The sequence below is a fragment of the Chryseobacterium sp. KLBC 52 genome, from assembly GCF_003347605.1.
Classification (GTDB): domain Bacteria; phylum Bacteroidota; class Bacteroidia; order Flavobacteriales; family Weeksellaceae; genus Chryseobacterium.
The window spans coordinates 8,314-65,984 of the sequence record NZ_QDFZ01000013.1 but is presented as its reverse complement, the minus strand read 5'-3'; the positions used below and the strand labels follow the sequence as shown (position 1 = coordinate 65,984).

Sequence of the window (57,671 nt, the reverse complement as noted above, 5' to 3'; positions counted from 1 at the left end):
ATGTACATTTTTAATATTTGTAAATTTAAAACCCGTAGAAATTTTACATTTTTTACTTATATTACTATTACCTAGTACCTGTTGAATTCTATAATTATGTATTTTTCCGTCTACAAAATTCTTTATGTGAAATAAAATTTTACCTATCATTTTATATATACTTTATACCATTTATAAAAAGTAAAGAGACTTGCTGTCAGCAAAAGAACAGCGATCAAAGTTCTTAAAACAATATTCTCTATACAGATAAAAGACACACAACCTAATGAAATAATAATAATCAAAACAAAATGCTCCTTGCAAAGAATTAGTTTTTTACTGATTAGCTTCTTTTTCAAATAGAAAGGAATAAAAATAACAGTATTGACAAAATACCCTATTAAAAATCCTACTGCTCTTCCTATTGCACCATAATCTATTAAAAAATTACATACAATTATTGTAGTTACAGCCCAGGTCATATTTGAAAAAACGCTGAACCACATAAAATTCCCTGCGGCAAAGTTTCTGGCAATCCCCTGCCTTTGTGCTATAATGATCGTTGATAAAGAAACAAATAGTAATGTCAAATACATATCACTATTCTGATATTTCCCTCCATACAATTGAGAAAACAAATCTGGCAAAACTAAAATTGGCAGAAAAAGTACAACTCCAATGACGTATGATTGGTTAATATTAAAGAAGTCAAATCTTTTATTATTTTTACCAAAATTCTTCATTGTAAGTGGATAAGTGACTTGTCCAATTACTCCAAGCAATAAAGTACCTACCTGAGAAAAATTAAAAGTGGCATTATAAATTCCTAGTTGATAATAACCATGTATATGATTTTTTATCAACATGGAATTACAAATCAGTACCACCGGACTTAGCATCATACTGCTTATAAAAGATGGTAGAGTGAAATTATATACTGTTTCTAAATGCTTCTTCTGTCCCTTTATTGTAAACTTTATTTGTTTAAAGTTTAATTCTCTCTGCAATAATATTGCTGAACAGAGCCAAATAGAAAAATTAATTATAACAAGAGAAACAACAACACCATAAATCCCAAATTTATATGCAGAAAATAATATCAATGGTAATGAAAGGATCCCATTTACCATATTGACAAATGATATGCTTTTAAAATTTTCAAGACCAGCAAGAGCACCAGTTTGCAATCCGTTAAGGGATGAGAAAAAAATAGCAAAAGCACACAGCAGTACCTCCTTAGACATATTCTGATTTCCCACTATATACTCACCTACCTGTTTATTAAAAACTAAGGAAAGAACAAGTATTGCCGCTGCTAAAAAGAATACTGACAATCTTGTTAAAGAATAAATCTCACTGGCCTTTTTCTTATCATTATCTGCATATAAAGCAAGATATTTTGTAGCAGTTACACCAAAGCTTGCAAGGCTGAATGTAGTAAATGTATTAATGTACGATTGCAATAATCCCAACTTTCCATATTCGTCTACCGTCAATATTCTTGCAACTAAAAAAAGAGCTATAAAAACAAATCCTTTAGATATAAGAGTTCCCAAAAAGGACCAAAATACTCCTTTAATTATCTTTTGTTGGTTTCCCGTCCCTAAAACTTTCTTATATAATGATTTTATATTCACCTTTCAAAATTATTTGGATGATATAAAGTCTACGATTCTTTTGCACGCCTTCCCATCTCCATACGGGTTATGAAGCTCACTCATTGATTGATAACGTTCACCATTATCGAGTAAACTTTGTGTTTCTGAAACAATTTTATTTTTATCTGTTCCTACTAAAATGACTGTTCCGGCATCTACCGCTTCCGGACGCTCGGTTGTATCCCTCATTACTAAAACCGGCTTACCCAAACTTGGAGCTTCCTCTTGAACCCCTCCTGAATCTGTAATGATCATGTAAGACTTATTCATAAGCCACACAAACGCGGGATAAGCTAGAGGAGATATCAAATGAATATTATCAATCCCTGATAGAATTTTATAAACAGGTTCCTTTACGTTTGGATTTAAATGAACAGGATATATCACCTGTACATCTGGATTCTCAACTGCAACTTCCTTAAGGGCTTCACAGATATTTATAAATCCCGCTCCGTGATTTTCGCGTCGATGGCCAGTTACCAATATAAGTCTCTTTGAGGAGTCGACGATACTTTTCAAATGATCAATTTCATTATTGGATATTGTGTTGACTCTGTCAGTACTATCTAATAAAGCATCGATAACAGTATTCCCAGTTACAAGAATATTTTCATTTTTTATATTCTCATTTAATAAATTTTGTTTCGATTGTTCGGTTGGTGCAAAATGATAGTCTGATATACGTCCAGCAACCTGGCGATTTATTTCCTCTGGAAATGGTGATCTTTTATTATGTGTTCTTAATCCTGCTTCTACATGGCAAACTTTAGCTCCTGCGTAAAAAGAAGCGATACTTGCAGCCATTGTTGTTGTTGTATCTCCATGAACATACACAAAATCAGGTTTAAACTCTTCGAGAATAGGACGAAGTCCTGTAATAATATCGGCTGTAAGAGTATATAAATTTTGATTAGGCTTCATTAAGTTTAAGTCATAATCAGGCTTTATATCAAAAAAGTCAAGTACTTGATCCAACATTTCTCTATGCTGGGCAGTCACACAGACCCTTGTTTCAAAATCGTCACGTTGTAAAAGTTCCTTTACTAAGGGAGCCATTTTTATAGCTTCTGGACGAGTTCCAAATATAATTAGATGTTTTGTCTTACTCATTAAATTAATTATAATGCAGTTATATTTTTAATCATTACCAAATAGATCCCTTGTGTACACTTTTTCCTGTACATCGCCAAGTTCAGGTGCATTACGGTTAGAAATAATGACATCGCATTCTTTCTTGAAAAGTTCTAAATCTTTTACCACTTTGGAACCGAAAAAGGCCTCCTCATTAAGGGCTGGTTCAAAGACTTCCACTTCCACTCCTTTAGCTTTAATCCTTTTCATGACTCCCTGTATGGCAGATGCCCTGAAATTGTCCGAGCCTGATTTCATAATCAGACGGTAAACTCCTACTTTTTTGGGCTTTTTGGCCAATACAGAATCTGCGATAAAATCTTTACGGGTTCTGTTTGCATCTACAATTGCCTGAATAATATTATTGGGAACAGCGGTATAATTTGCCAAAAGCTGTTTAGTATCTTTAGGCAGGCAGTATCCTCCATATCCGAAAGATGGATTATTATAATGTGAACCAATTCTTGGGTCCAGACCAACACCTTCTACAATCTGGCGGGTATCCAGTTCATGGATCTGAGCATAGCTGTCTAATTCGTTAAAATAAGCAACCCTCAATGCCAAATAAGTATTTGAAAACAATTTAATGGCTTCTGCTTCGGTAGGATTAGTAAACAAAACCGGAATATCCTTTTTTACCGCACCTTCTTTCAGTAATTCTGCAAAAATCCTTGCTCTTTCGCTCTGTTCCCCGACAATAATTCTGGAAGGATACAAATTATCATACAACGCTTTGCCTTCCCTCAAAAATTCAGGAGAAAATACCACGTTATCTGAATGCATTCTGCTTTTTAAATCTACGGTATAACCTACCGGAACTGTAGATTTAATAATAATGACAGCATCAGAATTATACTCTGCTATTTCCTTTATTACATTTTCAACACTACTTGTGTCGAAATAGTTAGTAGTAGGGTCATAATCTGTGGGTGTGGCAACAATAATATATTCCGCTTTATCGTAAGCTTCCTTTTTATCTAAAGTAGCTTTGAAATTAAGTGGTTTAGTACTGAGAAATGTGCTGATCTCTTGATCTTCAATAGGAGATTTTTTAGAATTAAGCAATTCTACTCTTTCCGGAACAATATCTAAAGCTACAACTTCATTATGCTGAGCCAATAAGACGGCATTAGATAAACCTACATATCCTGTTCCTACTACTGCTATTTTCATTCTCTGATTTTTTATAAACGGTTATCGTATTTCTCTAAAATTCCCTTAACATCATACACAACTCCTCCTTCTTTCAGATACTGGGAAAGATCAATATTCAGGAATTCGTCATGAGAAACTGTGAGAACCACTGCATCAAATTTTTCATTCACATCGTCCAGAGAACTTGTAGATTTTATACCATATTCGTGCATTACTTCTTCCGGGTTTGCCCATGGATCATACGTTGTAACTTCTATAGAATAATCTTCTAATGCATTGATAACATCTGCGGCTTTCGTATTTCTTACATCCGGGCAGTTTTCCTTAAAAGTGATTCCAAGATTCAGTACTTTGGCATCCGGAATGTTGATTCTTTTTTTAATCATCGTTTTTACGACCTCGGAAGCTACAAATTGCCCCATAGAATCATTCAGTCTTCTCGCTGTAAGGATAAGCTCAGAATAATATCCTACATCCTGCGCTTTCTGGGCAAGATAGAAAGGGTCTACCCCGATGCAGTGCCCTCCTACCAATCCGGGTTTGAATTTCAGGAAATTCCATTTCGTTCCTGCAGCTTCCAGAACTGCATGTGTATCGATATTCAAGAGATTAAATATCTTTGCAAGCTCATTCACAAAAGCAATATTAATATCACGCTGTGAATTTTCGATCACTTTTGAAGCTTCAGCTACTTTGATCGTTGGTGCCAGATGCGTACCTGCTGCAATTACAGATTTATATAATTCGTCTACTTTTTCACCAATTTCCGGTGTAGAACCTGAAGTTACTTTTAAAATTTTCTCTACGGTTCGTTCCTTATCTCCCGGGTTGATTCTTTCAGGAGAATATCCGGCAAAAAAATCTTCGTTAAACTTTAATCCGGAAACCTTTTCCAGCACAGGGATACATTCTTCTTCTGTAACGCCGGGATAAACAGTAGATTCATAAATAACAATATCTCCTTTTTTCAATACTTTTCCCACTGTTTCTGACGCTTTGTATAAAGGCGTCAGGTCGGGACGGTTATGTCTGTCTACCGGTGTAGGAACAGTTACAATATAGATGTTAGCCTCTTTAATATCTTCAAGATCAGATGAACAAAGCAGTCCTTTTGATGAGCCTGAAAATGGGTTCTCTTTTACTAAAACCGGCTGTAATACTTCATCTTCCACCTCCAAAGTAGAGTCTTTTCCGCTATTAAGTTCTGCAATTCTGGTCTGATTAATATCAAACCCAACGACCGCGTATTTTGTTGCAAATAAACGGGCCAGAGGTAATCCTACATATCCCAATCCGATTACCCCGATTTTGTTCTGTATATTCATATTATATGTGATGTTCTTACTTTATTTTAAGGTTTATTTTGAAGAATTGATTATTTATTAAAAAGCTTTTGCCACCATTTTTTCTTCTTATCAGCTGTATATCCGTAACCGTAGCCATAGTTGTATCCGTACCCATAACCACCAACATTTTTAGCAACATCATTGATTACGAAAGAAACGTTTGTTATTTTTGATTCTTTAACCAGTTTATTTGCAAAATCTATTAATATTTTTCTTGATACTCCCGATCTCACCACATATAAAGATGCATCGGCTGTATCAGAAATACTCAATGTGTCTGAAACAAGCATCAGAGGAGCAGAATCAATCACAATATATTCATAACGCGAAGACATCTCATCGATAAGCTTCTGATAACGACCGTTGGAAAGAAGCTCCTGAGGATTGGGAGGAATAGATCCTGCATAAATTACATCACATTCAGGATTAGTATCAGAAGTATGTATAAGATCTTCCACATCTGTGGTTTCATCATATAAATATTCTGTAAGACCAGCATTCTTAATACGCTCATCATCATATCTCTGTATCTGCGGATTTCTGACATCCGAACCAATTAGCAATGATCTTCCGTTTTTGCTTCCCAATGTCAGAGCCAGATTCACTGAAACCAGAGTTTTTCCTTCTCCTTTCACTGAAGAAGTTACCAATATAACTTTCGCCGACTCTTTCTTGGGAAGTAGAAATTTAAGATTGGAAACCAATATTCTGAATGCTTCAGCCAATTCTGTGAAATCGTTTTTCTGTACCAGGTGAACCTGATTTTCTTTAAGAGCAGGAATATCTGCAAGTACTCCAAGTGATGAATTTTCTGAAATATCTGTACGGTTGTAGATTTTATCATCCCACATAAAGAAAAGATAGAATACCCCAAACGGTAACATTAATCCTAATAAAACAGCAGCCAAAAGAATGATATTCTTCTTAGGTGAAACCGGAACATCATCAGTATAAGCAGGGTTTACAATTTTAGCTTTCGGAACATTAACAGAAAGATTGATTGCATTTTCTTCCCTTTTCTGCAAAAGGAAAAGAAAAAGCTGTTCTTTAAGGTTCTGCTGACGTTCGATACCTCTATAGATTTTCGACTGTCCCGGAACTTTTTCAATCATTCCTGTGTTGGCAGAAATCTGACTGTTCACCTGGGCAATAGATGCCTGGATTGTTGCTTTTTGCTGACGGATGTTATCTCTTACAATTTCTTTTAGTGAAGAAATTTCTTTATTCATTTCTATTACCGCAGGATTCTCATTGGTTGCCTGCTTCAAAGTTTTGTTTCTTGTGATAACCAGCGTATTATACTGCGAAATTGCCTGTTCCAAAGAAGGATTAAGTCCTAGGTTTGAAGGCATAAGCTGATTATCTCCTTTTGAAGCTTCATTTTGAAGAGAGTTAAGAAGATCCAGCTGAGTTTTCTGCTGAAGAAGCTCCTTTGTGCTTTCGTTTGTATTTTGAAGCGCCAATTGAGCCTGCGTCTGCAGGTCTACGATTTGATTACGGTTCTGGAAATCTTCTTTCTGATTCTCAACACCGGAAAGATCCCGCGAAATTACTTCTAATCGTTTATCAATAAACTCCTGTGTATTCTGAGCTTGTAAGTTCTTATCTGTCAGCCCATCCAGATTATATTGTTTAGTTACTTCATTAAGGATAGCTTCTGATTTTTCCGGAACAGTTCCCACAATGCTAATATCCATAAGCATCGCTTTCTGATCCGGAAGATCAACCTGGATCTTCTTTTCCAAAGATTTTACCTTCTCTATTGGATTCCAGAAAACAATTTTATATTTATCTTTAAAGGTAAGACCTGGAACTTTTTGAAGAACAACAGTTCCAAAATCAAGCGGCAGGTTTTTATCAAAAGTCCCTTTTATTTTTTTGTTTTCCTTATCTTCTAAAACAAATTCGTTTCCATTTACCTCTTTTACCATATATTGGGAGGAAACAAATTTTTTGACATTATTATAAGAAATAATTTTTGCAACAATCGGTACCTTGGTAAACAATTCGGAATCCCTTATCTCACCTGAATTATAATATTGTATATTAAGATTTAGGTTTTCAACAACTTTCATCAGGATAGGTCTTGAGCTTACGACAGCAACTTCACTTTTGAGTTCATCTGCATTTCCTAAACCAAGGCCTAAATTATCCAAATCAATTAATGCACCTGTTAAATCGGATTGTTTTTTATCAAATTTTAAAGTAGTAGTCGACTGATATTGAGGTACTGCGTATCTCAGATATATAAAGGCTATAATAACAAGTAATAAGACAGATGCTATAAACCAAGGCCATTTGACTAAATACTTTCCAATGATCTTTCTTAAATCTAAAGATTCTTCACTTTCCTGAAATTCTATCTGCTGCATATTTTATTTACGAGTTAAAGCAATAATAAGTGTACCAGCTGTCAGTAAAGCACCAATAATCTGGAATGTAAGGGCCCGGTTAGGATTTGAGTTAGCCTGAACCTGTTTGTTTTTGTCCGGCTGTACATACAATATGTCATTTTGCTTCATATAATAGTATGGTGAACTCACAATATCAGATCTGGTAAGATCTATATTAACAATCTGATCTGTCCCGCTATCATCACTACGAATAAGTTTAACATGGGTACGGTCTCCAAAATCAGTCATGTCCCCTGCAAGTCCAAGTGCCTGAAAAATATTGATCTTCTGAGAAACACTTTCTTTCTGCCCGGGTTCTTTCACTTCTCCCAAAACACTTACATTGAAATTTTTAAGGGTAATAGTTACCAACGGATCTGTCAGATACCTCTTAAGACGTGATTCAAGTTCCTGTTTTAGCTGAACCTGCGTCATTCCTTTAGTATAGACATTTCCTAAAACCGGAAAAGAGATATAACCTTCTTCATTCACAAGATATTGACTTGGTTCTACATACTGGTTAATTCCCCTGCTACCATCACCTCCTACCTTGTTTGCTGTATTAAGGTTAAAAGGTTTCACAGCAATTTCATCAAGTGCTGATACAAGGATCATGAGAACATCGCCCTCCTGAATATGTAAGCCCTGAAACTTGGCTTTTGCAACCTCCTCTTCCATATTATGCTTTGACATATATACCATATTCTGCTTCGGTCTGCATGACAATAAAGTAACCGATAACAGTACTATATATGCAATAATCGTTTTATTCATATGTTATTATTCTTATCTACTTGTGTTATTATTTAGGTTTATAGAATTGATTTCAACTATATTCAAATAATATTTGCAATAAAATCATTATATTATTTAAATATTTTAAAACGTACTTTAAATTCTCATGTTAAAATCACTTCTTTCTCTAGCAATTTTCATTCCGTTTAAAAACAAAACGGCGAAATTATTATTTTAATATGAATTTTTTTATTTAATAAATTCTTTAATTTTAATTATATGCTTCATTTTCAGATATTCTGTAGTACTTGTAAATTTGCAACTACATTTTTTTTTTACAATCCATTAGTTTAAACTCCTCATTCCAATCCTAATCTCGGCATGTTCCAAACTTGAGGAATTATTCTGACATATACTTCTTTAAAAAATTCGGGCGCCATTTTGAAAATCAGAAAAACAAAGAAAAATAAAAACAGAACAGAGGATAGGTAAACAGATTGATCCGGTACAAAACGAACTATACCATTCAATCCCGGAAATACCAGAAATGCACTGATGTACAACCACACAGTTTTAAAAAAATCAAAAGAAACAGAATATCTTTTAATTTCCCATTCTGGTTTAATTTTGAGTATAACCAGAATAGTAATCCCTGTTACCAAAACTAGTTTTTCATTTTGAAGCCCAATCGAATGAATTTGTACCTCTAGGCTTTTTAAAAGTAAATATGAAATTAAAGCTAAAAAAAATATGAAAGAAATATCAATAAGAAAAACCGACCACCCGATCACATATTTTAACTTCCTGATTTTAAAAACATTCCCCATACACAAATAAATCTAAAAGTAGATTATCCATTAATTCAACAACCGGTGGTTTCTATTATCGAGCGAAGATAATAATTATAATTAATATTTTTAATAGCATACGTTAATTTTTATTCAAAATATAAATCCATGCTATCGAAATATTTTTGACACATACATATCAAAAAAAATACTGTAAAATATATATTTTACAGTATTTTGACTACTTTGATTTTGTCGTTGCGATCCGGACGGGACTCGAACCCGCGACCTCCGCCGTGACAGGGCGGCATTCTAACCAGCTGAACTACCGGATCAATTTTTTAAAAAGAAATTGAGAAAACTTCTGCGATCCGGACGGGACTCGAACCCGCGACCTCCGCCGTGACAGGGCGGCATTCTAACCAGCTGAACTACCGGATCAATTTTTTTAAAAAGAAATTGAGAAAACTTCTGCGATCCGGACGGGACTCGAACCCGCGACCTCCGCCGTGACAGGGCGGCATTCTAACCAGCTGAACTACCGGATCAATTTTTTTAAAGTAAATTGAGAAAACTTCTGCGATCCGGACGGGACTCGAACCCGCGACCTCCGCCGTGACAGGGCGGCATTCTAACCAGCTGAACTACCGGATCATTTTTTAAAGAACGTCGTTTCTTTTTCGTGGTTGCAAAATTACAACTTTTTTTGTTATCTGCAAATTATTTTAAAAAAAATGCCTCCCAATACTGGAAGGCGTTCATTATCAAACTTATTTTTTTTATAAGTGAGCGCTTAATTTTTCAGCAATTACCTCTTTTGGAGCTACACCCACTAATTTATCTACTACTTCTCCATTTTTAAAAATAAGAACTGTAGGAATATTTCTGATTCCATACTGCATAGAAATCTCCTGGTTGTTGTCTACATCTACTTTCCCTACTACTGCTTTACCTTCAAAATCTGATGCTACTTCTTCGATGATTGGTCCTAAAGTTCTGCAAGGTCCGCACCATACTGCCCAGAAGTCTACTAATACCGGTTTGTCTGATTTTAAAACCGTATCCTGAAATGAGCTGTCTGTAATTTCTAAAGCCATTTTTGTTTCTTTTATTTTAATTAATATTATTTTCTTTTACTCCTTATTTGGATATTCAAAATTACGCTTTTTAGAGCACAAGACTATCTATGCTCAACATTAGTTTTTTCTATATCGTAATCTTTTGAAATTTCCTTTAATGCATTTACTAATGTATCGATCTCTGCTTTCGTTGTCATATGGCTGAACGAAATACGTAATGGGGTACAGTGATCCATTTCATCCTCAGAAAGCACCATCATCATCACCATTGAGGGTTTTGACGCTCCAGATGAACATGCACTTCCCTGAGAAACTGCAATTCCTTTCATATCCAATTGAAGTCCGATCAGCGGGTTTTTATAAGGCAGCAAAGCACTTAAAACCGTATAAAGACTGTTTTCCTTCTCAGCACTTCTTCCATTGAATTTAATCCCTGTAATTTCTGCAGAAAGTCTTTCAATTGCATAATCCTTGATATCCTGCATATGGTTGGTATATTCCTCCATATGATTCAGAGAAAGTTCTAATGCTTTTCCTAATCCTACGATACCACAAACATTTTCAGTTCCTGCTCTAAGGCTTCTTTCCTGAGGTCCTCCGGTAATAATTCCTTTTAAACCTGTTGCTTTTCTGATGAATGCAAATCCAGCTCCTTTTGGCCCATGGAATTTATGGGCACTGCAGGATGCAAAATCCACGGGAATGTCAGAGAAGTCAAGGTTCATATGAGCCATTGTCTGTACGGTATCTGAATGGAAAAGTGCCTGATACTGTTTGCACAGCTGGGCAACCTGTTTAAGATTAATGATATTTCCTATTTCGTTATTGGCATGCATTAAGCTTACCAATGTTTTTTTATCTGAAGCTTTTAAAAGTTCTTCTAATTTGGCAAGATCAATATCTCCTTTTTCATTCGGGCGGATGTAGTTTACTTCTACTCCTTTTCTGCTTTTCATATCCAGAATACTTTCAGAAACGCATTTATGTTCCAGAGGAGAGCTGATGATTCTTTCTACTCCAAGGTGTTCTACCGAGGATTTGATGATCATATTGTTTGATTCGGTACCACAGGAAGTGAAAATGATTTCAGCAGGAGTTACATGAAGATAGTCTGCAACCTGTCGTCTTACATTTTCAATAAGGATTTTTGCTTCCTGACCAAAACTGTGTGTTGAAGACGGGTTTCCGAAATTCATTTTCATAGTGCCAACCATTGCATCTATAACTTCTTCTGCAAGCGGAGTGGTTGCGGCATTATCTAAATATACTTTATCCATTATTATTTTGAATATTTTAATTCTACAGAGGTAAATTTATAATCTGTGGGAACAGTAAATATAAACCAAGGGCTTGAGATCACCTGAATTTCCATTCCACCGGAAGGTTCACCAGCCGGAACTTCTACATACAGAATCTGATTTTTAACAGATATATTTTTGATCTCTTCAATTTTGTGACTTCCTGATCTGAAGGTTCCCAAATTGTATAAAACGACTTTTTTATTTTTCGGAAATTGCGGGTATTTGATATAAGATTCTTTTCCCAGTTCTGAAATACCAAAACTTCCGCTGATAATATTGCGAAAATCCTTTTCGTCTTTAATGATCTTAAAGCCGGGAGCATCGGTTCCTCCCTGATTTTCAGAAACAAGGAGCTCCGTATTTTCCTGCATGGCAGAAGACTTCTGAGATGAAGTGCTTGCACAGCTCATAAAGATTGCTGCACATGCAATTAACAGGCTTTTCATTTTTTACAATTTTATCTCCCAAAATTAGTGAAAAAATTGGTAATGTCCCTCATTTGCCCATTTCAACATTGGCCGATCTCCTGAGGTATCACCAAATGCAATAATTTTATCGTATTTAGAATCGTTGATTTCCTCTTTAATTCTTACCAGTTTTTCTTTCCCGTTACAATTTTTTCCTACAAAATTTCCTGTGAAAACCCCATTCTTAAACTCTGCCCTGGTAGAAACAAGCTCCATTTTCAGTTCATCCGCGAAAGGCTTCACCCAGATGTCTAACGAAGCGGTTACCAATAAACTCTGTGTATTATTCCTATCGATATTTTTTATAAAGTCTAATGCATTTTCCCTCACTATTTTAGGATAATGGTGTTCAAAAAATTGTTTAGATTTCTGTTCGATTTTTTCCTGAGTTTGCCCTCTTAAAATAGAACCGATAAAACTTTTTTTCACTTTTTCTGTTTCAGCCAGTTTTAGCTTCAGGAGAATAAAGAGAGGTACATGTCTTAAAAATTGTATACGATATTTTGTAGAATCGTAGAATTTAAGATACATAAACATGGTATCTTTATACGTAAGGGTTCCGTCAAAATCAAAACAATACAATTTTTTCATTTTTTAAAGCTTTAATTTCTTGAATATAAACTCAGGGATATTCCTGATAATCATCATGATAATACTCCAAACCGGCAAAACATATGCCACATTTCTTTCCTTTTTGAAGGCTTTGTAAATACAGGAAGCAGCCTGTTTGGGAGTTGCTGTCAGTTTCGGATTTAAAGGCAGGCCTTCTGTCATCTTAGTTGCCATAAACCCGGGTTTTATGGTAAGAACGTGTACTTTTTTATCAAAAAGATAGTTTCTCAAACCGCTCAGATAAGCAGTAAAAGCTGCTTTTGCACTACCATAGATAAAGTTACTCTGCCTTCCCCTGTCTCCTGCCACGGACGACAGCCCAATAATTGTTCCGGATCTTCTGCTTTCAAATTTTTGAGCAAAATAATTCAATACAGGCACCAGTTTTGAATAATTGATATCAATGATACGTTCTGTATTTCTGTTATCATACAATCCCTCTTCGGTTCCTTCGCCCAAATATCCTACAGCACAAAATAATACATTTGAATTGATATTATCAAATCTATTGTAATCAATTTCTTTTGTCAGATCAAGTTCTATAACCTCCGCCTGCTGCAGAAACTTTACATCAATATGTCTTGCAAAACGCTCTGTAGTTTCTTTACTTGAGGTAAAAAGATAGATTTTTTCAAACTTTTCTCCTTCCTGAAGTGCTTTTTCCACAAAAGCCTGTGCCACTTCAGATGTACTTCCCAGAACTATCATTATGAATTGTTATTTATGATTCTTTTGTGCTGTAAAGACACAAATTTCGGATTTTGAATATTTTTCAGGTAACTGGTAAGGGATGATCTGCTCATGCTGTCCTTGGTAAGATAAATTCTTCCTCCGAACTCCTGAACAATAGCATCCAGCTGATCTACCAGTTTTTTCAGTTTTGAATTAACTTTAAAATCCAGAGCCAATGTGTACCCTTCAACAGGGAATGAGTTATAAGCCTGAGGATTGTTTTTTCCAAAAAGTTTTAACACTGCTAAAAATGATCCGTTTCCACTTCTGGCAATTGTTTCAAGAATTCTTTTCATTCCTTCTTTTCCTGTTTCTTTAGGAATGACCATCTGATACTGTATAAAACCGGATTTCCCATAAATTTTATTCCAATCGGTGATCGCATCTAAAGGATAGAAAAACGTTTCATAATCGATAAAGTTTTTCACCTCTTTTTTAGACTGCTTTTTATAGTACAGCCAGTTGAATATTTTTACAGTAAGGGCATTCAGTACAAATCCCGGAAAATAAAAAGGTACGGTAGGCTGTAATTTTTTCTTTAATCTTAAAGGTGTTTTTGAAAAACTCTGAGGAAGTTCATGCTGAAAAGCATGCTCTCCTCTCATAAGAATACTTCTTCCTATATTTTTTCCTTTCTGAAGACAATCTATCCAGGCAACAGTGTAGGTCCAGTTTTCACTTTCATCGAACAGTTTAAATATCTCATCCAGATTGTCTGCTTTGATACTTTCCTGGCGAATGTATGCGGACTCTATATTTTTAAGTTTAAATTTTGCAGTAAGAATAATTCCTGTAAGTCCCATTCCACCAATGGTAGCCCAGAACTTTTCAGAATTCTCTTCTCTGGAACAGGTAATAATTTCACCTTTCTCAGTCATGAGCTTAAACTCGATCACATATTCTGAAAAACATCCTTCTGCGTGATGGTTTTTTCCATGAACATCAGAAGCGATAGCTCCTCCTACTGATACAAATTTTGTCCCGGGAGTAACATATAGAAAGTAACCCTGTGGAACTGCTATTTCCAGTACATCTGAAAGCAGCACTCCGGATTCACATTCTATGACTCCGTTTAAACGGTCAAAATTGATGAATTTATTTAATTTCTTAGTTGAAAATATAGATTCTCCCAACGAAGCATCTCCATAGCATCTTCCATTTCCTCTCGCAATAACTTCGTTGTGACTGAGTACAAATTCTTTTATTTTTCTGAAACTGTCCTCAGATCTCATTTCCTTCTCTACTATTGGGAAATTTCCCCAGTTTGTAACTTTCTGTATGAAATTCGGTTTCATTTCTTAAAATAAATTTGAATTAAAAATGCAACGACCCAGAGCAATAAAGTAACCTGTATATAACGGTCTCTGTACACAATTTTCGTGGGAGATTCCGTTCTGTTGTAAACCAGGGTCTGCTGAAGATATCTTAACAACGCAAATACCACAAAAATCACGGTATAAAAGACTCTTTCATGAAACCTTGCCTGAACTTCCGGAGAGAGTGTAAACATCAGATAGCAGACAATAGCCAGTGTAATAGAAATGGATAAAGCAATATCTGCAAACTGCACGTTATAGCCATCCAGCGCTTTTCGTGTTTTTCCTGAAACCTGGGCATTGATAAGTTCTCCCCTTCTTTTTCCTATAGCCAGTACCAAAGCCAATACAAATGTCAGCAGAATCGCCCATTGTGATATACTGATTCCGGTGATATAACCTCCAGCCAGTACACGCAGTACAAACCCAATGGCAATAATAAAGATATCAATAATAGGAACATGCTTCAACCTGAAAGTATAGGCAAGATTCATCATCACATAGAATCCTACGATGGTCGCAAATTTCCAAAGATATTCGTGGAAATAGATCTGTGTAAAAAATACAAGAGCAATATCTGTAATGACCAGGCCTATAAGAATTCCTATCGCTTTTGATTTTGAAATAGCCCCACTCGCTAATGGTCTTCTTCTTTTTTCCGGGTGCTTTCTGTCTGCTTCAATATCATTGTAATCATTCAGGATATAGACCACACTTGCAGCAAGCGAAAATATAACAAATGCAAAAATGCTTTTGAGAAGCAGATCTATATTGGTAATATTACCTGAAAAGAACAGAGGGACAAATACAAAAAGGTTTTTCACCCATTGCTCCACACGGAGCAGTTTTAAATATTTCTTCATTTATGTTATTTCAAATACAAAAATAATAAATTCAAAATTTCTAGCATAAAAATACAAAAAAAACCGCCGGGGCGGTCTTTTACGAAAATATTTATATATTAAATTAACTATTGCCCTTGTTTGGCATCATTAATCATTTTTTCATTGGCAGTAATAGCAAACTCTACTCTTCTGTTTTTAGCTCTTCCTTCATCGGTATCGTTACTTGCTACAGGCATTGCTTCACCTTCACCTTTTGTAAACATTCTGCTTGATGCAATTCCTTTTCCTGATAAGTAGGCTTTCACAGCGTCTGCTCTTCTTTGAGAAAGTTTAAGGTTGTACTCATCCGAACCTTTGCTGTCTGTGTGACCATAGATATTGATATTGGTATCTGGATTATTAGCCAATACTTCAGCTAATTTATCAAGGTTGGTTTGTGCAACAGAAGTAAGGTTTGAAGAGTCGAAAGCGAAATTAACAATACTTTCATTCATGGTTACTTTAATACCATCTCCTACTCTTTCTACCTGAGCACCTGGTAAAGTTTCTTTAATATCTTTAGCTTGCTTATCCATTTTGTTACCGATAACGTTACCTGCAACACCACCGATAATACCTCCTAATACAGCTCCGATAGCACCGTTTCCTCCTTTACCTACATTGTTACCAAGGATACCTCCCAGTACTGCTCCTGAAGCAACACCTACTGCTGTACCTCTTTGTTGGTGATTTGAATTCTGAACCGCTTCACAGCTTGTCAATAATAATGCTGATGACAAGAAAAGGGCTCCTACGTATGTTTTTGTAAATTTCATTTTTTTTGATCTTTTATGTTGATAAATTATTTCATTCCTGTTCTCTGGAAGTTGTAAACTACTTTTACATTACCTCCTTCAAAAGGAACATCCTGCTCCAGTGAAAACTGATCTGTACTCTGATTGATCATGGTAAGGCTGTAACCAGCTGTATTTTGTTTTGCTTTAGTACCTGAAGCAATTTTTTTAAACATAAACGTATTACCGCCTTTTACTTCAAATTTGATAGGCTGTGTAATTGCCGGGCAATCTCCACCACCGTTTAAAGTATACGCTCCTGTCCAGTTATTAGGAATCAATCTCCAGTGACTTCCTACGAAGCACTGTGCGTCTGCACCTTCGTCAAAAGGTTTAATTTTATAACCTTTATCATAATCTATGCTCACAATCTGCCAGTCTCCTTTCATTTTAAGGAAGTCGGCTCTTTGATTTTGAGATGTAGCTGCTTTGTTAACAGAGGAACACGAAACTGCAAAAAGTGATGTTCCCAACATCCCTGCAAGTAGTAACTTTTTCATTTTGTTGTTTATTATTTTGTTACTATAAAGTTACAAAAAACCGTGCCAAAATTTAAAATAAAAAATAAAAAGTCCGAAAAAATTCGGACTCTTTATGGTTTCTCCTTAAACAGAGGGAGATAAATTATTTTTTAACAGCCTTTTTTACGGATTTCGAAGGCTTGGCAGTGCCTGAAGGTTTCCCTTTGTAGAAATTCGTATATGCGTATTCTGCTGCTTTTTTAAGGTCGATAACTCCACCAGCCTGAGATTGGTCTCCAAACCCATCTGCTGTACTTGGATTGCTGCTTTTCACAAGAGCTTCAATGATCTGATACGGTTTCAGATCAGGCATATAAGCCAGTAAAACAGCTGCTCCTCCGGCTACAACAGGGGAAGCCATAGAAGTACCCTGAAGGTATTTATATTCGTTTTTAGGAACGGTAGAATAGATTTCTTCTCCAGGAGCAAAAACGTTCACCATTTTTTTATTGTAATTAGAAAAATCTGCTCTCAGCGCATTGTTTTTATTGGTACTTGCTCCTACTACAAGAACATTGCTTACAAATGGTTTTTCGTCGGTAACATTTTTAAAGTTGGTAGGATATGCCAAGTGCTCTGCTACATCTTCATTTTCGTTACCGGCAGCTTTTACTAAAAGTACTCCTTTATCTTCAGCATATTTGAAAGCATCCCAAACCACATTTTTACCAGGAGAAACAGGTTTTCCAAAGCTCATATTTAATACTTTCGCTCCGTTATCTACTGCATATCTGATCGCATTGGCAACGTCTTTATCTCTTTCATCACCATTAGGGACAGTTCTTACGGACATGATTTTAGCCACTTTGGAAGCAACTCCGTACTGAACTTCTTTTCCTTGCGGAAGTCCGGCAATAATACCTGCCACGTGGGTTCCATGTTCTGCATCAGGTCCTTCATAGTGATTATTTCCATAGATTTTTTCAGAATAGTCATCATAGTTATCCCCTACAATTTCTTTTCTCGGATCGTATGAAAGGTCATATTGTTTTGCTGCAGGAGCAAAATGATCGATGGCTTCTTTCATTTCCTCCTTCATCTTTTTTTCAAATTCCGCGGCTGATTTTCCTTTGAATTCCGGGCTTTGTGAAATCTGGCCTAAAAATTCCTTCGCAATGGCATCTCTCTGATCTGTCGGAGCTTTGATCGCAGCAATAGTTTCAGGGGTTACAGGCTTACCTGCCAGCAGTTTTACCATATTAGGAATCAGCTCGTTCAGCATAGAATAAGTCTGAAAGTTTTGTTTTGCCTCGATACTTTTTTTATTGAACATATCTTTGGCTTTCATGTACATTTCAAACTCTTCCTTCATTTTAGCCTGGTTGGCTTTATTTTTTGTGGAATCATCTCCTTCGAAGACAGGTTTATATTTGGCAACCACTCTCGTCACCTCCATGTTATCGATATCAATATCACCGTTTTTTCCTCCTATGAAATTCCATCCGTGTACATCATCAATATATCCGTTTCCATCGTCATCTTTACCATTTCCGGGAACTTCATTAGGGTTTGACCAAAGATTCTTTACTAATCCAGGGTGATCTACCTGTACTCCGCTGTCTAACACTCCCACCACTACGGTTTTAGGCTTCAGGCCTTTAGATTCCAAGTATTTATAAGCATTTGCTGTATTTACTCCATATACTTTTGAAGTTGCAAAATCTTTATGATACCATGTCATCAGATCTTTATCTTCGTTGGGATCAATACTTTTAGCTTTAGATTCCTGTGCAAAGGACAAACTAAAACCTGCAAAAAAAACTGCAGCTAATAATACCTTTTTCATATGTTGATATTTAATTTTTAAAGACATATTCCAATCGCCACCTTATGTTTTCTATCCTGAAAATTTCATCAAAAGCGATTGTATGTTAACCTAATTGTTTTACATTTTTTATATACACCAATGATTCCGGGCCTTTATTACAAATAAGATCAAGAACCGAAAGGTCTTCCAAAAATCCTAATTTATCAGAAAACGTCTGGTAATATTCTTCCATTTGAAATTCCGAAGGAAGTTTTGCCGAAAACTTTTCTCTGAAACTGTTACTCTCCGGATTTTTGATATATTCTTCATTCAAAGAGTGTGCCTTTTCTGTTTTAAGTATCTGTTGGATTACTTCTATCCCTTTAAGGTTAAAATCCAGAAGGAACTTTTCTTTAAGGTCAAATATTTTTCTGAACTTATCTTCATAATATTCGAAATAAGGGGAGCTCTGGTATGCGGTCTTAATGGATTTCCAATGAAGCGTTCTCCAGTCTTCACGATAAGAGATCTCTACGTCTTTAAATTCTCTTTTCCCGTTATGGTTAATGGGAATTATTAATGACAATTTTCCGTTAGCTCCATAGATGTTGGCTCTGTTTCTATACGTCTGCTTCGGGAAATTTTCAAACTGTTCAAATACAATTTCATTCTCAGGATTCAAAAATACTGAGAACCATGAGATTGGGGGCATATAAAATGCCGGCAATAATACATTCGTCATATTCATAATACAAAAATGAAGTATTTTTTCAAATACTTCATTCTATTTTAAGTTTAATTTTTCTATTAGTTGTCTTCAGTCTTTTTCTTTCTGAATAATTTCATGAAATACTCCCATCCGAAGAACAGAATAAGGATCATCGCAGCAATCCACCAGTAAGAAGTTTTATTGGATTCTCCTGTATTGGTTGCTTTGAACATTCTTTCCCAACGGATTTTTTTAGGAGCCTGATACGTTGAGCTCGCATCCGGGAACACTCCCTGCACACTCATCCATGTAAACATTGGTTTTCCAACAATATTTTCCTCAGGAACAAAACCAAAGAATCTTGCATCTAATGACGCATCTCTGTTGTCCCCAATCATCATATAATAATCCTGCTGAATGGTATACTGACTCGCTTCTTTACCATTAATGAAGATCTTTCCGTTTTTCTTTTCTAAACTGTTGTGTTCATATTCAGAAATAATCCATTGGTACATTGGAAGTGTCTCCTGATTAATCGCCACCACATCTCCCTTTTTAGGAATTCTGACAGGTCCGTACCAATCCTGATTCCAAGGTTTGTTGATTGGGAAAATGGATTGTGTGGTATCAATTTTAGTTTTAGCTTCATCTCTGTAATATACGGCAGCTTCTCCTTTTGGCGAAACTTCTTCCTTCATATCAATAACGTGAGGAAGTTCTTTAATTTCTTTAGCTGTTTTATCTGTTAAGCCCTGGAATCCATAAAGGAAACCTCCGTTATTCTGCTGTACTTCCTGAACCGGTAAAAATCCATAAGCTTTATATAAAGTAGGGATATCCAGTTGCGCGTCCGTCGTTACAATATATCTGTGCTGTACTTCCTGATCTCCTAAAACAACTTCCGGCTTTCCGTTCACGAAAAGTCTTCCGGCTCTCATTTCAAAAGTATCTCCTGCTGTAGCCACACATCTTTTTACATAAGGATCTTTTCTGTCAATAGCAGTATGTACGGAATCCTGAGGATAGTTGAAAACTACCACATCATTTTTCTGTGGTTTGTTGAACTGTAAAATTCTTGTATAAGGAAGCTTTACTGCATCTACATAAGATTTAGGATCATCTTTTGGATTTCCTTTCTGTCCGGTATCCATAATGGTTCCCTGAAGGAAAGGTATGGCTACAGGGCGCATTGGAAGTCTGTAACCGTAGCTCCATTTGTTTACAAAAAGGAAGTCACCTACCAATAATGTTCTTTCCATAGATCCTGTAGGAATCCCGAAAGGCTGTGTTACAAAAACGTGGATAATGGTAGCGAAAACTACAGCAAAGGTAATGGAACCAATGAATGTATCTTTCTTCTTATCATTTTTCTCTTCGTCTGTAAGGAACAGGTCGTTTGCATTTTCATCTTCTAACTCTACATCTTTAGAATAGTTGATGACCGCCATATAAATAAACGGCAGAATCACGGTAAGAATCTGATCTTTGAAAAGTGTTTTCCCGAACTTCTTCACTAAATAAAGGTGGAAAACAGACATCATGATTGGCCCTACTATCGGAAGATAAGAAAGGATTGCCCACCATTTCGGATGTTTTGTTTCTTTAAGAATAATGAAATAGTTATAGAAAGGGATAAAAGCAAATAAAGGGCTATACCCCATTTTCTTGAACAGTTTCCAAGATGAAATCCCCATCAATACGGATAGTATGAGGACATATACTGTATAAGTTAAAAAATAATTCATAAATTTTTGTGCCTATTCTTAAGATATAAATAATAAAAATGATGAGTAATAAATGATAAAAGCATCCGCTGTTTACAATTCACTATTCATCATTTCCTGCTTATTGGTCTGCAATTTACAGAATTTGTTACAAATTAAAGTCCCAAAACGTCTTTCATTGCGAAGTTTCCTTTTTTATCTTTAATCCACTCGGCAGCGACTACGGCTCCCAGTGCAAAACCGTTTCTGTTGAAAGCGGTATGCTTGATCTCGATTTCGTCTACTTCACTTCTATAATATACGCTGTGTGTTCCCGGAACTTCATCTTCACGAACCGCAAAAATTCCAAGCTGCTTACCTTCTGTTTCTTCCAGCTTCCAGGCATCGAATTTCGGATTATTTTGAATGATTCCTTCTGCAATGGAAATTGCTGTTCCACTTGGAGCATCTTTTTTATGGATGTGGTGAATTTCTTCCAGCTGACAGGAATATTCATCAACATTTTTCATCAGATCCGCCAGTTTTTCGTTGAGCGCAAAGAATAAATTCACGCCTAAACTAAAGTTAGAACCATATAAGAAAGCAGTTCCATTATCTACCGCCAGTTTTTCAATTTCAGCTTTTTGATCAAGCCATCCTGTTGTTCCGCAGATCACCGGGATTTTATTTTCAAGACAAGCTTTGATGTTTTCAAATGCAACTTCCGGCAATGAGAACTCAATCACAACATCCGGATTATTAAGATTCTCAGCAGTTGGGGTTTCCTTCAGGCGGGCAACTACTTCATGACCTCTCTTCTGTGCGATCTCATCAATGATCTTACCCATTTTACCATACCCGACTAATGCTATTTTCATATAATCTTTTTATTTTTTAATCTGCATCCGATCCTCAGAGCTTCTGCAGGTGTATTGTCTTTTAAAATCTGTAACTTAAACTGAATCCTGTTTTTGGTGCGCTGTACCCATACTGATCCTGAATAACTGATGGTTTAAAAACCAAATCCGGATCATGACGGCTTTCGTAAAGGTGGGCATCTACTACAGCATCTACAATATTCAGAATATAGATCAAACCTGTAATAGCAATGGCATAATCCCTTTGTCTTTTGGCTCTGTCCTGCGCATTCCCCAAAGCTTTTTTGTCCAGCCACGGGTGACTGTCTACAAATTCATTGGGAGTACCATTCAGTTTTGCCACGTAATATTCGCGGTATTTTTTGTATTGATTATCATTCCATACGGCAATACCAACTCCTGCACCTACCGCTCCCCAAACAATCGGAATTTTCCAGTATTTTTTGTTATAAAACTGTCCTAATCCAGGTAATACGGCGGAGTATAATCCCGCTCTGGTAGGGTTTAGCTTTAAAGTTTTTGCCGTGGGGCCATTGGCTTTTTCAAGATCTTCTATAATCTTTGCTTCTGTTTTGCCTGGTTTTACCACACGAGGTTCTTCCTTCGGAGGAGTCTGCATCCGAACGGTATCGATAGGTTTTACTTGTGAGTAAGCCAGTGCAGCGATACACAAGAAAAATGTGAAAAATATTTTCTTCATTTATTTAATATGGGATAAAATATATTCCAGCTCTTCTTCATTTTTGAAGTCCAGAACAATTTTACCTTTTTTACCATTTCCAGAAGATTTGATTTCCACTTTTACGTCTAGGATATCTGCGATGGTCTTCTGGGCTTTTTTATAGTTATTGGAAAGCTCCACTTTTGCTTTTTTAGCAGCGGGAGACTTTGGGTTCTTCAATGCAGCAGCAGCCTGTTCAGCCTGACGAACATTTAATTTTTCTTTGATAATAAGATCAAATAAAACCTGCTGATCTTCTTCACTTTCAAGACTGATAATTGCCCTTCCGTGTCCTGCAGAAATCTCACCGCTTCTGATGGCATTCTGAATATCCGGATTTAATCTTAATAGTCTGATAGAATTGGTAATGGTACTTCTGTCCTTTCCTATTCTCTGGCTCAGGTTTTCCTGAGTAAGACCGATTTCCTCTAAAAGCCTGTGATAGGTTAATGCTATTTCGATAGCATCAAGATCCTCTCTCTGGATATTTTCAACAAGAGCCATCTCAAGAAGCTCCTGGTCATTGACTAAACGGATATAGGCAGGAATAGTCGTTAACCCTGCAATTTTAGTTGCCCTGTAACGTCTTTCCCCGGAAATGATTTCAAACTTTTCACCATCTTTTCTCAGGGTAATCGGCTGGATTACGCCTAAGTTTTTAATGGACTGTGCAAGTTCGTTTAATGCTTTTTCATCAAAATAAGTTCTCGGCTGCGTCGGGTTCGGATAGATATCTTCAAGCGCAACTTCCACAATATTTCCCACAAACTTATCTGCTCCTTCATCAGTAGCGGAATTGATCGTTGCTTTGGATTCTGCACTTAAAATGGCGCCCAAGCCGCGTCCCATAGCTCTTTTTTTGTCCTTCATAGATATAATTGATAAATGATGTTTGAAAAGTGATGACTGGCATTCACTCGTTGGCCATTTATTATTAAATTAATTCTTTATTAAGTTTTCATTCTTTAAAAGAACTTCTTCAGCTAACTGAATATACTGAACCGCTCCTTTACTTTCTGCATCATAGTTCAGGATACTTTCTCCAAAACTTGGTGCTTCACTCAATCTTACGTTTCTGCTGATGATGGTTTCAAAAACCATTTCAGGGAAATGCAGATTTACTTCTTCAACCACCTGATTGGATAATCTCAATCGGCTGTCGTACATCGTTAAAAGAAGACCTTCTATTCCAAGATCTTTATTGTGGATTTTCTGCACATTTTTAACGGTATTCAAAAGTTTGCCAAGCCCTTCCAATGCAAAGTACTCACACTGGATCGGAATAATTACAGAGTCTGCTGCTGTAAGCGCATTCACGGTAATAAGACCTAAACTCGGTGCACAGTCGATGATAATATAATCATAATCATCTCTTACGCTTGCCAGTGCTTTTTTCAGCATATACTCACGGTCTTCCTTGTCTACCAATTCAATTTCCGCAGCTACAAGGTCGATGTGTGACGGGATAATATCCAGATTTGGAGTTGCAGTTCTCTTGATACAAACTCTTGTATCCGCACTATGCTCCAGTAGATTATAGGTAGAATACTGAACATCCTCAACACCCAGACCGGATGTTGCATTCGCCTGAGGGTCAGCATCAATGATTAATATTCTTTTTTCCAATACTCCTAATGCTGCCGCCAAATTTACAGCGGTGGTAGTTTTACCAACACCTCCTTTTTGATTAGCAATACCTATGATTTTTGCCATTATTAGAACTTTAAGTTTCAAAAATACACTTTTTTCTTTGCTCTCGGTGAGTGGAGAAAATCAAAATTGAGTTAAAATATTGTTAATAAGCAATTTAACAATAAAAAAAATTATCCACAAAAAAAATTCTTTGTGGATAACTATTTGAAATTTACTTTTCCGTATTAATTCTCAAATTTCATGGAGATAGGAAATTTGAAATAACTTCTTACGTATTCTCCTTTTTTGTTTTTGGCCGGGATCCATTTTCCTCTGTTGGAAATTGTTTTAATTGTTCTCATTGCCTCATTATTAAAATCGGCGTTGGTTCCGTTAGCTTTTACCCCTGAGATGGTTCCGTCCATTTCTACAATAAAGGTAACTGTCGTCTTTACAACATCTTCGGATTCAAATCCTGAACTGTCGAAGCTGTTCATTACTTTATTTCTGAAGGAGTCTATTCCTCCTGCAAAATTGGCTTCTACACTTAATTCCGTTTCAATCTTTTTAGGATCTGTCTTTTCCATTACCGGATCAGCCTTTACAGCGGGTGACCCATCTCCTCCGATAATACGTGGAACAATTGGAATATAGGTTGTATTGGGTACTTCTTTGCCTTCCGATGTTTCTGTGCTTGCTACTGCATTCGTTTTATCTACAACTTGTTTTTCATTGGTAACAATTGCTTTAGGCTCTGGCAATCTTTCATCGTATGTTTTTACTGCGGGAGCTGGCGGCGTTGGTTTTACAATTTGTACCGGCGGATCTTTCGGTTTTTCTATCTCCTGAATTTCAACGACTCTCGGAAGTTCATATACTGTTCCAACAGGCTCGTCCACAGGTTTCATTGCAGAAATTACAAACGGTGTAATGGATACTGCAGCCATTAAACTTGCTCCGATAAAAAGCGCTTTGGTTAATATTCTATCTGATTCGTTTCTTAATACATAGGCACCATAGTCTTTATTGCGGTGCTCAAACAGGACTTCGTTGAACCGAAATTCCTGGTTTTGGTTATGTTGTTTCATCACTACTACTATTTAAACTGTTAAAAATTGTGATTATTAGTTTTGTTAGCTCTTATCGATAAGCAATATTGTAATATCAAAACATCTGCCAAAATTTTAGCAAAACAACATAATATTAGAAAATTTTATGACAATGTTTAAATTTTAACATTTACAAATAGAAAGTTTATCTAGAAAAACACTACTATTTTTCATACAAATAAAGAAACACAAATCACAGATTACAAGCTGAGTAAAGACATTATAAAAGCAGTAGAATAAGAGTAAGCGGTACTAATAGTCCCAGTGCATTAATAACAATCAGAATAATAGAACTGATCTTTGTTTTCAAAAAGCTTTTTGCAGCAAAATAGATTCCGCCCGTACTAAAAAGCAAACTGCAGACAATAAAAAGGATTAGTAAAAAATTTGAACTTAGACGGAATGGTAGCCCTAAATATACTATAAATAAAACAGCATAAGCAATGGTAAGATACAAACTGATCACAATATTATCCAGAAAACGCTGGGGTATTTTATTCTCTTCCATAATTTCTCTTTTGTACACTTTGTCTTAAAGCAAAAGTATGCAAAAATTCAAAATCGGGATTATTGCTTGAATAAAGGGCTGCCTATCCTTGTCAAGGTTTTTATCCTTGTCAAGGTTTTTAACCTTGACAAGGATAAAAGTAAATTTTTAAAACAAAAAAAAGAGACCATCCCATGATGATCTCTCTGTTATTTATATCTTTAAGAATATTAGAATAATTCTTTTCTGATGATGTTCTGACTTCTTTCAGGACCTACAGAAACTAAGTATACATTGATTCCTAAGTATTTTTCAATAAACTCAATGTATTTCTGAGCAGTATCAGGAAGTTCATCATAGCTTCTTGCTTTGGTAATATCTTCGCTCCAACCTGGTAAATCCTGATAGATTGGTTCGTAGTTGTATAATTTTTCTGTTGAAGAAGTGAAATAATCTATGATTTTTCCGTCTTCAGTTTTGTAATGTGTTACTACTTTCAGGTTCTCAATTCCTGTAAGAACGTCAAGCTTAGTGATCACCAGGTTGTTGATCCCGTTGATCATACAAGCATGCTTTAAAGAAACAAGGTCTAACCAACCTGTTCTTCTTGGTCTACCTGTAGTTGCTCCGAATTCACCACCAATCTGTCTGATTTTTTCACCCAGCTCATTATCCAATTCAGAAGGGAAAGGTCCGTTTCCTACTCTTGTACAGTAAGCTTTTGCTACTCCGATAAGGTTCTGAAGTGAAGTTGGTGGAACACCAGCTCCTGAACACACCCCTCCTGTAGATGGAGAAGATGAAGTTACGTATGGATAGGTACCGAAATCGATATCAAGCATTAATGCCTGTGCTCCTTCGAATAAAACGTTTTTACCGTCTCTGATCGCCTCGTTAAGCTCTAATTCAGTATCAACGATTCTGTCCTGAAGCTGCTTTCCGATGGCTAAATATTCGTTGTAGATTTCCTCAACGTCTAATGTTGGCTTTCCGTAATATTTTTCAAAAAGAGAATTCTTAACTTTTAAGTTTTTCTCAATTTTATCTCTTAAAATCTCAGGATTTAAAAGGTCTACCATTCTGATCCCGACTCTTGCAATTTTATCTTCATAACAAGGTCCGATTCCTTTTTTGGTAGTTCCGATCTGAGTTCCTCCGTGTTCCTCTTCACGGTAAGTATCCAAAAGGATGTGGTAAGGCATGATGACATGCGCTCTTCTGCTGATAAAGATATGATCTGTTCTTAAGCCTTTGCTCTCGATCTGACCAACTTCTTTAATGAAAGACTTAGGGTTTACCACTACTCCGTTCGCAATGATACATTTCCCTTTGCATTGAAGAACTCCTGAAGGAAGAAGGTGTAGAACGAATTTCTCATCACCCACATAAACCGTGTGACCAGCGTTGTCTCCACCCTGGAAACGCACTACATAGTCCGATTTTGCTGATAAAACATCCGTGATTTTACCTTTACCTTCATCTCCGTACTGAAGACCTACAACTACATAAGTTGACATATTTTACTTTTGTTTTTAGATTCGTGCAAAATTACTTTTAAAAAATTGGGTGAGCAAATTTGTGATGGATTTTATTTTTGAGTGGGGTGGAAATTATAGTATTTTACTTTATTATCTCATAGATCTAATCTTGTTAAAACAATCGGTAAATTATTTAGCAACAAGTGATGAAAGTTATGTTGATTTTTGATAAAGAAAACAATTATTCTTTAGATGAATACAAAGAAATATTATTCAATAACTTAGTTTAATTTTTTTTGATAAAATACCAAAAATTGGTATCTTTGATTAAAATTAACACAATGGCAAAAAACACATCCATACTATTAGGCGATTATTTTGACAACTTTATCAGCCAACAAATTAAATCCGGAAAATTTTCTTCTGCCAGCGAAGTTATAAGAACAGCTTTAAGAATGTTCGAACATGAAGAATCTAAAAAAACAGAATTAATCAACGAATTAAAAAAAGGGGAAAAATCTGGTTTTGTTGAAAATTTTGACCGTAAAGAATTTTTGAAAAACCTTCATCAAAAACATTCTGCTGACTAAATGAAATACAAAATCAGTAAAGAAGCGTCAAATGATTTAGAAAAAATCTGGCTTTACACCTTCGAAACCTGGTCAGTAAAACAGGCAGATCATTATTTTGATTTACTTATGAATGAAATTGAGTACTTATCTGAGAATCCAAAATCTGGAAAAGATTACGGTGAAATCAGGAAAGGATATTTCCGTTCAAGGGTGAAATCTCATTTTATATTTTACAAAATCAATCTTAAAAATAAAGAAATTGAAATCATAAGAATTCTTCATCAACAAATGGATATTTCATCAATATTAGATGAATAGAAAAATCATTAATTCTGTATCTTTAATTACCTTCCAAACCAAAAGAGAATCCCACCCATGAGATCACTACTAAAATCAGGATACTTATCTGTAACCTCAAACGATCAAACCCAACTCTTTTATACTTTATTTTATCCGGAAGCATCTTCTGTGAAAGCCACCCTTCTCATTGTTCACGGTATGCAGGAACACAGCGGAAGATATGCTGAGATTGCTGAATATTTTGCCAGTCAGGGAATTGCTGTATTGGCTTATGATCATCTGGGACATGGAAAATCTGTAAAGGAGAAAAAAGAGATTGGTTTCTTCCAACTTGAAAAACCGGATGAAAGGCTTGTTGCAGATGCTGAAATGATGGCAGATCATCTTGCAGAGCAATATCCTGATGTTCCTCATTTTATTTTGGGACATTCTATGGGATCTTTTATAACACGCTGTCTTCTTCAAAAGGCAAGCAATAAATTTTCCGGAGCTATCATTACTGGAACAGGTGGACCTTTGCCTGGAATAGATCTATTGAGAGGTTATTTGTCATTGGCCAATGCCATAGCGCCTCATCATCGTACTTTTTTGAATTCTGTTTTCACGAGTGTCAATAACAAACATTTTAAAAAGGATAAAGACTTCAGTGATACCAGCTGGCTGAGTGTAGATACAAAAAACAGAAAAGCTTTTGAACAGGATGAACTTTGCGGAATTCCGTTTACCCATAATGCTTTTTATACTTTATTTACCATTTATAAAAAGGCTACCGCAAGAAACTGGGCTTCTTCTGTTTCAAAATTCTTCCCTTTTTTGTTTGTAAGCGGGCAGAATGATCCGATTGGTGATTTTGGAAAAGGAGTCATGCATACGGTCGATAACTTAAAAACTGATGGTTTTCAAAATGTAGATGTAAAGATCTATCCGGAAATGCGCCATGAGATTTTGAACGAATCCATAAGAGAAGAGGTACTGAAGGAAATTTATAAGTGGATATTTAAATTCAATAATCATAGAGAATAAAAATTCCAGATAGCAATTATCTGGAATTTCTGTATAGGTTTTGGCTAAAGCCGATGGAGTTGTTTTGATGTTGAAGGCGGGCTAAAGCCCACCCCTATTGAATATCTAAAGGATTTTGTTTGATTTGCAAGAAATATAATAATTACCCCAGCATCAAATCTCTGTCAATTCCAATCTCCTTCAGAAAAACTTCATCATGGGAAATAACCAATAGGGTTCCGTGATAATCTTTGATAGAATTGGTGAGAATTTCTACATTTTGCAGATCTAAATTATTGGTTGGTTCATCAAGGATAATCATATCAGGCGCTTTGTTACTGATGGAAAGTCCGCAAAGAAGTAACCGTAAACGTTCACCGCCACTCAGCATCCCACATTTCTTGTCCCAGGTGTCTTTCCAGAATAAAAATCTGGACAGTAATGTTTTCACTTCGGATTCCTGCATGGCACTGTCATTGAAAGTCTGTACAAAATCATAAATCGTCGATTCATGATCAATCAGGGAATATTCCTGATCAATATAGATGCTGTTGAATTCCGTCTTATTTATTTTCCCTTCCGAAGGGTCAAGTTTTCCCAACAGAAGCTTTATCAATGTCGTTTTCCCGGACCCGTTTGAACCTTTCACTGAGATTCGATCTCCGCTTCGGACCTCAAGGCTGATATTTTCTTTCCAGAGTTTTTCTTTTCCGTAAGTGAAATTAACATCTTCAGCGGCAACAAGGATTTTTCCTAAATGCAGATTGGAATCATTAAAATTAACTTTCATCTGATCAGAATTCTTTAAAGAGGAGCGCAGATCTCTCAAATCACCGGAAATCCCACTGATTTTCTCTGCGTGTACACTTTTAAGTTTTGCACTGTTCTTTTCAGCATTATTCCGAAGCGTATTCATCATAATTCTGGCGACTCCGGATTTTTCCTGCTTTCCTTTACCTCTTGCATCCAGCTTTTGCTTTCGTTCCAGGGTTTCCCGTTCTTTTTCTTTTGCTTTTTTCAGAGCCCGTTCTTTGGAATGGATATCATTTTGCAATGCTTCCTGCTCCACTTCTTTCTGCTCTGCATAAAAGTCATAGTTTCCACCATAAGTTGCAATTCCCTGATTGCTTAATTCGAATATGGTATCCACAAGATTGAGCAAAGTACGGTCGTGGCTTACGATAACCACTGTTGCATCTGTTTTGCCAATAAGATCATACAAGAGTTTTCTTCCTTCCCTATCCAGGTGATTGGTCGGCTCATCCAATATGATCGTATCAGGTTGATTAATCTGAATTCCGGCGAGAAAAACTTTAGTCTTCTGTCCTCCACTCAGGCCTTCCAGCTTTTGAGTTAATTCAAAATTTTCAAGTCCCCAATGCACCAAAGCATGCTGACATCGTTCTTCAATATCCCAGTCGTCATTGAGTGTTTCAAAATACATTTCATCCACTTCTCCATTGGTAATTTTTTGAAGAGCATGGAGTTTCTGATCTATTTTCAGACATTCTGCAATGGTAAGATGATTGCAATTCCCGAACATCTGCGGTACATAAAAGATATTGCCTGGGACATTAATATTCCCTTCTAAAGGTTGTATTTCGCCCGCGATTATTTTCAGCAGGGTTGATTTCCCCATACCGTTACTCCCTACCAGGGCAGATTTGGTATGAGACTGTATTGTTAAATTGATATGATTGAATAGAAGATTTCCTCCCGGAAACCCAAAGGATATATTTTGCAGTAAAATCATGATTTCTTTCTTAATAAAGGTTGAACACCGGCAACATTATTGTTACCGTTTTATTGAGTCTGAAAGAAATGATATCCTACATATCCGTTTTTTTTGGCTTTGAAAGAACAAAGATAGTCATTTTCCGTAATATATGATTCTTCACAAAAATACAAGACATTTATCATCATATTGTTCTGCCTTATTTCAAACACCTGTTTTTATCGCTTTCAAAATCCTTTTTTTGGGGCTATATCATTCTATCTCATTAAAAATCTTATCATTATTACTCTTTAAACATTGTTCGTTATCCTATTCAATTTTGCTGTTGCGATATCTTTTAACTTTCGAACTGATAAAAACAGGAAAGTATTTTAATCAAAAATCCGTAACTTTGCCAACTACTAAAAATTTTATGGAAAGCATTAAAGTTCACGACAAAACTTTCGTTCCTTATTTAAAGGATGCCGAAATTCAGGAAATTGTAAAAGAGACAGCGTTAAGAATTTATGAAGATTACAAGGATGAAGTTCCTGTTTTCATTGGGGTATTAAATGGAGTGGTGATGTTCTTCTCTGATCTTTTAAAATATTACCCGGGAGAATGCGAAATTGCCTTCATTCAAATGAGTTCTTATGTAGGAACTGAATCTACAGGGATCGTTTATCAGAAAATGGAGCTTACTAAAGAAGTGAAAGACCGTCACATCATTCTTGTAGAAGACATCGTAGATACAGGAAATACGGTTGAAAGTCTTTTCAAATATTTCAAGGAAACACAACGTCCTAAATCTATAAAACTGGCTAGTTTCTTATTGAAACCTGAGATTTACAAGAAAGATTTCAAACTGGATTATATCGGAAAAGAAATTCCTAATAAGTTTGTACTTGGATACGGACTGGATTATGATGAGTTAGGAAGAAACCTACCGAATTTATATCAGTTGGAAGACGGACAAATCAACCATTAAATGCTGTTGGCTATTAGCTGATAGCTTTTAGCTTAAAATTATATAAAGAAATAAATTTAATAATAACTTAAAAAAGCTGAAAGCAAAAAAGCAAGCCGCCAAAAGCCACGAGCCAGAAGCAAAATGCCCATTGCTGGAAGCGTATCAACATTATGATAAACATTGTTCTGTTCGGCCCTCCAGGAAGTGGAAAAGGAACACAAGCTCAGAATCTAATCGAGAAATTCAATTTAAAACAGGTTTCAACGGGTGATCTTTTCAGATACAATATGAAAAATGACACTGAACTTGGAAAACTGGCTAAGTCATATATCGATAAGGGAGAACTGGTTCCGGATCAGGTAACAACAGATATGCTGATCGACGAGATCAAAAAACCTACTGATACCAACGGTTTTATTTTTGACGGATATCCAAGAACCACTGCACAGACAGAAGCTTTGGAAACGATCGTTAAAGAAGTACTGAATGACGAGATTGACATCTGTCTTTCATTGGTAGTAGAGGACAAAATTTTGGTTGAAAGACTTTTGAAAAGAGGTGAAACCAGCGGAAGATCAGACGACAGCAATGTAGAGATCATCGAAAACAGAATTAAAGAATATTATACCAAAACAGCAGAAGTTGCCGAGCTTTATAAGCAGCAGGGTAAATATGTAGAGGTAAACGGTGTTGGAGAAATTGATGAGATTTCCCAAAAACTTTTCGCTGAGGTAGAGAAAATTAAATAATCGGGATACGGGTGCGGGATAGAAAATTTCCTCCCGTAGCCTGCAACTCGCAACACAAACTATATGTCTAACTTTGTAGATTACGTAAAGATCCATTGTAAAAGCGGACACGGAGGTGCTGGTTCTGCCCACCTTCGCCGTGAAAAGTATATCCCTAAAGGTGGTCCTGACGGTGGCGACGGAGGTCGTGGCGGACACGTCATCATGAGAGGAAATGCTAATGAATGGACTTTGCTTCCACTCCGATACACCCGTCACATAAAAGCAGAACGAGGTGAAAACGGAGCGAAAAACCAGCTGACAGGAGCTGACGGTTCTGATATTTATATTGATGTTCCTATCGGGACTATCGCTAAAAATGAAGAAGGTGAAATTATTGGAGAAATCCTTGAAGATAAGCAGGAAATCATTTTGATGCAGGGAGGAAAAGGTGGAAAAGGAAACGAACATTTCAAATCCTCTACCAACCAGACTCCAAGATATGCTCAGCCTGGAATGGATGGTGAAGAAGGCTATGTGGTTTTCGAACTTAAAATCTTGGCCGATGTAGGACTTGTTGGATTTCCAAATGCTGGAAAATCTACACTTTTAGCCTCTGTTTCTGCGGCAAAACCAAAAATTGCCAACTACGCTTTTACCACATTGACTCCTAACCTTGGAATTGTAGATTACAGAAATTACAAATCATTTGTAATGGCTGATATCCCGGGAATTATTGAAGGAGCAGCAGAAGGAAAAGGCTTAGGACACAGGTTCCTGAGACATATCGAAAGAAACTCTATCCTTTTATTCTTAATTCCTGCTGATTCTGAAAATCATTTCCAGGAGTTTAAAATTCTTGAAAATGAATTGAAAGAATATAACCCAGAATTACTGGATAAAGATTTCATTGTTTCCGTTTCAAAATCTGATCTTCTGGATGATGAACTGAAAAAGGAAATCGCTGCAGAGTTCCCGGAAAACAAACAGCCTTTATTCTTCTCAGGAGTTACCGGAGAAGGTCTTATGGAGCTGAAAGATGCGATCTGGAAACAATTGCACGGATAAAAATGCATTGATTCATCAGTTTTATTTTGAAAATAGAACTGCATCATAAAAAATAGCCTCAGATTTTCTCTGAGGCTGTTTTTATTTATACAATTTCTTCCACTCAATATTTTAAACCATTAAGAAGGATGTAGGAAATAAAGAATAGTTAAGATGAATCATTCTGATTATTAAGCACAAAGCGAAGCTTACCTTAATACTCTTAAACTCTTATTAAATCTTAATGGTTCAAAAAATAAGGTTTAAATAGATTTTTCATTTTATATTTAACATAAAAACAAAGAAAGGTTTTATCTTTTGGAACAATTATTGGGAGATCCTTTCAAATTAAAAAAACTATGAAATATTTGCTAGCCATTTGTGCATTTGTATTTTTAACATCCTGTACAACTTCTCAAAAAGTGAATTCAAAATATGCTGCCATCGAATATGAAGCAACTCCATGCTTTGGATTCTGTCCAGTTTTTAAAATGACAGTCAATCCAGACAGAACTGCAGTCTTTGAAGCGGAGCACTTTAATTTTAATGATAAACCTTCGAAGGATGAGTTTTCAAAGCCACGTGAAGGAACTTTTAAAGGAACCATTAAAGAAGAAGATTACAATAAATTAATCAGTTTACTTGATGGCTTAAATATAAAAAGTTTGAATGATAAATACGGTGAGCACAATATCACCGATCTTCCAACGTCTTATTTAAGAATCAAATTCGCTGACGGAACTTCAAAAAATGTGGAAGACTATGGAAAACGTGGAAGTGAAAAGCTTTCGGAAGTGTATCAGTTTTTTGAAAACTTAAGAAAGAATCAACAATGGAATAAAGTGAAATAGATTCACTAAAATATTTAAATTATCTTTGTAACAGTAATTCCTTCGTTTGGAGGAATTATTTTTTTTTAAAAACTTTTAATCATTTAAAAATAAATATGAAGAAGAACATTTTCTTTATCACAGTATTTGCTTTCTCAGCAATATTTAATGCACAAGAAAACACAAAAGATCAAGCATCTATGAGCTTTGGCGTAAAGGGAGGATATTCATTATCCAATATGAAGTTTTTTGGAACCGGGCTGGATTCAAAATCCTATTTTTATTTAGGTATTGCAGCAGAGCAGCCTTTATCTTCTAAATTTGGCTTACAGGCTGAATTACTATACACTCAATTGGGTGGTAAAGACGCTTATCCCTGGTATGAGTTGGTAGGCAATGAAGTGGTAGACGTGGGTGATATGCACTTTAATTACAAATTCAACCAGATACAGGTTCCCATTTCAGTAAAATATTATATTGTTCCAGAGCTTTCTGCTTCTGTAGGGATGAACTTAGGATTTAATATATCATCCAAAGTAAAAATGAATACTGTTTTTGATGAGGCTGAAACCCACAATTACGAATCTTTAAAAACCTTGAATTTATTTCCTTTTCTGGGTGCAGAATATAAGATTAATCAAAAGTTTTTTGTTGACGCCAGATACAATTTCAATTTTATAGAAATGAATAAAAGCAATGCTGTTCCTACTAAAATTGGATTTCTTCAGGCTGGTGTAGGATATAGATTTAAATAAACATTAGTTTTTACATCAATAAAATGACTGCTCATATACGGGTGGTCATTTTATTTTATATCCTTAGCAGGATCTTTATAAAAACCTAAAATACTAAAAGGATATCTTAATTTTTTTTAAACTACCTTTGCAGAATGTAATTCTTTCAGACTGAAGGAATTTTTATTTAAATTTTAAAATAATTCATTTGAATTTTACAGACTTAAACTTAATAGAACCTATTGCAAAAGCAATCCAGGAGCAGGGATACACGACTCCTACTCCTATCCAGGAAAGATCTATTCCTGATATTCTGGAAGGCAGAGACTTTTTAGGTTGTGCACAAACAGGAACAGGAAAGACAGCAGCTTTTTCCATCCCTATCCTACAGAATTTATCCAAAAATAAAATTCCCAATAAACATATAAAAGCGTTAATCCTTACTCCAACCAGAGAACTGGCTATTCAGATTGAGGAAAATATTAATGCTTACGGTAAATATCTTCCTTTAAAGCAACTTGTTATTTTCGGAGGAGTAAAACAAGGAAATCAAGAGGCAGCTTTGAGAAAGGGTGTTGATATTCTGGTAGCAACTCCGGGAAGACTTCTGGACTTTATTGCTCAGGGAATCATCAGTCTGAAAAACCTGGAGATTTTCGTTCTCGATGAAGCAGACAGAATGCTGGATATGGGATTCGTACATGATGTAAAAAGAATCATTAAGCTCTTACCTCAGAGAAGACAGACTTTATTTTTCTCGGCAACAATGCCTGGTGAGATTCAAAAGCTGGCCAATTCTATTCTGAACAATCCTGTGAAAGTAGAGGTAACACCCGTTTCTTCTACCGCAGATACCATCAAACAATCTGTATACTTTGTAGAAAAAGACAACAAACTGAATTTGCTGTCTCATATTCTGCAAAATGACATTTCAGACTCTGTATTGGTTTTCGCCAGAACGAAGCACGGTGCAGATAAGATTTCAAGAAAACTTCAGAAGGATAATATCTCAGCAGAAGCAATTCACGGTAATAAATCTCAGAATGCAAGACAAAATGCCCTGAACAATTTTAAATCCGGAAAAACAAGGGTTCTTGTAGCGACAGATATTGCAGCAAGAGGAATTGATATTGACGAACTGAAATTCGTGATCAATTTTGAGCTTTCTGATGTTTCTGAAACCTATGTACACAGAATCGGAAGAACAGGAAGAGCCGGAGCTGAAGGTAATTCCATCTCTTTTGTAGACGGACTTGATCTTTTGAACTTAAAGAATACTGAAAAACTAATTGGAAAGAAAATTCCTGTGATCAAGGATCATCCTTTCCATACTGATGATCTTGTTGCCCAGAAAAGGGATTCGAATAACAAACCTGTTCCTGCAGGGGGTGGGAAGCCCAAAACAACAGGTAGCGGTAATAATTCAAGATCGAATAACAACCGTAAAAAGCCTGCAGCGGGAGCTTCAGTAGGATTTAAAAAACCTAAGAATAAGAATTTCACCAGAAAGAAATAAAAACGAAACCCTTTTCAAAAACGAAAAGGGTTTCTATTTATCTTAAAGCTCAGAACTTTATAATTTAAAAAGTTTCTTTGCATTTTCTGTCGTGATGCGGTCTATCTCAGAAAAATCTTTTCCATAGATATTCACCAGTTTTCCGGCCACCAGATCAAGATAGGAGCTTTCATTTCTTTTTCCTCTGTGCGGAACCGGAGCCAGATAAGGAGAATCTGTTTCCAGAACAATTTTATCCAAAGGAATTTCGTTCAGAAACTGGTCTATTTTCCCATTTTTAAAGGTCACTACCCCACCGATTCCTAAAATAAAATTAAGATCAATAGCGTGCTGTGCCTGTTCCAGATTTCCTGAAAAACAATGAAAGATTCCTCTTAATTTAGGATGTTTTTTTCTTTCCAATACGTCAAACGTTTCATCAAAACTTTCTCTTGTATGGATCACAATCGGAAGATCTTTTTCTATCGCCCAGTCAATCTGCTGTTCAAAGGCTTTTACCTGAATATCAAGTGTTGTTTTATCCCAATATAGATCAATTCCGATCTCTCCTATTGCCGGAAAATGTCTCTGATCAAGATAATTTTTTACGATTTCAAGTTCTTTTTCCCATGATTCAGGTTTTACATAACAAGGATGTAATCCCATCATTGAAAAAATCTGTCCCGGATATTCTGTTTCCAGCTGCAGCATTTTCTCATGCGATTCAGAATCGATAGCAGGAAGATAAAATTCTGTAATCCCTTTATCTAAAGCTCTCTGAATGGCTTCTTTTCTGTCTTCATCAAATTCTTCTGCGTATAGATGTGTATGTGTATCAATCATTTTATGTAAAATTTCAATAGATCTTCGTAAGGGTTTTCAAGTCCCAGCAATAGTCCGAAAGCGGGTTCTGTTTTTATTCCCTTTTTTTTAAGTTCTATTATTTTCTGTTTAAATTTTTCTCCTTTTTCCTGTAATATTTTGTATTCAGCAATCATATGAAGGTATGCATTCTGCTCTGTTGTAGGCTTATTCTGTCCAAAAATCTCAATAGGAAACCCGTCCAGCATAAAATTTAATGTAATGCATTTCTCTCCGTTTACAATAGGATATTCTACTTCTACATGGTGAGGAATAAGCTGACAAAATAGTAAATCATCCAAAAAATCCTGTTCATATTGTAAATCCACTTCGAAAATAAGATCCAGATCGCTTCCTTTGATATCAATCTCAATAGGAACAGTTCCAGCTAAAATTGGGGAATAATCCTTCAATTTTCCGAAAACACGATACTTTGTAAGAATTTCGTACGCTTTTTTCTGTCTTTCATTCCCATCTTTCAGATAATCAATTCTGGTGAAATCAAGCATTTAAAATATTTTATGTTTTACCTTTTTACGCTGCATTTCAATTCTTTGATCCAGCTTTTCTCTGAATTCTATAAATTTCGGATCTTTCTTATCACTGGTTTTATGTTCCAGAGCTTTAACGATCTTAAAATTTTCTTTGATAAAATCCTGCGTTTCTTCTGAAAAATAAGATTTTCCAAATTTCTCAAAAATATAATTAACCGCTTGGGTACTTGGATGAATCATATCTTCCTTGTAAAAACGATAATCCCGGAGATCATCCATTAAAATCTCATAAACAGGCAGATAATGGCAGTCTTCAAACATAGAAATAGACTCGTGAATAGCAGTAATGAGTTTGGATTTGCTCAACTGATTTTCTACCATTCCATCTTTTGTATGCCTTACTGGTGACACAGTAAACAGGATTTGTACTCCTTCTTTGCAAATGTCTTTCAGATCCAGAATGGTGTGGTAAATCGAGCTTGTTAATTCCTGATGGGAAAGCAGTCTTTTCTCAAAAAACTTTTGTGGAATCTTGTGACAGTTGGCCACCAGTTTTTTCTTGGGAAGAAATTCATAGATAAATGAAGATCCGTAGGTGATGATGATCCAGTCGGCTTCCTGAAGAAAGGCATTTCCCGCTTCAATAGCTCCGTTAATCTTATCTAGGGTCTGATGAATATATCGGGTATCAAAACTGGTGTGATGGTCCAGAGAAATATATTCTTCGTTGTAAGTGATCAGTTCCTCTTCTTCATAAAATGCAGAGTCATGTAATCTGTTGACCGCATTATTGATAGAAAAAGGATTAAAAATAGTCCCAAAAGGGTTATTGAGAGTCTGAAGTTGCCCGTCCTGGAGTAAATCCGTCATCTCAGAGGCAAAACATGAACCTATTGAAAATATTTTATCTTCAATCTCAATCTTCTTTTCTGATGCGGGAATGTCAACTTCTGTTCTGAATTTCATTGTATAAGGATTAGGCTGCAGAAAATAAGTAGCGGGTAAATTGCTATTACCTGCTACCTACCCTCTGCTACCTATATTAACTTTCTCTTCTCAACAAATAATTTGCCAGTTCGATAAAAGGTTTTTTCTTTTCTTCCGGAACATCAATTTTCTGAAGATAGCTTTGTCCGATCTCATTATGCTTTTCAATCAGACGTAATGCTTTCTCATCCACTTTTGTTCTTCTGAAAATCTTTTCTACTCCATATACTTTATCAACATTTTCAGTCTTTTTAGAATACCAGTAGTCCAGTTCTTTTCTTTCTTCGTCTGTAGCATGTTCTCTTGCTAACAGATACAAAACGGTTTTTTTGTTTTCGTAAATATCTCCTGCATGTTTTTTACCAAACTGAGCCTGATCTCCGAATACATCAAGATAATCATCCATAATCTGGAAGGCAATTCCGATATGTTTTCCGAAGTTGAAAATAGCTTTGGCATCTTTAAAATCAGCTCTTGCAATCAAGGCTCCGATTTCAAATGAAGAAGCACTCAATACTCCGGTTTTATAGGTAATCATTCTGATATAGTCGTCAAAAGTAACATTTTCCTGAGTTTCAAAGTTGATATCATACTGCTGCCCTTCACAAAGCAAAAGCCCTGTGTGGGTAAATATTCTGATACAAGCTTTGAAAATTTCAGGTTCAAGATCTTCAAAGAACTTATACGCTTTCAGCATCAGTCCGTCTCCGGAAAGAATTCCTACGTTAAGACCATGTAAAGTATGAATGGTTGGTTTGTTTCTTCTTAAAGGAGCTTCGTCCATAATATCATCATGGATCAGGGTGAAGTTATGGAAAAACTCGATAGCCAATGCCGGTTTGATCGCCTGTTTAAGATCTCCGCCGAACATATCACATGCCATCAGCACCATAATAGGACGAAGACGTTTCCCACCATGGGAAATAATATAATTCATCGGATCATACAGCTCCGAAGGTTTATCTTTAAAAGTATATTTAGTGATGGCATCTGCAACAATCTGCTGGTATCTGTCTAAAAATTCCATAAAATCTTATAATTTGAACAAAAATACGATTTTTCAAGGCTTTATAAAACAAAAAACTTTGCCCAAATGGACAAAGTTTGTATAATTATATGATTTGTTTTTTAGAAAAGGAAAGTTACTGCGAGATAGGTAATTGCAGCTACTATTGCAGAGATTGGAATGGTAAGAACCCAAGCCCAAAGTAAGCTTACAGTGATTCCCCATCTTACCGCTGAAATTCTTTTCGTTAATCCTACCCCGATAATAGAACCTGTAATCGTGTGTGTAGTAGATACAGGAATACCGAAGTGGTCTGTGATGAATAAGGTAATAGCACCTGCAGTTTCTGCACTTACTCCTTCTAATGAAGTTACCTTGGTAATCTTAGTTCCCATTGTTTTGATGATCTTCCAACCACCGCTCATGGTACCTAAACCAATAGCAAGGAAAGAAACCAGAGGAACCCAGATATAGTGCTGTGCAAAATAATCAAAACGTTCTGCAGAAGGAATATTCAAATACTGCGCATCCTGAAGCATATTAACGTGATAATAGATTACGGCTGCACCAATGATCCCCATTACTTTCTGTGCATCATTCAAACCGTGTCCCAAGCTGAATAAGGCTGAAGAAGCCAGCTGTAATCTTTTGAAAGACTGGTCTGCTTTGTGTGGGTTTGATCTTTTATAAAGGTGTACAATGATCAGAGTAATAATGATCGAGATAATCATCCCTATGATCGGTGCCATGAAAATGAACAGGAAGATAGGAATTACTTTATCAAACTTTACGACACCCTGCTGTGTTACCTGGCTGAAAGCTTCTTTAATGGTATCCCACATCCCAAGCCCGGGTTGTGCTGCCGCCACATCATGATAATCCATCATGAAAGCATGCATAAGAGCTGCTCCTAAGAAACCTCCGATCAGCGTATGTGAAGATGATGAAGGGATCCCGAACCACCATGTCAAAAGGTTCCAGGCAATTGCGGCGATAAGGCCGGAAAATATAACTTCAAGGGTGATAAAATTCTCGTTAACTGTTTTGGCAATTGTATTACCAATTTTGAATTCTCCAATAATGTAAGCAGCAATAAAGAACGCTGCAAAGTTCCAAAGTGCCGCCCACAGTACAGCCTGGAATGGAGTTAAAACTTTTGTAGAAACTATAGTTGCAATTGAGTTGGCAGCATCATGGAAACCATTGATATAATCGAAGATCAGGGCCAGCGCAATAATAACTACAAGTAAAATCGGAAATTCCATTTTTTGCTATGTATTAGGCGTATTTAATCATGATGTTCTCAATCGTATTGGCAACATCTTCTGCTTTGTCTGTTACAATTTCAAGGTAGTTCAATACGGATGAAACTTTAATAATGTTGATCGCATCATTGGTTTCAAATAATTCTACCATTGAATTGGAAAGCAAATCGTCAGCAATATTCTCAATAGAGTTCACTTTAATACAAGCTTCTTTCACCTGCTCCATGTTTTTGAACCCTTTAAGGTTTTTCATTGCATTCTGAATTTCAAGACATGCTTTGTGGATCAGTAAAGAGAAGTCTGAATAAGCCTTCATCTCAGGTGATTTGTAAAGGAAAATATATTTTGTGGAGGCGTAGATATAATCAGCGATATCATCAAGTCCTGTTGCCAGTGTGTGGATATCCTCACGGTCAAAAGGTGTAATGAAGTTTTTCCCTAATTCTACGAAAATTTCGTGAGTAAGTTCATCATTCTTGTGTTCGAAGTCGCTCATTTTCTTCAACATTGAATCGTCATTAAGATCGAAATCCTTGATTCCTGCGTTGAATTCTTCTGACATTGCAACTAGATTTTCAGTTACTTTTTCGAAAAGTACAAAGAAGATTTTATCTTTTGGTTGAAAAGCGTGGAAAATATTACCAATTCCCATTGTTTAGTATTTATAATTCGTGTGCAAATTTCTTAAAAAAGGATTGTACGTGAAACTATATAACATTAAGTTTTGTTAACATTCGCTTACCTACTGATTATCAAATAAAAAAACCGGCATTAGCGCCGGTTTTGTATGATGTAAGAAGAGATTAGTTTGCTACTTCAGCTCTCATATCTTTTCCTTTAAACTTCATGGATTGAATATTGCTCAACACATTATCTTTGAACGATTTTTCAACTTCGAAGAAAGAGAATTTCTCTAAAATTTCGATATCACCGATTTCAGCTCTCTTCTTGCTTTTTCCGCCAGCAGTAGCTTTGTTGATAATATCTAAAACATCAAGTTTCTTCAAATGGTCTTTTTTACCAAGGTTGAAGAAGAATCTTACCATGTTTTCATCTCTTCTTCTTGGTTTTCCGCCACGATCTCTGTCTCTTCCACGCTCTCCTCTATCTCTGTCGCGACCTCTATCTCTGTCTCTGTCACGTCCACGGTCTCTTCTTGAGTAGTCGTCATCTCTGCTGCTTAATTTCTGCTCAACAAGATCGTGCTTGTCTTTGTAGTATAAAGCAAGATCTTTCAGCTGGAACTGCAGAAGCTGGTGTACCAGTTCTTCTTTTGTAAAGTTGCTCAGATCCGGGATTAAGCTATCATCAAATTCGAAAAGATCCTCGTGCTCCGTCAATAATTTTTCGAATACACCACCTACCTGAGCTTTGATAATATCATCACCTGTAGGGATTGTTCTTTCGTTAATTTCAATTTTCGTTGCCGATTTGATCTGCTTCAGTTTTCTGCTTTCTTCAGGTTTAATCAAAGCCATAGAAATACCATCTTTTCCAGCTCTACCTGTTCTTCCGCTTCTGTGAACGAATACTTCAGGATCATCTGGTAAAGAGAAGTGAATAACGTGAGTAAGAGAGTTTACATCCAATCCTCTTGCTGCAACGTCTGTAGCGACAAGAATATCGATGTTTTTCAATCTGAATTTCTTCATTACGGTATCTCTCTGTGCCTGAGAAAGATCACCATGAAGAGCATCCGCGGCATATCCGTTCTGCATTAAGAAATCGGCAACCTCCTGAGTTTCCATTCTCGTTCTACAGAAGATAATGGAATACTGGTTAGGGTTTGCATCGATAAGTCTCTTCAATGCTTCTTTTTTCTGACGGTATCCTACAACATAGTATTCGTGAGTAATGTTCTTCTTCACTTCGTTGATAGAACCTACTGAAATACGATGTGGTTTTGTAAGATAATTTTTGGAAATTCTTTCCACTTCTTTATTCATCGTTGCAGAGAATAAGAAAGTTTGTTTTGTTTCCGGAGTTTCGCTTAGAATGGTTTCCAATTCGTCTTTGAATCCCATAGAAAGCATTTCATCAGCTTCGTCTAATACTAACCAATGAATCGCAGAAAAGTCTAATGCTTTTCTGTTGATAAGATCAATTACTCTTCCCGGAGTTCCCACGATAATCTGTGGCTTATCCTTCAAAGATCTCATCTGCTCTACAATACTACTTCCACCATAAACTGCAGTTGTCTTGATGTCTTTCATATACTTAGAGTAATTCTTTATGTCCTTCGAAATCTGAAGACATAATTCCCGTGTCGGACAAAGCACCAATAATTGGATTTTGCGACTCGTATCGTCAATCATATCCAAAATCGGAAGCGAAAACGCTGCTGTTTTGCCTGTCCCTGTCTGCGCAAGTGCGATCAAGTCGCGAATATCTGAAAGAATAAAAGGGATAGTCTGTTTTTGGATTTCTGTTGGGCTTTCGTAGCCCAGTTCGCCAATTGCCTTAAGGATATCAGGACTTAAATTGGTTTCCGTAAATAAATTCATTAACTATTTTAAAATTTTTGCAAAGATACAATAAATATTTGATTTGTTTTTGAATAAATTTTTAAATATGCAAACTTAAATTCACAATCCTTTAATATATTTTTAATTTTTTGAAAATTAAATCCAAAAAAACAAGGCTTGGGTTAAAAAGTTGTTAAACATTATTTTTTTTTATTAAATTGGATTGATTTTTTCAGTGTTATTTATGAATTTTCAAAAATAAAGCCATGAAAAGCAAATTTTTCTTTTTGATATTCTCATGCCTAGTCGTTGAAATATTTGCCCAAACACCCCATTATCCATCCGCCTGGACTCTGGAAAATTGTATTGAATACGCTAAGGAGAATAATATTTCCATTAATTCTCTCCGGCTTTCAAAAAATTCTGCCCAACAGGATCTTCTTCAGGCAAAAGACGCAAAATACCCCAATGTAAGCGGAACCGTTTCACAAGGACTTTTTGCCCTCAATGGAAGTGACGGACTTCACATGACCGGAGCACAATCCCAAAGTATCGGAGCCAATTCTTCCATGACCCTTTATCATGCCAACTATATTAAAAACAATGAAGCTTCTAAGAATCTTCTGGTACAAATGGCAGATTTGTCTGTACAGGAATCCGAAAATAATATCACTTTGAATATTACTCATGCCTATCTGAATATTCTGATGAACCAGGAAAATATCATTTCCCTTGAAAATGTTCTGAAAACTACCCAAACTCAGTTAAAACAAGGGGATCAACTGTATAAAGCCGGAAGCCTTTCCAAGTTAAATTATCTTCAGATCCAGTCTCAGGTCGCTCAGGATCAGTACAACCTGGTAGCCGCTCAGAACAATCTACGAACCAATACTGTTAACTTAAAACAAATTCTACAGCTGCCTTCGGGTTATGATTTTCAGATTGTAAAACCCGACAGTATTATTGTTGATGACCAGTTAAAACCTCTACAAGATGTTCAAAATCTGGCACAAAATCGACGCCCGGAAGTAAAATACGGTGAACTGAATGTAGAAAACTCCAATACCAATCTAAAAATGGCTAAGGCATCTATCCAGCCGACATTAAGTCTGGTAGGAAATATTTCCACCAATTATTCCAACGGAAACGGAAATTATTTTAACCAGCTGGGAAACAATTTTTATATGCCTATCGGATTAAGTCTTGGCATTCCGATTTACAACAACAGAATTTACAAAACACAGATTGAAAAATCAAAAATTGCCATCGAACAGGCCAACCTCGACTTACAGAACACTAAAACGATCCTGAATCAACAGGTAGAACAGTCTTATATCAATCTTCAGAATGCATTGTCTCAATACGATTCAGCTTCTCAACAAATGAATATCAGTAAGCAGAGTTATGACATCGTAAATGCCCAGATGAAAATCGGAAGCATTGATTACGTACAGCTTCAGCAGCAACGATTGCTTTATATACAGTCTGTTCAGAATTATCTTCAGGCAAAATATACGGCAATTCTCAATAAACAGATCTACGAATTTTACGCAGGTAACCCTATAAATCTAAAGTAAGCTATGAAAACAAAGAATAAAAAATGGTTGTACTGGATTGTGGGCGGCATCATTGTCCTAGGTGCAGTCTGGTTTTTCTTCATCCGGGAAAAAGAAATAAAAATACAGCTGGAGACCGTGAAGCCTGATATGGGAGAAATTTCAAATTCCATTACCGCTACAGGAACTATTCAACCTGTTGATACTGTTGCAGTAGGTACTCAGGTATCGGGAATCATTAAAAGCATTTATGTTGACTTTAATTCTACGGTGAAAAAGGGGCAACTACTGGCTACTTTAGATCCGGATCTGCTACAGTTTCAGTCGGAGCAGATCAAGGCCAACCTTCAGAATGCAAAGAGCAATCTTGCTTACAATGAAATCAACATCAACAGACAATCCCAATTGTACAAAGTGGGCGCTATCAGCAAAGCGGATTATGATGTTGCCACTAATCAGTACAATGCCGCAAAAGCTCAGGTAGGTTCTGTAAATGCCCAGCTTTCCACGGCTAATAAAAATCTGTCGTTAACCAATATTTATTCTCCCATTGACGGAACGGTACTCAACAGAAATGTAAGTGAGGGACAGACAGTGGCTTCAAGTTTCAGTACTCCTACCCTTTTCAGTATCGCCAAAGATCTTACCAAGATGAGAGTACGTGCCTCCGTGGATGAAGCGGACATTGGAAATGTAAAAGTAGGTCAGAAAGCCACATTTACAGTAGATGCTTTTCCGGATGAGACTTTTGACGGTGAGGTTTCGGAAGTTCGTCTTCATCCTACCGTTTCATCAAATGTTGTGAATTATACCACCATCATTAATGCAGATAATTCAAGCTTAAAACTGAAACCGGGAATGACAGCCAACATCACAATTTACACCCAGGTTTTAGACAACATCATGAAAATTCCGGTAGCGGCTACGAGTTTCAGGCCCGACAGTCTGGTCATTAAAAAATACAAAGTAAACTCTCCATTTGCCAATGGTAAAAAACATGAAAAAGGACAATGGAAAAATCAAAACAAAGGAACTGAAAACAAAAACGAATCTGCGGTATGGGTGATTTCAAAAGACAGTACCATTTCCCGTAAAAAGATAAAAACAGGAATGGATAATGACACCGAAATACAGGTCGTTTCAGGATTAACTAAAAACGACAATATCATCACCGGCTATAAAGTTTTGTCGAAAAAATCTTCTGGCGGACAGGCTAAAAGCCCATTCATGCCTCAAAGAAGAGGTAGTGGAAACAACAGAAACAGCGGTGGCGGTGGTGGCGGACCAAGATAACAAGAGTTTATATTGATGACCAATCAACCAGCAACCAGCAAACCTAAAACAAAAAGTCATGGCAGAAAAAATTCTGGAGATTATGGATCTGAAAAGAGAATTCAGGATGGGCGAAGAAGTTGTTCATGCACTGAAAGGTGTAACCTTTACCGTGGAAAGAGGCGAATTTGTCACCATTATGGGAAGCAGCGGCTCGGGAAAATCCACCTTACTGAATATTATTGGCTGCCTGGACAAACCTTCAGGAGGAGATTATATTCTGGATGGTGTTAACATTAAAAATCTTGACCGCGATGAGCTGGCTGTTCTGAGGAATCAGAAAATAGGTTTTGTGTTTCAGTCTTACAACCTTCTTCCCAGAACTACAGCAAAAGAGAATGTAGAACTTCCACTTCTTTATAACTCAAAAATATCTACAGAAGAACGCCACAAAAGAGCCATAGATGCTTTGACTGCAGTAAAACTTGAAAGCAGGATTGATCACCTTCCGAATCAGATGTCCGGAGGTCAACAACAGAGAGTCGCTATTGCCAGAGCTTTGGTCAATGAACCCGTCATGATTCTTGCAGATGAAGCTACAGGAAATCTGGATACCAGAACTTCCTATGAAATTATGGCACTTATGCAGGATCTTCACCATCAGGGACGAACCATTGTTTTTGTAACCCACGAACCTGATATTGCTACTTTCAGCAGCAGAACGGTTACCCTTCGGGACGGAAAAGTGATTAAAGACATCAAAAATGAGAATATAAAATCAGCCAGAGAAGCCCTGGAAAATCTTCCGGTAAATGATGATTATAAATAATTTTAACCTGAAAATTTATCGCAATGAACCTCTCAAATCTCTTCAGAATTGCATGGAAAGCCCTTTTAAGAAATAAGCTTCGTGCATTTTTAACGATGCTCGGTATTATTATTGGGGTCGCTTCAGTGATTGCAATGACCGCTATTGGAGAAGGTTCAAAAAAAAGTATCAGTGACCAGCTTTCTTCGATGGGTTCCAATATGATTACCATACGTCCGTCCAGTAATGTGAATGTTTCCGGAGGAGCAAGAATCGGTGCTTCGGGATTACAGACTTTGAGACCTCAGGATGCAGACGCTATTTCAAAAGGAGCTCCTGATGTTTCTTATGTCTCCCCTGCCGTACAAACCAACGGACAGTCTATTAACGGAGCCAATAACTGGCCTACCCAGCTACAGGGCGTGAATGAGGAATATTTTAGTATCAGAGACTGGAGCATTGCAGAAGGCAATCTTTTCACCAAAAAAGATGTTAATTCTTCTAATAAAGTCTGCCTTTTAGGCCAAACAGTTTACAACAATTTATTTCCCAACGGTGAAGAGGCTGTAGGAAGCATCATCAGATTCAATAAAGTTCCTATGAAAGTGATTGGAATTCTGGCGCCAAAAGGATCTAATGCCTTCGGACAGGATCAGGATGATGTGATCATTGCCCCGTTCAACACCGTTCAGAGAAGATTTTTAGGAATTACCTATGTTCAGACCATTTATGCAGCTTCTTCGAATGAAAACACTTCACAGCAGGCAACAGATCAGGTGTCAGAGATTCTGAGAAAACAGCATAAACTGCCTGTTGACGGAAGCAATGATGATTTCAGTGTGAGAACTCAGGCTGAGCTTATCTCAACCATGAGTTCTACCAGCCAGCTTCTGACGGTACTTTTATCAGCAATTGCAGGCATTTCCCTTATTGTAGGAGGCATCGGAATTATGAATATCATGTACGTTTCCGTAACAGAACGAACTAAAGAAATTGGGTTGAGAATGTCTATCGGAGCAAGAGGAAAAGATATTCTGTATCAGTTTCTTATTGAAGCGGTACTGATCAGTATTACCGGGGGAATTCTTGGGGTACTTTTAGGCATCCTTTCTTCGGAACTGGTTACTTTTTTCCTTTCATGGCCCACTTTTATAACAGAATCTTCCATTATTGTTTCATTCATTGTCTGTGCTGTGACGGGAGTATTTTTCGGATATTATCCTGCACTGAAAGCGTCAAAACTGGACCCAATCGAGGCGTTGAGATATGAATAGTTTTTGTACATTTGAGTTATGAGATTCGGGATTCGGGTTGCGAGATTCGGGATTCGAGGTACGAAGATTCCGGGTTTAGAAACCGTTTTGAATCTCACATAATAACGGAGTTATTTAGACTTATAAAAAATATTGAAAATATTAAAACCATTAAGAAGGATTTAAGAAATAAAATAGAGTTAAGATGAATCATTGTGATTTTTAAGCTTAAAGCGAAGCTTATCTTAATACTCTTAACACCTTAAGATCATCTTAATGTTTCAAAAATAAAAGTTTAAACAAGTTCAACAATAAAAAACACTTAACACAATATGTCTGCAAGTATATCTTCCAAAACATTTGATTTTTTAAACAAATTAAATAAAAATAACAACCGCGATTGGTTTAATGAAAATAAAAATCTATATACAGAATCTCAGCAAAATGTGGTTTCATTCCTAGATGAACTTATCAGAGAGATGTCCGGTTTTGATGAAGAACTTGCTAAAATAGACAGTAAAAAGGCCTTATTCAGAATTTACAGAGACACCCGTTTTTCCAAGGATAAATCTCCTTATAAAACCAATTTCGGCGCTTCCCTGGGAATGGGAAAAGGAAATCAGAAAGGAGGTTATTATCTTCACATGGAACCTGGAAAATCTTTTTTAGCCGGAGGAATTTATATGCCGGAGTCTTCCGTACTGAAAGAAGTTCGTAAAGAAATTTCTTTGTATGGAGACGATTTTCTAAAAATTCTCAACAATAAGGATTTCAAAAAACATTTTCCGGAGCTCGATCAGGAAGACAAACTGAAGAAAATACCTCAGGGTTTTGAAAAAGAAGATCCTATGGGAGAATATCTGAAATTGAAGAACTTCATTGTTGTTTATTCCCTGAAAGACGAGGAAGTACTGGATAAAAATGCAGTGAAAAACATGAGCAAAGTTTTCAAACTAATGAAACCTTTCAACGATTTCCTGAATACCCCTTTTCTTTAGAACCTTTCTTTTTAGGATCTACTGATTTTTAACCACAGATGACACCCATTCTCACAGAGGGTTGGAGTTATTTGGATGAAATTAAATTGTATTGACTTTTAAAAGAGACCCTTGTCATATACAGATGTCTCTGTGACAAATCATATATATATTAAAATTCAAGGGGGCTACAAAAGCAAATTCCAAAACTATATACTGAAAATCAAGTCTTTATAATTAACATTTTTTTAAGAAAGTTTTACATTTTTACGTATCTTTGCTATTCGCCAAAAAGCCAAAGATGTCTTTATACCAAAAAATTGCAGAGAAACTACAGTACATAAGCCCGAATTTCTACAAAAAAAGATATTTTAAAGCTTTAAATAATCTTAACAAAAATAACTTTTCGGAACGTAATGTAGAACCGGAATTGGTATGGATCAAAGAATACCTTCCTAAAAATGCTGTGATACTGGATATTGGTGCCAATGTGGGAACTTTTCTCTATCAGCTGGAAAATACTTTGAAGCATGAGCATATTTATGGTTTTGAACCTAATAAAAAGCTTTACAGAAGACTGAAAAGATTATTTTCAGATATGCACATTCTTCCATTGGCTCTTTCGGATGAAAACAGGATTGCAGAGTTCAAAGTACCCATTATTAATGGAAAAACGATTGCTTCCCGCGGTACTTTAAACACTTCTTACAAAGAAAAAGGAGAAGAGAAAAGCTACACGGAGCAGGTAAAAGTTATTAAGCTTGACGAATGGGCAGCGCTGGAGCATTTCAACAGACTTGATTTTATCAAAATAGACGTTGAAGGAAATGAAATAAAGACCCTTTCCGGCGCGAGAGAAACTATCAGACAGTTCAAACCAACCCTTATGGTTGAGATGGAACAAAGACACCATGAAACGCCTATCTGGAATGAGATATCCGAAGTGATGAGCTGGGGATATGATGCCAAATATCTGAACAGAAACAGCTTCACGCTGGAGGATCTTACAGAAGATATTATTACACAAAATACAAACGACGAAAAAAATAAAACTCAGTACATCAACAATATTATTTTTATACCTAAAAACATTTAAAACAACTTTATGAGTGTAGTAGCGAGACAAGGCTTCAAATATTCCATTATCGGTTATATTGGTTTTTTGCTGGGCACCGTTTCCGCAATATTTATATTTCCGAATGATTTTGAATTTTACGGAAAACTGCGCTACATTCTTCCGACGGCTGAAATGCTGGTTCCTTTTGTTGTTTTGGGTATTTCCTATTCGAATGTGAAATTTTTTCACAAAGTAGAAAAAGAGGGTAAAAAACAGAATATGCTGTCACTGTCACTACTGGCGGTTTTTATCAACTTTGTTATTTTCACGGCTGTTTTTTTTGTGCTGCCCTATTTTTACCCAAAATTCAGGCATTCCGAAGCATGGAAAATCAAGGAGATGATTCTGCCATTGATTTTAATTCTTTCTTTCTGTGCTATTTTCAATAAATATACGTCCAATTATAAAAGAATTGTAGTTTCCAATATTTTTGATAACCTGTTTCCGAAAATAGCCAATCTGGGAGCATTCTGTCTTTTTTTCTTTGCTTTATCACAGAATATTACAGCTTCTACGTCTCAGATCATTGCCTATGCTTTCTTTTTTGGAATTTTCTTTTTAATGCTTTTGGGATATATTTATTACACCAACAAACTGGAAAAAATTCAGCTGGATTTTAATACCGATTATTTTAAAAAGAATAATTTCTGGAAGGAGTTTTTCAATTACAGTTTCTTTGGATTCCTGGGAACTTTTGGAAATTATCTGGCGATCAACAGCTTTATGATCGGAGAATTTATGGGAATGGAAGAGGTTGGAATCTATTCTGTCCTTTATGCTCTGATCTCATTGATTTCTATTCCACAGCTTGGATTATTTAATATTTCAGCACCCATCATCAACAAAACTCTGGCAGACGGAGATATGGTGGAACTGGACAGATTTCACAAGAAGACATCCTTAACCTTATATTTCCTTGGAGCTGTTTTATTCTCCTGTATCATGGTAGGATTTCCTTATCTGACGCAGTTTATGCCAAAGAACGGAACCATGCTCAGAGAATATGAACCCGTTGTCTGGATCTGGGGTTCTGCAGTATTGATAGACCTTGCTACAGGATTCAACGGGAATATTATTTCGCTTTCAAAATATTACAGATTCAATATTCTGGTGATGCTTTTGCTGGCCGGATTAACTATCGGACTGAATTATTATTTCATTAAAAATACACACCTGAAACTGATCGGAATTGCCTTATCTACTGCTATTTCACTGACCATTTACAATGTCGTAAAAATCATCTTCAATTACATCGTATTTAAGGTTTCACCTTTGAGCATTGAAATGATTTTTGTCTCCATTATCTGTACTTTAGCGATTACAGTAGCCATTGTTCTTCCGAACTTCAACAGTAATCTGATTAATCTTATTTACAAACCTGCGGTTGTCCTGATACTGATCTATGTCGGAAATTACTTTACCAAAATTTTCCCCGTTGAAGATTATCTGAATATGAGGTTTATTAAGAGTGTATTTAAGATAAAATAAATGCTTTTAAGACGGAAAGATAGAATAATCTGAAGCTTTTTACAGCAAGCCTGTTAGAAATTGTTCCAGTTTTTTCTGAACCTCTTTCCTGCTGTATATTGTATAAAAATCAAATGGATTTTCAGAAACGGTTTTTAGCTGTTCAAGAACATTTTCTTTTTCAGGAATAATAAAACTCAGTTTGGAAGGATAATTTCCCGGAAAAACAGCCAGTTTTCCATAAGCTATGGCATCGCCAAGGTTTCCCGTCATTTTACTAAGTCCATACGTTTCTTTCATGCTGAAAAATTCTGTATCCTGTTGAATCGGACACCACAAAACATCTGCTTTCCGCATCCATTGTTCAAAGTCTTCCGGGGAAACTCTTTCTGAAAAATAGGTGATTTCAATATTTTCAGGTAATTTTCCAGACAGATTTTCAAGCTGTTTTAATTCGTGTCCGTTTGCTTTTCCAAGGAATATAAACCTGCAGCGTTTATCTGTATTGAGTTTCTGAAGGGTTTCGAAAATATAATGATAATTTCTTCTTTTCTGAGAAACGCCGCCAGGAATGACCACCAGAAGATTTTCATTTTTTACCTTGTCAAAATCTCTTGTATAAAACAGCGGCAAATACTTATATTTTTCTGAAACCAATGCCTCATCCAATACGAAAAGATTTCTTGAAGTCTGATAAACCTTGGTTTTGTAGAACAATCCCTCTTTAAGCCATAACTTTAATCTGAAAATAAAATCTTCTTTAAAAACGCTTTTCATCAGATCCAGCTTTGAAGCTTTTATAAAATTAAGATTATGAGTAATGATTGCGGTATTGTACTTTTTAGTAACTGCTAAAAATGTATTGAAATAACGATGTACAGTCCCAATTACAACCAGATCATACTGCTTTCCCTTTAACTGATCCAAAATCATAGAACTATCCGACAAAAAAACAGCTTCATGACGGTGGCTCACCTGATCTTTGATTCTTTTTGAAAAATAATAGTCTACCGCAAAATCCTGAGAACCTTCCATAATATCTATGAAAGCCTGGGCAATTTCCGCGTGGGTATCTATTTCTATGTAAGCTATTTTTTTCACAGGCTAACGGGAGTTATATCTTAAGTTTTGGCTAAAGCCAATGGATTTTTATTTTTTTAATTAAACGGGCTAAAGCCCGTTTCTATTGATAAATATTTAATGTACCTTTTACATTTTCAGCCATTTCTTCTTCAACATTCTCCAACGTTGATCATTAACGGCTTTCTGTTCTTCTTTGGTAATTTTCAGTTCTAATTTCTTTGATCTGCAGCTTTCATAAGATGTAATAATATCGAAGAAAAATGAAGCAGATTTGCTTTTCATAGCTTCTTTTGATGAGGCAATATAAGCCAGAAACCTGTTCAGTCCCAAGAAATAAAAATATCTTCCGTAATAATCTGCAGGGCGTATCGTGTAGTCGGCTCCTTTTACTTTAATCAGCTTTACATGGAGCTCCGGAAGTACCACTTCTTTCCATCCATGATTTTCCAACAGTATGGAATCAATATTATCCCAGCCCAATGTTTCCCTTAAACCACCGATCTGCACAAAGCATTCTTTACGGTAAGCTTTCATAGGACCTCTTACGTGATGTTTATTTGAATTTCCTTCATACATCCAGTTTCCATCTTTTTCTATGTACAGAAGACCTCCTACAAGTCCGTATTCAGGATGAGTGATAAAAGCTGTTGCTACCGCTGTGAGATAGTTGTCCGGAAGAATGATATCAGCATCAAATTTACAGATGATGTCAAATTCATCCATATTTTGAGTCTGAAGTCCATTTTTAAAGGCATGAACCACTTTAGAACCTGGCTGATGTTCAGATTTCTGAAGATTGACTGTTTCAAAACGGGAATCAGTTTCTGTATATTTCCTGATGATCTCAGACGTTCTGTCCGTAGAGCCATCATTCACTACCACTACTTTAAAGTCTTTGCTGCTTTGCTGCTGTAAAGAATCAAGAGTAAATGGGAGGTTATCTTCTTCGTTATGGGCAGGAATTATGATTAAAAACCTCACGAATTATAGTATAAATGATGAATAATAAATGATCAATGATGAGAAGCTTTTGAGGGCATCAATTACCATTGATCATTTATCTTTGATGATTTTATTTGTTATGCGGTTTCAGCATGTTTTTAGGATCAAGAATTTCATCCAGTTTTTCCTGGGAAAGAATTCCTTTTTCCAAAACAAGGTTGTAAACACTTTTCCCTGTTTCCAATGCTTCTTTTGCAATCTGTGTAGACTGTTTGTATCCGATATATGGGTTCAATGCCGTTACAATCCCGATGCTGTGTTTCACCATATTCAGGCATACTTCTTTATTGGCAGTAATTCCTACTACACATTTGTCACGAAGCGTATCCAAAGCGTTGCAAAGGAAGTTGATATTTTCCATGATGGCATGAGAAAGTACCGGTTCCATTACATTCAGCTGTAATTGTCCTGCTTCTGCGGCAAAAGTGACAGTAAGATCATTTCCAATTACTTTGAAACAAACCTGGTTAACCACTTCCGGAATTACAGGATTTACTTTCCCTGGCATAATCGAAGATCCCGGCTGCATTGGCGGAAGATTGATTTCAAAAAGACCCGCTCTTGGACCTGATGAAAGTAATCTTAAGTCGTTACAGATTTTAGATAGTTTCACTGCAAGACGTTTTGTTGCTGAAGAATAAATTACATAAGATCCTGTATCGGGTGTTGCTTCTACTAGATCCGGTGCTGAAACAATCGGGAATCCTGTAATCTGAGCTAAGTTTTTAGCACAAAGAGTAGCATATCCTACCGGAGCATTTAAGCCTGTTCCAATAGCAGTCGCTCCCATATTTACTTCTACAAACAGGTTGGCGTTGTTATTCAGTTTAGAGATATCCTCCTCCAAAGTGGCTGCATAGGCTTCAAATTCCTGCCCCAAAGTCATTGGAACGGCATCCTGAAGTTGTGTACGTCCCATTTTAATTACATCATGGAACTCCTGTCCTTTTGCACGGAAAGCCGTGATAATTCTTTCCAGTTTTTCTACCAGCCCGATATTCATCTGGAGCAATCCCATTTTGATTGCCGTAGGATACGCATCGTTGGTAGACTGAGAAAGGTTGATATGGTCATTAGGTGAACAGAATTCATATTCTCCTTTATTTTTTCCTAATTTTTCCAATACGATATTAGCGATCACTTCGTTCGCATTCATATTGATGGAAGTTCCTGCTCCTCCCTGAATCATATCTACCGGAAACTGCTCATGATATTTCCCTGCTACAATTTCATCACAAGCTTCTGCTATTTTGAAATACAGGTTTTCGTCTAGAAGTCCCAATTCATAATTGGTTTTAGCCGCTGCTTTTTTTACAAATGCCAATCCTTTAATGAAATCAGGATATGAAGACAAAAGCTGTCCTGAGATTTTAAAATTGTCGATAGCTCGTTGTGTCTGAACCCCATAATAAGCATCTAAAGGCACATTCAGTTCGCCTAATAGATCACTTTCTTTTCTGAAATTTTCCATTACAGATATTTTACTGTTTTTGATCGTTTAAAGATAGCAAAAACGCATCTAACCGATGCGTTTTAATTTGAATTATTTTGTTGGATATTTTTGATTTAAAGCCTGGAGTATTGCCCATGTTTCAGCATCCATAATTCCGTCATAATTCTGTGGACGGAAGTGGTACTGGAATGCTTCAATTGTTTTTTTCGTAGCATCATCCCATTTTCCGCTAAGATCAATTGCATATCCGAATTTCTGCAATGAAGTCTGAATAAGGAAGATAAAGCTGGAATCGTTATACCTTGCAGCCAGGTCTGCCTGTGCGGGCTCAAGATAAGTCTGTTTCGCTGCTTCATCATACCACATTCCCACCTGATATTCATCATAAAGCTTTTTCCATGGGAACATAGGTCCAGGATCCTGTTTTCTTGTGGGAGCAATATCTGCATGTGCCAATACATTCGTAGGCTGGATCTGATATCTTGTCACAATATCTTTCACAAGGGCGGCTACTTTTTTCACCTGTTCATCGCTAAATGGAGCAAAAGTTCTTTTCCCTGTACTATCTGTAGTATAACCTGTATTTACAATTTCAATACCGATAGAATTATCATTGAGATTTTTGTCATTTCTCCACGCGCTAACTCCTGCATGATATGCCCGTTTATTTTCATCTACTAACTGATAGATCTCGTTATCTCCTGTATTATTTACCAGATAATGGGCACTTACAGCCTGCTGGGTAAGAACGGTAAGAGATTTATCATCTGCAAGAGCCGTATAATGTAGTATCAGATAACGTTGTCTGAAATTCTGAGCAACTGCCGGAAAATACGTTTTCACCACTTTATATCCTGCTGGTTTTGCAGATACAATGGAACCATAACTTGCCGTATTATCATTTTTTGTTGGGTCTGCTATATTAGTAGTAAAAAAGTCTACTCCATGATCAGATACAACTTTTGGTTTTGGAGCAACCGGAGGTGTTGTCTTAACAGTTGGTTTCGCCTGTGTTATTGGGGTTTTCGGTTGGTAAGTATTTTTTTTTACATTTTGTTGAGAAGTACATGAAAAAACGAAAGTACTTAATCCGATGATATATAATGTTTTACGCATCAGTTTGGTTTTTGAATGATTTATTACCTCAAAAATACACAAAAATTTCTTGAATTTTATTTGGTAAATAAAGAAATCTGTTCTATATTTGCACTCGCAATAACGGAACAACGATCATTAAAAAATAAACAAAAAGGAGGGTTGCCGGAGTGGTTAACGGAGCAGTTTGCTAAACTGTCGACGCGAAAGTGTCGCAAGGGTTCGAATCCCTTACCCTCCGCTCTTCTTATATATTCGGGGCGTAGCGTAGTCCGGTCATCGCGCCTGGTTTGGGACCAGGAGGTCGCAGGTTCGAATCCTGCCGCCCCGACTTTTTAATATGCTTATTTACTAAGCGAGAATCAACTTTTAAGGGTGCGTAGCTCAGCTGGATAGAGCATCTGCCTTCTAAGCAGACGGTCAAAGGTTCGAATCCTTTCGCGCTCACATAAAGACTTACTATTTTTAGTAGGTCTTTTTTGTTTTATTCCTTACTCAAAAATCATTGTAAATCAGATTGGATAGAGCATCCCGATTTCAATCGGGACGGTCAAAGGTTCGAATCCTTTTGCGCTCACATAAAAACTTACTATTTTTAGTAGGTCTTTTTTGTTTTATTCCTTACTCAAAAATCATTGTAAAGCAGATTGGATAGAGCATCCCGATTTCAATCGGGACGGTCAAAGGTTCGAATCCTTTCGCGCTCACATAAAGACTTACTATTTTTAGTAGGTCTTTTTTGTTTTATTCCTTACTCAAAAAT

At 36.3% G+C, this 57,671-nt stretch carries 54 protein-coding genes and 7 tRNA genes (1 of these 61 running past the window's edge); 19 read left to right on the top strand and 42 right to left on the bottom strand.

The annotated features are described in order from the left end of the window. The 30 genes from DDF69_RS22440 to DDF69_RS14530 all read right to left on the bottom strand — a co-directional run. Nucleotides 1-150, bottom strand: partial view of an acyltransferase gene (locus tag DDF69_RS22440; RefSeq protein ID WP_114821425.1) — the 5' portion only. It extends 405 nt beyond the left edge of the window; 150 of the gene's 555 nt are visible here — the first part of the coding sequence; it begins with the start codon at nucleotides 148-150; its stop codon lies beyond the left edge, outside the window. Further along, nucleotides 147-1,616 carry an oligosaccharide flippase family protein gene (locus tag DDF69_RS14675; protein ID WP_114821424.1) on the bottom strand — a complete coding sequence of 490 codons (1,470 nt, stop codon included), beginning with the start codon at nucleotides 1,614-1,616 and terminating at the stop codon, nucleotides 147-149. Before DDF69_RS14675 ends, DDF69_RS22440 begins: the two co-directional genes overlap by 4 nt. Nucleotides 1,617-1,625: 9 nt before the next feature. After that, nucleotides 1,626-2,747 (bottom strand): non-hydrolyzing UDP-N-acetylglucosamine 2-epimerase, encoded by a 1,122-nt coding sequence (gene wecB / locus DDF69_RS14670; RefSeq protein WP_114821423.1) that lies wholly within the window; start codon nucleotides 2,745-2,747, stop codon nucleotides 1,626-1,628. A 27-nt stretch (nucleotides 2,748-2,774) separates the two neighbouring features. Next, nucleotides 2,775-3,941: a nucleotide sugar dehydrogenase gene (locus tag DDF69_RS14665; RefSeq protein WP_114821422.1), complete on the bottom strand. Its 1,167-nt coding sequence runs from the start codon at nucleotides 3,939-3,941 to the stop codon at nucleotides 2,775-2,777. Between the two features lie 11 nt (nucleotides 3,942-3,952). Further along, entirely contained in the window at nucleotides 3,953-5,248 is a 1,296-nt protein-coding gene (locus DDF69_RS14660) for a nucleotide sugar dehydrogenase (RefSeq protein ID WP_114821421.1), read from the bottom strand. A gap of 50 nt (nucleotides 5,249-5,298) precedes the next feature. Then, nucleotides 5,299-7,641 (bottom strand): GumC family protein, encoded by a 2,343-nt coding sequence (locus tag DDF69_RS14655; protein WP_114821420.1) that lies wholly within the window; start codon nucleotides 7,639-7,641, stop codon nucleotides 5,299-5,301. A gap of 3 nt (nucleotides 7,642-7,644) precedes the next feature. After that, nucleotides 7,645-8,355 (bottom strand): polysaccharide biosynthesis/export family protein, encoded by a 711-nt coding sequence (locus tag DDF69_RS14650; protein WP_228412004.1) that lies wholly within the window; start codon nucleotides 8,353-8,355, stop codon nucleotides 7,645-7,647. 1,091 nt (nucleotides 8,356-9,446) lie between these two features. After that, nucleotides 9,447-9,520, bottom strand: a tRNA-Asp gene (locus DDF69_RS14640). A gap of 32 nt (nucleotides 9,521-9,552) precedes the next feature. Further along, nucleotides 9,553-9,626 (bottom strand) — tRNA-Asp (locus DDF69_RS14635). 33 nt (nucleotides 9,627-9,659) lie between these two features. Beyond that, nucleotides 9,660-9,733 (bottom strand) — tRNA-Asp (locus DDF69_RS14630). A gap of 32 nt (nucleotides 9,734-9,765) precedes the next feature. Continuing rightward, nucleotides 9,766-9,839 (bottom strand) — tRNA-Asp (locus DDF69_RS14625). A gap of 125 nt (nucleotides 9,840-9,964) precedes the next feature. Continuing rightward, nucleotides 9,965-10,282, bottom strand: a complete 318-nt coding sequence (trxA, locus tag DDF69_RS14620; protein ID WP_027374941.1) for a thioredoxin — start codon at nucleotides 10,280-10,282, stop codon at nucleotides 9,965-9,967. Nucleotides 10,283-10,365: 83 nt separating this feature from the next. Then, nucleotides 10,366-11,541: a cysteine desulfurase family protein gene (locus tag DDF69_RS14615; protein WP_114821417.1), complete on the bottom strand. Its 1,176-nt coding sequence runs from the start codon at nucleotides 11,539-11,541 to the stop codon at nucleotides 10,366-10,368. A gap of 2 nt (nucleotides 11,542-11,543) precedes the next feature. Further along, a complete protein-coding gene (locus DDF69_RS14610) occupies nucleotides 11,544-12,011 on the bottom strand; it encodes a hypothetical protein (RefSeq protein WP_114821416.1) in 468 nt (155 codons plus the stop codon). A 24-nt stretch (nucleotides 12,012-12,035) separates the two neighbouring features. Next, entirely contained in the window at nucleotides 12,036-12,623 is a 588-nt protein-coding gene (locus DDF69_RS14605) for an HAD-IB family hydrolase (RefSeq protein ID WP_079240776.1), read from the bottom strand. A 3-nt stretch (nucleotides 12,624-12,626) separates the two neighbouring features. Beyond that, nucleotides 12,627-13,352, bottom strand: coding sequence for an SDR family NAD(P)-dependent oxidoreductase (locus DDF69_RS14600; protein ID WP_114821415.1), 726 nt, complete (start codon nucleotides 13,350-13,352; stop codon nucleotides 12,627-12,629). After that, nucleotides 13,352-14,671, bottom strand: a complete 1,320-nt coding sequence (locus tag DDF69_RS14595; protein WP_114821414.1) for an FAD-dependent oxidoreductase — start codon at nucleotides 14,669-14,671, stop codon at nucleotides 13,352-13,354. Before DDF69_RS14595 ends, DDF69_RS14600 begins: the two co-directional genes overlap by 1 nt. Next, nucleotides 14,668-15,555 (bottom strand): decaprenyl-phosphate phosphoribosyltransferase, encoded by an 888-nt coding sequence (locus DDF69_RS14590; protein ID WP_062676409.1) that lies wholly within the window; start codon nucleotides 15,553-15,555, stop codon nucleotides 14,668-14,670. The genes DDF69_RS14595 and DDF69_RS14590 overlap by 4 nt, the downstream gene beginning before the upstream one ends. A gap of 107 nt (nucleotides 15,556-15,662) precedes the next feature. Beyond that, a complete protein-coding gene (locus DDF69_RS14585) occupies nucleotides 15,663-16,352 on the bottom strand; it encodes an OmpA family protein (RefSeq protein ID WP_114821413.1) in 690 nt (229 codons plus the stop codon). Nucleotides 16,353-16,378: 26 nt separating this feature from the next. Then, a complete protein-coding gene (locus DDF69_RS14580) occupies nucleotides 16,379-16,870 on the bottom strand; it encodes a lipocalin family protein (RefSeq protein ID WP_047433063.1) in 492 nt (163 codons plus the stop codon). A 124-nt stretch (nucleotides 16,871-16,994) separates the two neighbouring features. Further along, the gene (locus tag DDF69_RS14575; protein WP_114821493.1) at nucleotides 16,995-18,677 is read right to left on the bottom strand and encodes a S8 family serine peptidase; all 1,683 of its coding nucleotides are present in this window, start codon (nucleotides 18,675-18,677) and stop codon (nucleotides 16,995-16,997) included. A gap of 85 nt (nucleotides 18,678-18,762) precedes the next feature. Next, on the bottom strand, nucleotides 18,763-19,386 hold the full coding sequence (locus DDF69_RS14570; RefSeq protein WP_185144353.1) for a WbqC family protein: 624 nt from the start codon (nucleotides 19,384-19,386) through the stop codon (nucleotides 18,763-18,765). Nucleotides 19,387-19,445: 59 nt separating this feature from the next. Further along, nucleotides 19,446-21,092: a signal peptidase I gene (gene lepB / locus DDF69_RS14565; RefSeq protein ID WP_114821412.1), complete on the bottom strand. Its 1,647-nt coding sequence runs from the start codon at nucleotides 21,090-21,092 to the stop codon at nucleotides 19,446-19,448. Between the two features lie 134 nt (nucleotides 21,093-21,226). Beyond that, complete coding sequence (dapB, locus tag DDF69_RS14560; RefSeq protein WP_114821411.1) at nucleotides 21,227-21,928, bottom strand: 4-hydroxy-tetrahydrodipicolinate reductase; 702 nt, start codon at nucleotides 21,926-21,928, stop codon at nucleotides 21,227-21,229. A gap of 61 nt (nucleotides 21,929-21,989) precedes the next feature. Beyond that, nucleotides 21,990-22,628: a DUF5683 domain-containing protein gene (locus DDF69_RS14555; protein ID WP_114821410.1), complete on the bottom strand. Its 639-nt coding sequence runs from the start codon at nucleotides 22,626-22,628 to the stop codon at nucleotides 21,990-21,992. Next, nucleotides 22,629-23,519 carry a ParB/RepB/Spo0J family partition protein gene (locus tag DDF69_RS14550; RefSeq protein WP_034697457.1) on the bottom strand — a complete coding sequence of 297 codons (891 nt, stop codon included), beginning with the start codon at nucleotides 23,517-23,519 and terminating at the stop codon, nucleotides 22,629-22,631. It abuts the gene before it with no gap. Between the two features lie 69 nt (nucleotides 23,520-23,588). Next, the gene (locus DDF69_RS14545; protein WP_002981269.1) at nucleotides 23,589-24,362 is read right to left on the bottom strand and encodes a ParA family protein; all 774 of its coding nucleotides are present in this window, start codon (nucleotides 24,360-24,362) and stop codon (nucleotides 23,589-23,591) included. Between the two features lie 164 nt (nucleotides 24,363-24,526). Then, nucleotides 24,527-25,369 carry an energy transducer TonB gene (locus tag DDF69_RS14540; RefSeq protein WP_114821409.1) on the bottom strand — a complete coding sequence of 281 codons (843 nt, stop codon included), beginning with the start codon at nucleotides 25,367-25,369 and terminating at the stop codon, nucleotides 24,527-24,529. A 241-nt stretch (nucleotides 25,370-25,610) separates the two neighbouring features. Beyond that, nucleotides 25,611-25,898, bottom strand: a complete 288-nt coding sequence (locus DDF69_RS14535) for a hypothetical protein (RefSeq protein WP_162800939.1) — start codon at nucleotides 25,896-25,898, stop codon at nucleotides 25,611-25,613. A gap of 209 nt (nucleotides 25,899-26,107) precedes the next feature. After that, the gene (locus DDF69_RS14530; protein ID WP_062676417.1) at nucleotides 26,108-27,394 is read right to left on the bottom strand and encodes an adenylosuccinate synthase; all 1,287 of its coding nucleotides are present in this window, start codon (nucleotides 27,392-27,394) and stop codon (nucleotides 26,108-26,110) included. A 302-nt stretch (nucleotides 27,395-27,696) separates the two neighbouring features. Here DDF69_RS14530 and DDF69_RS14525 point away from each other — a divergent pair, with 302 nt between their 5' ends. Genes DDF69_RS14525 through DDF69_RS14515 form a run of 3 tightly spaced genes read left to right on the top strand, consistent with a single transcriptional unit; the run spans nucleotide 27,697 to nucleotide 29,250 of the window. Beyond that, a complete protein-coding gene (locus DDF69_RS14525) occupies nucleotides 27,697-27,945 on the top strand; it encodes a type II toxin-antitoxin system ParD family antitoxin (protein ID WP_114821407.1) in 249 nt (82 codons plus the stop codon). Beyond that, on the top strand, nucleotides 27,946-28,245 hold the full coding sequence (locus DDF69_RS14520) for a type II toxin-antitoxin system RelE/ParE family toxin (protein WP_114821406.1): 300 nt from the start codon (nucleotides 27,946-27,948) through the stop codon (nucleotides 28,243-28,245). A 57-nt stretch (nucleotides 28,246-28,302) separates the two neighbouring features. Next, the gene (locus tag DDF69_RS14515; protein WP_114821405.1) at nucleotides 28,303-29,250 is read left to right on the top strand and encodes an alpha/beta fold hydrolase; all 948 of its coding nucleotides are present in this window, start codon (nucleotides 28,303-28,305) and stop codon (nucleotides 29,248-29,250) included. Between the two features lie 142 nt (nucleotides 29,251-29,392). Here DDF69_RS14515 and DDF69_RS14510 read toward each other — a convergent pair whose 3' ends face one another. Next, nucleotides 29,393-30,982 (bottom strand): ABC-F family ATP-binding cassette domain-containing protein, encoded by a 1,590-nt coding sequence (locus DDF69_RS14510; protein WP_114821404.1) that lies wholly within the window; start codon nucleotides 30,980-30,982, stop codon nucleotides 29,393-29,395. A gap of 394 nt (nucleotides 30,983-31,376) precedes the next feature. Between DDF69_RS14510 and DDF69_RS14505 the strand changes: the two genes are divergently transcribed. The 6 genes from DDF69_RS14505 to DDF69_RS14480 all read left to right on the top strand — a co-directional run bounded on the left by DDF69_RS14505 (nucleotide 31,377) and on the right by DDF69_RS14480 (nucleotide 36,768). Then, a complete protein-coding gene (locus tag DDF69_RS14505) occupies nucleotides 31,377-31,931 on the top strand; it encodes a phosphoribosyltransferase (RefSeq protein WP_034697447.1) in 555 nt (184 codons plus the stop codon). A 152-nt stretch (nucleotides 31,932-32,083) separates the two neighbouring features. Beyond that, nucleotides 32,084-32,662 (top strand): adenylate kinase, encoded by a 579-nt coding sequence (locus DDF69_RS14500; RefSeq protein WP_034697446.1) that lies wholly within the window; start codon nucleotides 32,084-32,086, stop codon nucleotides 32,660-32,662. Between the two features lie 63 nt (nucleotides 32,663-32,725). Beyond that, nucleotides 32,726-33,709 (top strand): GTPase ObgE, encoded by a 984-nt coding sequence (gene obgE, locus DDF69_RS14495; RefSeq protein WP_076596748.1) that lies wholly within the window; start codon nucleotides 32,726-32,728, stop codon nucleotides 33,707-33,709. A 338-nt stretch (nucleotides 33,710-34,047) separates the two neighbouring features. Next, entirely contained in the window at nucleotides 34,048-34,539 is a 492-nt protein-coding gene (locus DDF69_RS14490; RefSeq protein ID WP_114821403.1) for a DUF6438 domain-containing protein, read from the top strand. 95 nt (nucleotides 34,540-34,634) lie between these two features. Continuing rightward, nucleotides 34,635-35,273: a porin family protein gene (locus DDF69_RS14485; RefSeq protein ID WP_114821402.1), complete on the top strand. Its 639-nt coding sequence runs from the start codon at nucleotides 34,635-34,637 to the stop codon at nucleotides 35,271-35,273. A gap of 187 nt (nucleotides 35,274-35,460) precedes the next feature. Beyond that, nucleotides 35,461-36,768 (top strand): DEAD/DEAH box helicase, encoded by a 1,308-nt coding sequence (locus DDF69_RS14480; RefSeq protein WP_114821401.1) that lies wholly within the window; start codon nucleotides 35,461-35,463, stop codon nucleotides 36,766-36,768. 57 nt (nucleotides 36,769-36,825) lie between these two features. Here the strand turns inward: DDF69_RS14480 and DDF69_RS14475 are convergent, their stop codons facing one another. The 7 genes from DDF69_RS14475 to DDF69_RS14445 all read right to left on the bottom strand — a co-directional run bounded on the left by DDF69_RS14475 (nucleotide 36,826) and on the right by DDF69_RS14445 (nucleotide 43,864). Next, a complete protein-coding gene (locus DDF69_RS14475; protein WP_114821400.1) occupies nucleotides 36,826-37,590 on the bottom strand; it encodes a TatD family hydrolase in 765 nt (254 codons plus the stop codon). Next, nucleotides 37,587-38,117, bottom strand: a complete 531-nt coding sequence (locus DDF69_RS14470) for a DUF4269 domain-containing protein (RefSeq protein WP_114821399.1) — start codon at nucleotides 38,115-38,117, stop codon at nucleotides 37,587-37,589. The genes DDF69_RS14475 and DDF69_RS14470 overlap by 4 nt, the downstream gene beginning before the upstream one ends. Further along, on the bottom strand, nucleotides 38,118-39,068 hold the full coding sequence (locus tag DDF69_RS14465; RefSeq protein ID WP_114821398.1) for a GSCFA domain-containing protein: 951 nt from the start codon (nucleotides 39,066-39,068) through the stop codon (nucleotides 38,118-38,120). A 76-nt stretch (nucleotides 39,069-39,144) separates the two neighbouring features. Further along, nucleotides 39,145-40,116 (bottom strand): polyprenyl synthetase family protein, encoded by a 972-nt coding sequence (locus DDF69_RS14460; RefSeq protein ID WP_062676428.1) that lies wholly within the window; start codon nucleotides 40,114-40,116, stop codon nucleotides 39,145-39,147. 101 nt (nucleotides 40,117-40,217) lie between these two features. Then, nucleotides 40,218-41,360 carry an inorganic phosphate transporter gene (locus tag DDF69_RS14455; protein WP_034700227.1) on the bottom strand — a complete coding sequence of 381 codons (1,143 nt, stop codon included), beginning with the start codon at nucleotides 41,358-41,360 and terminating at the stop codon, nucleotides 40,218-40,220. Nucleotides 41,361-41,373: 13 nt separating this feature from the next. Further along, on the bottom strand, nucleotides 41,374-42,012 hold the full coding sequence (locus tag DDF69_RS14450) for a DUF47 domain-containing protein (RefSeq protein ID WP_065393534.1): 639 nt from the start codon (nucleotides 42,010-42,012) through the stop codon (nucleotides 41,374-41,376). Between the two features lie 151 nt (nucleotides 42,013-42,163). Then, complete coding sequence (locus DDF69_RS14445; RefSeq protein WP_114821397.1) at nucleotides 42,164-43,864, bottom strand: DEAD/DEAH box helicase; 1,701 nt, start codon at nucleotides 43,862-43,864, stop codon at nucleotides 42,164-42,166. 227 nt (nucleotides 43,865-44,091) lie between these two features. On the opposite strand from DDF69_RS14445, the gene DDF69_RS14440 reads away from it, so the two are divergent. The 7 genes from DDF69_RS14440 to DDF69_RS14410 all read left to right on the top strand — a co-directional run bounded on the left by DDF69_RS14440 (nucleotide 44,092) and on the right by DDF69_RS14410 (nucleotide 52,296). Next, nucleotides 44,092-45,402: a TolC family protein gene (locus DDF69_RS14440; RefSeq protein WP_114821396.1), complete on the top strand. Its 1,311-nt coding sequence runs from the start codon at nucleotides 44,092-44,094 to the stop codon at nucleotides 45,400-45,402. A 3-nt stretch (nucleotides 45,403-45,405) separates the two neighbouring features. Beyond that, nucleotides 45,406-46,674, top strand: coding sequence for an efflux RND transporter periplasmic adaptor subunit (locus DDF69_RS14435; RefSeq protein WP_114821395.1), 1,269 nt, complete (start codon nucleotides 45,406-45,408; stop codon nucleotides 46,672-46,674). Between the two features lie 58 nt (nucleotides 46,675-46,732). Continuing rightward, complete coding sequence (locus tag DDF69_RS14430) at nucleotides 46,733-47,482, top strand: ABC transporter ATP-binding protein (RefSeq protein ID WP_114821394.1); 750 nt, start codon at nucleotides 46,733-46,735, stop codon at nucleotides 47,480-47,482. A 23-nt stretch (nucleotides 47,483-47,505) separates the two neighbouring features. Further along, nucleotides 47,506-48,735 carry an ABC transporter permease gene (locus DDF69_RS14425; protein ID WP_114821393.1) on the top strand — a complete coding sequence of 410 codons (1,230 nt, stop codon included), beginning with the start codon at nucleotides 47,506-47,508 and terminating at the stop codon, nucleotides 48,733-48,735. 311 nt (nucleotides 48,736-49,046) lie between these two features. Then, a complete protein-coding gene (locus DDF69_RS14420; RefSeq protein ID WP_114821392.1) occupies nucleotides 49,047-49,712 on the top strand; it encodes a DUF2461 domain-containing protein in 666 nt (221 codons plus the stop codon). Nucleotides 49,713-49,992: 280 nt separating this feature from the next. Then, nucleotides 49,993-50,787 (top strand): FkbM family methyltransferase, encoded by a 795-nt coding sequence (locus DDF69_RS14415; protein ID WP_114821391.1) that lies wholly within the window; start codon nucleotides 49,993-49,995, stop codon nucleotides 50,785-50,787. Nucleotides 50,788-50,796: 9 nt separating this feature from the next. Beyond that, nucleotides 50,797-52,296, top strand: coding sequence for a lipopolysaccharide biosynthesis protein (locus DDF69_RS14410; protein ID WP_114821390.1), 1,500 nt, complete (start codon nucleotides 50,797-50,799; stop codon nucleotides 52,294-52,296). Between the two features lie 39 nt (nucleotides 52,297-52,335). Here DDF69_RS14410 and DDF69_RS14405 read toward each other — a convergent pair whose 3' ends face one another. The 4 genes from DDF69_RS14405 to DDF69_RS14390 form a co-directional block, all read right to left on the bottom strand. After that, on the bottom strand, nucleotides 52,336-53,376 hold the full coding sequence (locus DDF69_RS14405) for a hypothetical protein (RefSeq protein WP_114821389.1): 1,041 nt from the start codon (nucleotides 53,374-53,376) through the stop codon (nucleotides 52,336-52,338). A gap of 108 nt (nucleotides 53,377-53,484) precedes the next feature. Further along, entirely contained in the window at nucleotides 53,485-54,339 is an 855-nt protein-coding gene (locus DDF69_RS14400; RefSeq protein ID WP_114821388.1) for a glycosyltransferase family 2 protein, read from the bottom strand. Nucleotides 54,340-54,430: 91 nt separating this feature from the next. Continuing rightward, nucleotides 54,431-55,831 carry an aspartate ammonia-lyase gene (gene aspA / locus DDF69_RS14395; protein ID WP_114821387.1) on the bottom strand — a complete coding sequence of 467 codons (1,401 nt, stop codon included), beginning with the start codon at nucleotides 55,829-55,831 and terminating at the stop codon, nucleotides 54,431-54,433. A gap of 72 nt (nucleotides 55,832-55,903) precedes the next feature. Beyond that, a complete protein-coding gene (locus DDF69_RS14390) occupies nucleotides 55,904-56,929 on the bottom strand; it encodes an N-acetylmuramoyl-L-alanine amidase (RefSeq protein ID WP_114821386.1) in 1,026 nt (341 codons plus the stop codon). A gap of 135 nt (nucleotides 56,930-57,064) precedes the next feature. Here DDF69_RS14390 and DDF69_RS14385 point away from each other — a divergent pair. The 3 genes from DDF69_RS14385 (at nucleotide 57,065) to DDF69_RS14375 (ending at nucleotide 57,355) form a co-directional block, all read left to right on the top strand. Then, nucleotides 57,065-57,149 (top strand) — tRNA-Ser (locus DDF69_RS14385). Nucleotides 57,150-57,164: 15 nt separating this feature from the next. Further along, nucleotides 57,165-57,239 (top strand) — tRNA-Pro (locus DDF69_RS14380). Between the two features lie 42 nt (nucleotides 57,240-57,281). Further along, a tRNA-Arg gene (locus DDF69_RS14375) sits at nucleotides 57,282-57,355 on the top strand. Nucleotides 57,356-57,671: the final 316 nt, after the last annotated feature.

What these genes read in the sequence shown, in the direction of transcription:
- DDF69_RS14510 (WP_114821404.1), bottom strand. Translation starts at nt 30,982, where the DNA reads ATGATTTTACTGCAAAATATATCCTTTGGGTTTCCGGGAGGAAATCTT.
- dapB (WP_114821411.1), bottom strand. Translation starts at nt 21,928, where the DNA reads ATGAAAATAGCATTAGTCGGGTATGGTAAAATGGGTAAGATCATTGAT.
- DDF69_RS14540 (WP_114821409.1), bottom strand. Translation starts at nt 25,369, where the DNA reads ATGAAACAACATAACCAAAACCAGGAATTTCGGTTCAACGAAGTCCTG.
- DDF69_RS14435 (WP_114821395.1), top strand. Translation starts at nt 45,406, where the DNA reads ATGAAAACAAAGAATAAAAAATGGTTGTACTGGATTGTGGGCGGCATC.
- DDF69_RS14515 (WP_114821405.1), top strand. Translation starts at nt 28,303, where the DNA reads ATGAGATCACTACTAAAATCAGGATACTTATCTGTAACCTCAAACGAT.
- DDF69_RS14600 (WP_114821415.1), bottom strand. Translation starts at nt 13,352, where the DNA reads ATGATAGTTCTGGGAAGTACATCTGAAGTGGCACAGGCTTTTGTGGAA.
- lepB (WP_114821412.1), bottom strand. Translation starts at nt 21,092, where the DNA reads ATGAATTATTTTTTAACTTATACAGTATATGTCCTCATACTATCCGTA.
- DDF69_RS14660 (WP_114821421.1), bottom strand. Translation starts at nt 5,248, where the DNA reads ATGAATATACAGAACAAAATCGGGGTAATCGGATTGGGATATGTAGGA.
- DDF69_RS14445 (WP_114821397.1), bottom strand. Translation starts at nt 43,864, where the DNA reads ATGAATTTATTTACGGAAACCAATTTAAGTCCTGATATCCTTAAGGCA.
- DDF69_RS14470 (WP_114821399.1), bottom strand. Translation starts at nt 38,117, where the DNA reads ATGCTTGATTTCACCAGAATTGATTATCTGAAAGATGGGAATGAAAGA.
- DDF69_RS14595 (WP_114821414.1), bottom strand. Translation starts at nt 14,671, where the DNA reads ATGAAACCGAATTTCATACAGAAAGTTACAAACTGGGGAAATTTCCCA.
- DDF69_RS14585 (WP_114821413.1), bottom strand. Translation starts at nt 16,352, where the DNA reads ATGAAATTTACAAAAACATACGTAGGAGCCCTTTTCTTGTCATCAGCA.
- trxA (WP_027374941.1), bottom strand. Translation starts at nt 10,282, where the DNA reads ATGGCTTTAGAAATTACAGACAGCTCATTTCAGGATACGGTTTTAAAA.
- DDF69_RS14525 (WP_114821407.1), top strand. Translation starts at nt 27,697, where the DNA reads ATGGCAAAAAACACATCCATACTATTAGGCGATTATTTTGACAACTTT.
- DDF69_RS14430 (WP_114821394.1), top strand. Translation starts at nt 46,733, where the DNA reads ATGGCAGAAAAAATTCTGGAGATTATGGATCTGAAAAGAGAATTCAGG.
- DDF69_RS14545 (WP_002981269.1), bottom strand. Translation starts at nt 24,362, where the DNA reads ATGGCAAAAATCATAGGTATTGCTAATCAAAAAGGAGGTGTTGGTAAA.
- DDF69_RS14520 (WP_114821406.1), top strand. Translation starts at nt 27,946, where the DNA reads ATGAAATACAAAATCAGTAAAGAAGCGTCAAATGATTTAGAAAAAATC.
- DDF69_RS14415 (WP_114821391.1), top strand. Translation starts at nt 49,993, where the DNA reads ATGTCTTTATACCAAAAAATTGCAGAGAAACTACAGTACATAAGCCCG.
- DDF69_RS14530 (WP_062676417.1), bottom strand. Translation starts at nt 27,394, where the DNA reads ATGTCAACTTATGTAGTTGTAGGTCTTCAGTACGGAGATGAAGGTAAA.
- DDF69_RS14490 (WP_114821403.1), top strand. Translation starts at nt 34,048, where the DNA reads ATGAAATATTTGCTAGCCATTTGTGCATTTGTATTTTTAACATCCTGT.
- DDF69_RS14505 (WP_034697447.1), top strand. Translation starts at nt 31,377, where the DNA reads ATGGAAAGCATTAAAGTTCACGACAAAACTTTCGTTCCTTATTTAAAG.
- DDF69_RS14590 (WP_062676409.1), bottom strand. Translation starts at nt 15,555, where the DNA reads ATGAAGAAATATTTAAAACTGCTCCGTGTGGAGCAATGGGTGAAAAAC.
- DDF69_RS14420 (WP_114821392.1), top strand. Translation starts at nt 49,047, where the DNA reads ATGTCTGCAAGTATATCTTCCAAAACATTTGATTTTTTAAACAAATTA.
- DDF69_RS14465 (WP_114821398.1), bottom strand. Translation starts at nt 39,068, where the DNA reads ATGAAATTCAGAACAGAAGTTGACATTCCCGCATCAGAAAAGAAGATT.
- DDF69_RS14390 (WP_114821386.1), bottom strand. Translation starts at nt 56,929, where the DNA reads ATGCGTAAAACATTATATATCATCGGATTAAGTACTTTCGTTTTTTCA.
- DDF69_RS14575 (WP_114821493.1), bottom strand. Translation starts at nt 18,677, where the DNA reads ATGAAAAAGGTATTATTAGCTGCAGTTTTTTTTGCAGGTTTTAGTTTG.
- obgE (WP_076596748.1), top strand. Translation starts at nt 32,726, where the DNA reads ATGTCTAACTTTGTAGATTACGTAAAGATCCATTGTAAAAGCGGACAC.
- DDF69_RS14485 (WP_114821402.1), top strand. Translation starts at nt 34,635, where the DNA reads ATGAAGAAGAACATTTTCTTTATCACAGTATTTGCTTTCTCAGCAATA.
- DDF69_RS14440 (WP_114821396.1), top strand. Translation starts at nt 44,092, where the DNA reads ATGAAAAGCAAATTTTTCTTTTTGATATTCTCATGCCTAGTCGTTGAA.
- wecB (WP_114821423.1), bottom strand. Translation starts at nt 2,747, where the DNA reads ATGAGTAAGACAAAACATCTAATTATATTTGGAACTCGTCCAGAAGCT.
- DDF69_RS14500 (WP_034697446.1), top strand. Translation starts at nt 32,084, where the DNA reads ATGATAAACATTGTTCTGTTCGGCCCTCCAGGAAGTGGAAAAGGAACA.
- DDF69_RS14605 (WP_079240776.1), bottom strand. Translation starts at nt 12,623, where the DNA reads ATGAAAAAATTGTATTGTTTTGATTTTGACGGAACCCTTACGTATAAA.
- DDF69_RS14550 (WP_034697457.1), bottom strand. Translation starts at nt 23,519, where the DNA reads ATGAAGGACAAAAAAAGAGCTATGGGACGCGGCTTGGGCGCCATTTTA.
- DDF69_RS14535 (WP_162800939.1), bottom strand. Translation starts at nt 25,898, where the DNA reads ATGGAAGAGAATAAAATACCCCAGCGTTTTCTGGATAATATTGTGATC.
- DDF69_RS14580 (WP_047433063.1), bottom strand. Translation starts at nt 16,870, where the DNA reads ATGAAAAAGTTACTACTTGCAGGGATGTTGGGAACATCACTTTTTGCA.
- DDF69_RS14615 (WP_114821417.1), bottom strand. Translation starts at nt 11,541, where the DNA reads ATGGATAAAGTATATTTAGATAATGCCGCAACCACTCCGCTTGCAGAA.
- DDF69_RS14650 (WP_228412004.1), bottom strand. Translation starts at nt 8,355, where the DNA reads ATGTCAAAGCATAATATGGAAGAGGAGGTTGCAAAAGCCAAGTTTCAG.
- aspA (WP_114821387.1), bottom strand. Translation starts at nt 55,831, where the DNA reads ATGGAAAATTTCAGAAAAGAAAGTGATCTATTAGGCGAACTGAATGTG.
- DDF69_RS14570 (WP_185144353.1), bottom strand. Translation starts at nt 19,386, where the DNA reads ATGAATATGACGAATGTATTATTGCCGGCATTTTATATGCCCCCAATC.
- DDF69_RS14665 (WP_114821422.1), bottom strand. Translation starts at nt 3,941, where the DNA reads ATGAAAATAGCAGTAGTAGGAACAGGATATGTAGGTTTATCTAATGCC.
- DDF69_RS14410 (WP_114821390.1), top strand. Translation starts at nt 50,797, where the DNA reads ATGAGTGTAGTAGCGAGACAAGGCTTCAAATATTCCATTATCGGTTAT.
- DDF69_RS14425 (WP_114821393.1), top strand. Translation starts at nt 47,506, where the DNA reads ATGAACCTCTCAAATCTCTTCAGAATTGCATGGAAAGCCCTTTTAAGA.
- DDF69_RS14460 (WP_062676428.1), bottom strand. Translation starts at nt 40,116, where the DNA reads ATGGAATTTTTAGACAGATACCAGCAGATTGTTGCAGATGCCATCACT.
- DDF69_RS14475 (WP_114821400.1), bottom strand. Translation starts at nt 37,590, where the DNA reads ATGATTGATACACATACACATCTATACGCAGAAGAATTTGATGAAGAC.
- DDF69_RS14655 (WP_114821420.1), bottom strand. Translation starts at nt 7,641, where the DNA reads ATGCAGCAGATAGAATTTCAGGAAAGTGAAGAATCTTTAGATTTAAGA.
- DDF69_RS14455 (WP_034700227.1), bottom strand. Translation starts at nt 41,360, where the DNA reads ATGGAATTTCCGATTTTACTTGTAGTTATTATTGCGCTGGCCCTGATC.
- DDF69_RS14610 (WP_114821416.1), bottom strand. Translation starts at nt 12,011, where the DNA reads ATGAAAAGCCTGTTAATTGCATGTGCAGCAATCTTTATGAGCTGTGCA.
- DDF69_RS14555 (WP_114821410.1), bottom strand. Translation starts at nt 22,628, where the DNA reads ATGAAGAAAATATTTTTCACATTTTTCTTGTGTATCGCTGCACTGGCT.
- DDF69_RS14450 (WP_065393534.1), bottom strand. Translation starts at nt 42,012, where the DNA reads ATGGGAATTGGTAATATTTTCCACGCTTTTCAACCAAAAGATAAAATC.